The 55760-nt window shown below is 64.3% G+C and carries 54 protein-coding genes (2 of these 54 cut by a window edge); 19 read left to right on the top strand and 35 right to left on the bottom strand.

All coding sequences use genetic code 11. The features are described from left to right. The 9 genes from XH84_RS22225 to XH84_RS40915 all read right to left on the bottom strand — a co-directional run. A protein-coding gene (locus tag XH84_RS22225; RefSeq protein WP_208757101.1) for an NACHT domain-containing protein crosses the window boundary here: on the bottom strand, positions 1–375 show its 5' end (the start). Its footprint begins 4299 nt before the window's first position; only the first 375 of its 4674 coding nucleotides appear in the window; the start codon lies at positions 373–375; its stop codon lies beyond the left edge, outside the window. Beyond that, positions 264–1001 (bottom strand): hypothetical protein, encoded by a 738-nt coding sequence (locus XH84_RS40400; protein ID WP_206734130.1) that lies wholly within the window; start codon positions 999–1001, stop codon positions 264–266. Before XH84_RS40400 ends, XH84_RS22225 begins: the two co-directional genes overlap by 112 nt. 357 nt (positions 1002–1358) lie before the next feature. After that, positions 1359–1550 (bottom strand): hypothetical protein, encoded by a 192-nt coding sequence (locus XH84_RS40895; RefSeq protein WP_245471805.1) that lies wholly within the window; start codon positions 1548–1550, stop codon positions 1359–1361. After that, positions 1547–1933: a hypothetical protein gene (locus XH84_RS40900; RefSeq protein WP_245471806.1), complete on the bottom strand. Its 387-nt coding sequence runs from the start codon at positions 1931–1933 to the stop codon at positions 1547–1549. The genes XH84_RS40895 and XH84_RS40900 overlap by 4 nt, the downstream gene beginning before the upstream one ends. Positions 1934–2294: 361 nt before the next feature. After that, the gene (locus XH84_RS40905) at positions 2295–2909 is read right to left on the bottom strand and encodes a hypothetical protein (protein ID WP_245471807.1); all 615 of its coding nucleotides are present in this window, start codon (positions 2907–2909) and stop codon (positions 2295–2297) included. Positions 2910–3135: 226 nt separating this feature from the next. Next, the gene (locus XH84_RS40910; protein ID WP_164936288.1) at positions 3136–4284 is read right to left on the bottom strand and encodes a YecA family protein; all 1149 of its coding nucleotides are present in this window, start codon (positions 4282–4284) and stop codon (positions 3136–3138) included. Next, positions 4242–4598 carry a hypothetical protein gene (locus XH84_RS39935; RefSeq protein ID WP_164936289.1) on the bottom strand — a complete coding sequence of 119 codons (357 nt, stop codon included), beginning with the start codon at positions 4596–4598 and terminating at the stop codon, positions 4242–4244. Before XH84_RS39935 ends, XH84_RS40910 begins: the two co-directional genes overlap by 43 nt. Continuing rightward, positions 4595–4798, bottom strand: a complete 204-nt coding sequence (locus tag XH84_RS22240; protein ID WP_128919736.1) for a hypothetical protein — start codon at positions 4796–4798, stop codon at positions 4595–4597. Before XH84_RS22240 ends, XH84_RS39935 begins: the two co-directional genes overlap by 4 nt. Before the next feature lie 316 nt (positions 4799–5114). Then, positions 5115–5294 carry a hypothetical protein gene (locus tag XH84_RS40915; RefSeq protein WP_245471808.1) on the bottom strand — a complete coding sequence of 60 codons (180 nt, stop codon included), beginning with the start codon at positions 5292–5294 and terminating at the stop codon, positions 5115–5117. 1115 nt (positions 5295–6409) lie between these two features. Between XH84_RS40915 and XH84_RS22250 the strand changes: the two genes are divergently transcribed. After that, positions 6410–6625 carry a hypothetical protein gene (locus XH84_RS22250; RefSeq protein WP_128919737.1) on the top strand — a complete coding sequence of 72 codons (216 nt, stop codon included), beginning with the start codon at positions 6410–6412 and terminating at the stop codon, positions 6623–6625. Between the two features lie 852 nt (positions 6626–7477). Here XH84_RS22250 and XH84_RS22255 read toward each other — a convergent pair. Further along, on the bottom strand, positions 7478–7846 hold the full coding sequence (locus tag XH84_RS22255; RefSeq protein WP_128919738.1) for a hypothetical protein: 369 nt from the start codon (positions 7844–7846) through the stop codon (positions 7478–7480). A 298-nt stretch (positions 7847–8144) separates the two neighbouring features. On the opposite strand from XH84_RS22255, the gene bamA reads away from it, so the two are divergent. Further along, the gene (gene bamA, locus XH84_RS22260; RefSeq protein WP_128919739.1) at positions 8145–10658 is read left to right on the top strand and encodes an outer membrane protein assembly factor BamA; all 2514 of its coding nucleotides are present in this window, start codon (positions 8145–8147) and stop codon (positions 10656–10658) included. Here bamA and XH84_RS22265 read toward each other — a convergent pair. The 6 genes from XH84_RS22265 to XH84_RS22290 all read right to left on the bottom strand — a co-directional run bounded on the left by XH84_RS22265 (position 10655) and on the right by XH84_RS22290 (position 16645). Continuing rightward, on the bottom strand, positions 10655–11887 hold the full coding sequence (locus XH84_RS22265; RefSeq protein ID WP_128919740.1) for a Zn-dependent hydrolase: 1233 nt from the start codon (positions 11885–11887) through the stop codon (positions 10655–10657). The genes bamA and XH84_RS22265 overlap by 4 nt on opposite strands. After that, positions 11880–12665 carry an ABC transporter ATP-binding protein gene (locus XH84_RS22270; RefSeq protein WP_164936290.1) on the bottom strand — a complete coding sequence of 262 codons (786 nt, stop codon included), beginning with the start codon at positions 12663–12665 and terminating at the stop codon, positions 11880–11882. Before XH84_RS22270 ends, XH84_RS22265 begins: the two co-directional genes overlap by 8 nt. Further along, the gene (locus XH84_RS22275; RefSeq protein ID WP_128919742.1) at positions 12662–13435 is read right to left on the bottom strand and encodes an ABC transporter permease; all 774 of its coding nucleotides are present in this window, start codon (positions 13433–13435) and stop codon (positions 12662–12664) included. The genes XH84_RS22270 and XH84_RS22275 overlap by 4 nt, the downstream gene beginning before the upstream one ends. A 73-nt stretch (positions 13436–13508) precedes the next feature. Next, positions 13509–14453, bottom strand: coding sequence for an ABC transporter substrate-binding protein (locus tag XH84_RS22280; protein WP_128919743.1), 945 nt, complete (start codon positions 14451–14453; stop codon positions 13509–13511). A 108-nt stretch (positions 14454–14561) separates the two neighbouring features. Further along, positions 14562–15290: a histidine utilization transcriptional repressor HutC gene (hutC, locus tag XH84_RS22285; RefSeq protein WP_128919744.1), complete on the bottom strand. Its 729-nt coding sequence runs from the start codon at positions 15288–15290 to the stop codon at positions 14562–14564. Further along, on the bottom strand, positions 15287–16645 hold the full coding sequence (locus XH84_RS22290) for a formimidoylglutamate deiminase (RefSeq protein WP_128919745.1): 1359 nt from the start codon (positions 16643–16645) through the stop codon (positions 15287–15289). Before XH84_RS22290 ends, hutC begins: the two co-directional genes overlap by 4 nt. 103 nt (positions 16646–16748) lie before the next feature. On the opposite strand from XH84_RS22290, the gene hutI reads away from it, so the two are divergent. Genes hutI through hutU form a run of 3 tightly spaced genes read left to right on the top strand, consistent with a single transcriptional unit; the run spans position 16749 to position 21202 of the window. Then, positions 16749–17963 carry an imidazolonepropionase gene (hutI, locus tag XH84_RS22295; RefSeq protein WP_128919746.1) on the top strand — a complete coding sequence of 405 codons (1215 nt, stop codon included), beginning with the start codon at positions 16749–16751 and terminating at the stop codon, positions 17961–17963. Beyond that, on the top strand, positions 17960–19519 hold the full coding sequence (gene hutH / locus XH84_RS22300) for a histidine ammonia-lyase (RefSeq protein WP_128919747.1): 1560 nt from the start codon (positions 17960–17962) through the stop codon (positions 19517–19519). Before hutI ends, hutH begins: the two co-directional genes overlap by 4 nt. Positions 19520–19531: 12 nt before the next feature. Next, a complete protein-coding gene (hutU, locus tag XH84_RS22305) occupies positions 19532–21202 on the top strand; it encodes a urocanate hydratase (RefSeq protein WP_128919748.1) in 1671 nt (556 codons plus the stop codon). Here hutU and XH84_RS22310 read toward each other — a convergent pair whose 3' ends face one another. Continuing rightward, entirely contained in the window at positions 21203–21823 is a 621-nt protein-coding gene (locus XH84_RS22310; protein ID WP_164936291.1) for a TetR/AcrR family transcriptional regulator, read from the bottom strand. It abuts the gene before it with no gap. A 254-nt stretch (positions 21824–22077) separates the two neighbouring features. Here XH84_RS22310 and XH84_RS22315 point away from each other — a divergent pair, with 254 nt between their 5' ends. The 8 genes from XH84_RS22315 to XH84_RS22350 are packed head-to-tail and all read left to right on the top strand — an operon-like array spanning position 22078 to position 30453. Then, entirely contained in the window at positions 22078–22938 is an 861-nt protein-coding gene (locus XH84_RS22315) for an FAD binding domain-containing protein (RefSeq protein WP_128919750.1), read from the top strand. Continuing rightward, positions 22935–23459 carry a (2Fe-2S)-binding protein gene (locus XH84_RS22320; protein WP_128919751.1) on the top strand — a complete coding sequence of 175 codons (525 nt, stop codon included), beginning with the start codon at positions 22935–22937 and terminating at the stop codon, positions 23457–23459. Before XH84_RS22315 ends, XH84_RS22320 begins: the two co-directional genes overlap by 4 nt. Continuing rightward, positions 23456–25831 (top strand): xanthine dehydrogenase family protein molybdopterin-binding subunit, encoded by a 2376-nt coding sequence (locus XH84_RS22325; RefSeq protein ID WP_128919752.1) that lies wholly within the window; start codon positions 23456–23458, stop codon positions 25829–25831. Before XH84_RS22320 ends, XH84_RS22325 begins: the two co-directional genes overlap by 4 nt. Positions 25832–25865: 34 nt before the next feature. Next, positions 25866–27107, top strand: a complete 1242-nt coding sequence (locus XH84_RS22330) for an ABC transporter substrate-binding protein (protein WP_128919753.1) — start codon at positions 25866–25868, stop codon at positions 27105–27107. Between the two features lie 11 nt (positions 27108–27118). Further along, the gene (locus XH84_RS22335) at positions 27119–27994 is read left to right on the top strand and encodes a branched-chain amino acid ABC transporter permease (RefSeq protein ID WP_128919754.1); all 876 of its coding nucleotides are present in this window, start codon (positions 27119–27121) and stop codon (positions 27992–27994) included. Continuing rightward, positions 27991–28989 (top strand): branched-chain amino acid ABC transporter permease, encoded by a 999-nt coding sequence (locus XH84_RS22340; RefSeq protein ID WP_128919755.1) that lies wholly within the window; start codon positions 27991–27993, stop codon positions 28987–28989. The genes XH84_RS22335 and XH84_RS22340 overlap by 4 nt, the downstream gene beginning before the upstream one ends. Beyond that, positions 28986–29741: an ABC transporter ATP-binding protein gene (locus XH84_RS22345; protein WP_128919756.1), complete on the top strand. Its 756-nt coding sequence runs from the start codon at positions 28986–28988 to the stop codon at positions 29739–29741. The genes XH84_RS22340 and XH84_RS22345 overlap by 4 nt, the downstream gene beginning before the upstream one ends. Beyond that, a complete protein-coding gene (locus tag XH84_RS22350) occupies positions 29734–30453 on the top strand; it encodes an ABC transporter ATP-binding protein (protein ID WP_128919757.1) in 720 nt (239 codons plus the stop codon). Before XH84_RS22345 ends, XH84_RS22350 begins: the two co-directional genes overlap by 8 nt. A gap of 2 nt (positions 30454–30455) precedes the next feature. Here XH84_RS22350 and XH84_RS22355 read toward each other — a convergent pair whose 3' ends face one another. From XH84_RS22355 to XH84_RS22375, 5 genes are all read right to left on the bottom strand, one after another. Continuing rightward, positions 30456–32465: a putative bifunctional diguanylate cyclase/phosphodiesterase gene (locus XH84_RS22355; protein WP_128919758.1), complete on the bottom strand. Its 2010-nt coding sequence runs from the start codon at positions 32463–32465 to the stop codon at positions 30456–30458. A 296-nt stretch (positions 32466–32761) separates the two neighbouring features. Further along, entirely contained in the window at positions 32762–33646 is an 885-nt protein-coding gene (gene blaBJP / locus XH84_RS22360) for a BJP family subclass B3 metallo-beta-lactamase (RefSeq protein WP_128919759.1), read from the bottom strand. A 132-nt stretch (positions 33647–33778) separates the two neighbouring features. Next, positions 33779–34057 carry a TonB-dependent receptor plug domain-containing protein gene (locus XH84_RS22365; RefSeq protein ID WP_128919760.1) on the bottom strand — a complete coding sequence of 93 codons (279 nt, stop codon included), beginning with the start codon at positions 34055–34057 and terminating at the stop codon, positions 33779–33781. Positions 34058–34120: 63 nt separating this feature from the next. After that, entirely contained in the window at positions 34121–35602 is a 1482-nt protein-coding gene (locus XH84_RS22370) for a hypothetical protein (RefSeq protein WP_347338758.1), read from the bottom strand. 65 nt (positions 35603–35667) lie between these two features. After that, positions 35668–35958 carry a hypothetical protein gene (locus XH84_RS22375; RefSeq protein WP_128919761.1) on the bottom strand — a complete coding sequence of 97 codons (291 nt, stop codon included), beginning with the start codon at positions 35956–35958 and terminating at the stop codon, positions 35668–35670. Between the two features lie 163 nt (positions 35959–36121). On the opposite strand from XH84_RS22375, the gene XH84_RS22380 reads away from it, so the two are divergent. Next, positions 36122–36931 (top strand): ABC transporter substrate-binding protein, encoded by an 810-nt coding sequence (locus XH84_RS22380; RefSeq protein WP_128919762.1) that lies wholly within the window; start codon positions 36122–36124, stop codon positions 36929–36931. On the opposite strand, the gene XH84_RS22385 is transcribed toward XH84_RS22380, so the two are convergent. After that, entirely contained in the window at positions 36905–37603 is a 699-nt protein-coding gene (locus XH84_RS22385; protein ID WP_128919763.1) for an ABC transporter permease, read from the bottom strand. The two genes, XH84_RS22380 and XH84_RS22385, sit on opposite strands and share 27 nt — an antisense overlap. Further along, positions 37600–37971 (bottom strand): arsenate reductase (glutaredoxin), encoded by a 372-nt coding sequence (arsC, locus tag XH84_RS22390; RefSeq protein WP_128919764.1) that lies wholly within the window; start codon positions 37969–37971, stop codon positions 37600–37602. Before arsC ends, XH84_RS22385 begins: the two co-directional genes overlap by 4 nt. A gap of 336 nt (positions 37972–38307) precedes the next feature. Between arsC and XH84_RS22395 the strand changes: the two genes are divergently transcribed. From XH84_RS22395 to XH84_RS22410, 4 genes are all read left to right on the top strand, one after another. Next, positions 38308–39159, top strand: a complete 852-nt coding sequence (locus XH84_RS22395; RefSeq protein WP_128919765.1) for a 3-hydroxybutyryl-CoA dehydrogenase — start codon at positions 38308–38310, stop codon at positions 39157–39159. A 141-nt stretch (positions 39160–39300) separates the two neighbouring features. Then, positions 39301–39765: a group III truncated hemoglobin gene (locus XH84_RS22400; RefSeq protein ID WP_128919766.1), complete on the top strand. Its 465-nt coding sequence runs from the start codon at positions 39301–39303 to the stop codon at positions 39763–39765. A 262-nt stretch (positions 39766–40027) separates the two neighbouring features. After that, positions 40028–40681, top strand: coding sequence for a QcrA and Rieske domain-containing protein (locus XH84_RS22405; protein WP_128919767.1), 654 nt, complete (start codon positions 40028–40030; stop codon positions 40679–40681). A 119-nt stretch (positions 40682–40800) separates the two neighbouring features. Continuing rightward, on the top strand, positions 40801–42540 hold the full coding sequence (locus XH84_RS22410; protein WP_164936292.1) for a methanol/ethanol family PQQ-dependent dehydrogenase: 1740 nt from the start codon (positions 40801–40803) through the stop codon (positions 42538–42540). Positions 42541–42738: 198 nt separating this feature from the next. On the opposite strand, the gene XH84_RS22415 is transcribed toward XH84_RS22410, so the two are convergent. The 7 genes from XH84_RS22415 to xoxF5 all read right to left on the bottom strand — a co-directional run bounded on the left by XH84_RS22415 (position 42739) and on the right by xoxF5 (position 50659). Beyond that, entirely contained in the window at positions 42739–43008 is a 270-nt protein-coding gene (locus XH84_RS22415; RefSeq protein ID WP_128919768.1) for a hypothetical protein, read from the bottom strand. 72 nt (positions 43009–43080) lie between these two features. Continuing rightward, positions 43081–45393 carry a xanthine dehydrogenase family protein molybdopterin-binding subunit gene (locus XH84_RS22420; protein WP_128919769.1) on the bottom strand — a complete coding sequence of 771 codons (2313 nt, stop codon included), beginning with the start codon at positions 45391–45393 and terminating at the stop codon, positions 43081–43083. A gap of 1 nt (position 45394) precedes the next feature. Next, on the bottom strand, positions 45395–45847 hold the full coding sequence (locus XH84_RS22425; protein WP_128919868.1) for a (2Fe-2S)-binding protein: 453 nt from the start codon (positions 45845–45847) through the stop codon (positions 45395–45397). A gap of 641 nt (positions 45848–46488) precedes the next feature. After that, positions 46489–47052 (bottom strand): S-(hydroxymethyl)glutathione synthase, encoded by a 564-nt coding sequence (gene gfa / locus XH84_RS22430; protein ID WP_128919770.1) that lies wholly within the window; start codon positions 47050–47052, stop codon positions 46489–46491. 33 nt (positions 47053–47085) lie between these two features. After that, positions 47086–48195 (bottom strand): S-(hydroxymethyl)glutathione dehydrogenase/class III alcohol dehydrogenase, encoded by a 1110-nt coding sequence (locus tag XH84_RS22435; protein ID WP_128919771.1) that lies wholly within the window; start codon positions 48193–48195, stop codon positions 47086–47088. Positions 48196–48256: 61 nt separating this feature from the next. Next, positions 48257–48745, bottom strand: a complete 489-nt coding sequence (locus tag XH84_RS22440; RefSeq protein ID WP_128919869.1) for a c-type cytochrome, methanol metabolism-related — start codon at positions 48743–48745, stop codon at positions 48257–48259. Positions 48746–48856: 111 nt separating this feature from the next. Further along, positions 48857–50659, bottom strand: a complete 1803-nt coding sequence (gene xoxF5 / locus XH84_RS22445) for a lanthanide-dependent methanol dehydrogenase XoxF5 (protein WP_128919772.1) — start codon at positions 50657–50659, stop codon at positions 48857–48859. A 514-nt stretch (positions 50660–51173) separates the two neighbouring features. On the opposite strand from xoxF5, the gene XH84_RS22450 reads away from it, so the two are divergent. Next, positions 51174–52142 carry a helix-turn-helix domain-containing protein gene (locus tag XH84_RS22450; RefSeq protein ID WP_128919773.1) on the top strand — a complete coding sequence of 323 codons (969 nt, stop codon included), beginning with the start codon at positions 51174–51176 and terminating at the stop codon, positions 52140–52142. 53 nt (positions 52143–52195) lie between these two features. Here XH84_RS22450 and XH84_RS22455 read toward each other — a convergent pair whose 3' ends face one another. The 4 genes from XH84_RS22455 to XH84_RS22470 all read right to left on the bottom strand — a co-directional run. After that, positions 52196–52621 (bottom strand): hypothetical protein, encoded by a 426-nt coding sequence (locus tag XH84_RS22455; protein WP_128919870.1) that lies wholly within the window; start codon positions 52619–52621, stop codon positions 52196–52198. Between the two features lie 183 nt (positions 52622–52804). Continuing rightward, on the bottom strand, positions 52805–53734 hold the full coding sequence (locus XH84_RS22460; protein ID WP_128919774.1) for a substrate-binding periplasmic protein: 930 nt from the start codon (positions 53732–53734) through the stop codon (positions 52805–52807). Then, positions 53731–54087 carry a c-type cytochrome gene (locus XH84_RS22465; protein WP_128919871.1) on the bottom strand — a complete coding sequence of 119 codons (357 nt, stop codon included), beginning with the start codon at positions 54085–54087 and terminating at the stop codon, positions 53731–53733. Before XH84_RS22465 ends, XH84_RS22460 begins: the two co-directional genes overlap by 4 nt. Before the next feature lie 12 nt (positions 54088–54099). Continuing rightward, a protein-coding gene (locus XH84_RS22470; protein WP_128919775.1) for a methanol/ethanol family PQQ-dependent dehydrogenase crosses the window boundary here: on the bottom strand, positions 54100–55760 show its 3' portion. 4 nt of this gene lie beyond the right edge of the window; the window shows 1661 of its 1665 coding nt (coding positions 5–1665); the start codon falls outside the window, past its right edge; the stop codon is at positions 54100–54102.

Genomic DNA, 55760 nt, shown 5'->3' on the forward strand with positions numbered 1-55760 from the left:
GATAGCCACGCCGTGTACGTGCGAGCTGATGGTGGCGAGCGTGTTCTCCGCGCCTTCGGCAAGCCGTTCACGCGCGAGATGCAAGCGGCGGTCGCCAGCCAGCCGGTAGGCGCGCTCGGCGGTGAGTCGCTCGCGAAGCGCGGGGGCGTCCAGGTCCCCGCCAGCGGCATCGACATGCAACGCGATCTGTTGCAGCGAGTCCCACAGTTCGCCCGCTCGACCCGCGTCCTGCGCCGCGAGTAGCAGCGCGCAGCGCTCGCGGGCTAGCTGCGCGCAAACCGAGCCGGGCTGCTCGAAGTCGAATGCGAGCACCTGGAAGCGAGATAGCAATCGCCACACGGATGCATCATCATGCGCCGCGCCGGCCGTGCGCATGTGACCGCAAATGCTTCGACGAAATCGCGCATCTCCTGGTGCGCGGCACCGGGCTGCGTCAGTCGACCGAAAAATCCTTCGGCGTCCTGGTACTCGCGTGCCCACTTCAGCACATTCTGGATAGGCTGCTCGATCTTGGTGGACGTGCGGCCGATCGCCACCGCGAGCTCATAGCGCGTCGTGTTGAACTCCGGCTTGGTCGCTGTCCGGCAGGCCGGCGCGACCACGTCGGCGAAAACCGGGTCGCTCGCCGTGAAGGCAATCGTGCGCTTCGCCTGCAGTTCGAGCGTGGCCGGGTGCCCTTGGCGATCGTGGCCGGTGACGATGACGTCGTCCATGGGGTGGCCGAGGCCGGCTCGTTGGAACGCCACCCGCGCAACCACGACGCCCGGAAGTCCGCGCGCCTCACCACCCGACAGCAGGGGCAGTAGATACTGCGCGCCGACGTGTCCCTCCAGCAGAGCGCCGGAAGGTCCAGCCGCGGCCGGACTGGCGACGGCGGGCGCGTCATCGACACGGCGAGGCGTGCGTGTGCGCTTGGCCCCCAACGCTCCGGATTTCTTGGCGGTGGCTTTCTTGCTCTTGGGTGGGGACTTCGAGGATCGGGTCTTACGCGATCGCGCCATGTGCGTCTGTCATTCCTGCGGCGCCCGCCATCAGCGTCAGATTCGCTCGGCGCGCAACAGGTGCTTATAGGGTCTGTCGTGGGGCAGGGGAAGCGTGGGCGCTCGCACAACGTGGGGGGCGGACCGGGCTATTCCAGCCCCTTCAGCAGCTCTCGGACTAGGTCGACGGCATGGCGCAGCGGGTGCCGGCGTGGCGCTACGGCCAGCCCATTCACCAGCATCACGCACAGCGCGGATCCCAAGGCGTGCAGGGCCAGCTCAGTGCCCGGCGCAGCTTGCGGCCACTAAAGTGTCAAACCCGCGCCCGACCTGCGCCCAGGGAGCTCGCGGCGCTGCATTGAGGGCCTGTGAGCCGGTTTAGCGGCTCAAAAGATTCTCAATGGCTGCCGCTACTGTTTCGAGAGCATTTATGGCGCCATCCATGACGAAATCGAGCGCCCGCCCATAGCCCGCGTTGACGTTTGCTGTGTCGAAACCAAGCTGCTGGAGGGTTGGCAGGCATTTCTCCATGGCCTCGTGCGCATCGGCGATTCTGAGATCATTGTTCAAGAAAAGGGTGCCATGGCTTCATTGCGGTCCTTCCAGCCCTCGCGCTCTCCATTTGAGGCAAAGGCATCGCTTGCCTCCTCATGAACATTCAAGCTTTGAATGATGTTGAGCAAGGCCTGCAGTAGCTTGAGGCTCGCGAGGTCCTTTACATCCGCTCTCGGACACCCGGCGCACACCAACAATGACTTGAGGTAGCCGTTGGGAACCCGTTGCCAAACGTCGTGCAAGCTCTTGCACCGAGCCAGGAACATCTGCTGTGTCATGTCCAATGGTGCGACCTGGGCCAACCGACCGAGCGCCGGATAGGCCATCCAACCATTGGCCGCCACCTCTGCGCGATCAAAACCCGTCAGCTCTACTGCCGACTTTTGTAGCCCCACCATTGCGCCGAGAGCGGAAAGGCCGTCACCCTATCGTAGAAGCACATCGAGCAGCCGCTGAACCTTGGCGACCACATGTTATTCATTCAGGTTCAAATGTGCCAAGTCGGCCGGATCGACCGCGAATGATCGGGCATGCAGGATCTCGCGATCTGCTCGCGCATCGGGACTTGAATCAGATTTCTTCCGATCCGACGGCAATCAGTGAAGCTCCACTGCCCTCTGTATGAAGGGCTGCTGTGCCACTGCTCCCATACATAGGTCGGCATCGAGTCCTAGAAGGTGCTCTGCTCGTACTTCTGAAGAAGCCGATCGTCGAGGTAGACCAAATCATGCCCCACGATGGCATCTGCGCGCGCGTGGGTCATCGGTTGAGCATCTCCGGGCCATGAATGCCGTCAGCAGTCTGTTCTGGACAGAGTTCTGGTCTTACTGCCTCTACCGAAGCCCAGAGCTGCAGCAGAAGTCCGCCTTTGTGCTCGCGAATGTCCAGTTCGTACCAGGCAACACCCTCGGCGGGCTTTAGGACAACCTGAGACTTCTCGCCCATAAGAGCGCGGACGTCCGGAATATCCGGCAACTGGACTGAGTAGTAGAACACCCGCACACCCCGAGCGCCACGTAGCCAAAGGTAGCGACGGAGGTACTCATTCGACATGCGCCAGCTGACGGCTCGCTTCAAGTTCCAGTGGTATTCACTCGATACCTCACCCTCAGCCACGCCGAACTCTGGAAGCCCCAAGTCATCGTAGACCAGACGCTGCTGATCATTGCCGACGCAGCGAGGGGTCAGTCCGAGAGTCATCCAGACCTTCTCAGCTAGGTTGAACGTGTAGAACGAGCCGTCACCCCACGCCGCGACGATGTAGTCATGACCAGAGATTGACGGAGAAAACACCGCCGAGCACCCGCACTCGTCTGGAATAGGGACCGAGTACTCGACTACGCCATTACTTGCTTCAGAGAGCACTTCGACCATCTGCCCCAGGAACTACAGCCATGAGCAAATGCAGATGTTCGGCGTCCGCTCCACGCGGATCGGTCTCCTGCTTGGACGCCACCTCCACAAACAGGCTTGGCGACAGGCCGACGGGTTCCAGCAGGCCGCGCAGCCTTGGCGGCATGACATGAACCGGGAGGGGAAACGCGCTTAGATAATCAAATGGCATGGTTCTTAGTGTTCCTAGCTTTGCCCAGTGGCGTCTCTATCGCTCTAGGCAGCATCTCTTGTACTTCAGCCCGCTACCGCACGGGCATAGGTCATTGCGGCCGATCTTGCCTGACGTCGCTAGTTTGCTGGGACGCGGAGGTGGCACGAACTGGGTCACCCGGTCGTTATGCTGGCAAAGGTGCGGCGTGCTGAAGAAATTCCAGTCCTTGTTCTGCTCCTCGTAGTAGGCCCTCATCTCTTGCGTCCACGTCTCGCACGGCATGAGGATGAAATCCTCTGCATTGGTGCCCCCCGAGAACTTTGGTGCGTCGATGCCGATGCCGATCACCTTCAGGAGATGCGTGAATTTGTTCTTTGCCGCTCCGCATGCGATCTCAAGCACAGCCCGGCGCTTCTCTCGATAGTCTGGCTCCCCACGGTACGCATCGGGGGCGCGCAGTTGCAGTAAGACGTAAGCGACATTCGGCTGGTATGACGGCAGGAACGTGACTTGCCGGGCGAATTGGCCGGTGCTGTCGGGAAATCGATCAGCCGCCGTCAGCATCTTCTCTGCAAGGCCGCGACGCATGAAGCGCGGCTCCTTCACCATCTCATAGATGGCGCTCTCGCCGCGAAAAATGTTGGAGTTTCCGCCGAGCCTCCCATCCAGACTGTTTTGGCACGTGCGCTGAATCAGCTCGTCCCAGAAGTACGAGATGCGATCCACTTTCTTCGTGTTCTTGTAGACCTCGGTTTGGATGAGGTCGTGCCATTCGCCTTCGCCGACCATGAGGCCGTTGACGGCCTCATCCTTCATCCCGATCACATGGCGCTTCTGACCCTCGTCGTAGTTCAGCAGGTAGTGGCCGAGAAGGTCTTCCTCTCCGCAATAGGTCAGATAGTCGAAGGCTGAAGCGGCCCGCACTTTTTCGTCGAGATACGCCGAAAGGTCGCTGACCGTATCAAGCTCACCCAGCACGATAGGCATGTTGTGGCTGTCCAGGATGTGGACCGGGTTGCGCCTGTCGATTTCGATATGGAAGGGATCGGTAGGACCGCCAGCGGTTTCGGTGTAGGTGATGGCGAGACTGCCATAGATGTTGTCCGGGGACGCACGCTCGCATGCCTCTTTGGCGCCGTGCGCGACGATGATCTTGTGAATCACAGCCTTTTCCGCATCGATGCCGAGGGGGAACAGCTCCATTGTTCGAGCATCCAAATAGATCGGTCTCCCGCTGCGGATGTAGCGTTCCGCGCCGTTCTCACCTGACGATCGATGACGTTGCGCTTCCATCGATCCCACACGACGTTCGGATTCTTGTCAGGTCCTTCTGGCAGCTCGTTCTCGCGGTCGAAGAAGATGAAGACGTAGTTGCCGAAGACAGCGAGCAGGTCGCACAGCTCGTGCCCGTCGTCCTTGAATGGATTGGGATAGCTCCACAGCTTGAGGAAGGACCTCTCGCAGAAATCGGCAAGCATCCGTTCCGTTTCCGTTACGCCGGCCGATTTTTTGTTCACAGACCACCTTCTCTTTCTCCCGTTTTTCCGGGCCACTCGGGGAGTGTGCCCATCGGTCCGAGCACGGCTTCGACGATGTCCGGTGCAGCGACCTCACGTTGAAATTGTCCGGCCCAACGGTGCAGCCCGACGTCCACAGCTTCTTCGAAGGTGAACTTGGTCTTACGGGGAATGTTGTCTTGTGTGATGGGAGGGGTCACGCTAACGTGCCTTTCGTGGTTGCAGAAGGCGCGAGACCGCCTTCGAAGATCAAATGGCCACGGAAAGCCGAGCCCGCCTGCGAAGTGTGCTCGGTTTTCCATGTGCGCTCGCGGAGTCGCGAACACACTCGGCATTGTTGTGCTTTTGCTGAGGGTCGCGCAAGGTAGCGCGATGCAGTTGCCAAAGTTATCCATCCCGTAAGATTGCGGCAGTCACCGCTGATATCGATCCGCCCGGTTCGAGTGGCTCATCGCCCCGTAGGCCTTTGCTAGCGCCTCGGCGTCATGTCTGTCCTTACGCCTGCCACGCACATCTTTAAACCGTGCCCTTGGCCTCCTCGATCGACGCGGCATCGCCGAACGGTGGGACCGGCAGGGTCACCGTCCAGAACCGGGGGCCCGGTGAGCGGTCGCTGGCATAGGGGACGCGGCCGATCGGCTGACCGTCCTCAAGGACGAGGCCGTCGTCTGGGTCGATCAGGCGGAGGGTGAGCATTCGATTTTCCCGGAGGCCGATGATCAATCCTTCACAGCACCGCACCTCAACCGCCTAGTGGCGCGGCGATGAGATTATGATCTCCACTCATCTTGCCGCACTGTTGAAATCGCTGACTTGAACGGCGGACTTGTCGCTCAGCGAAACACCTGCGCGAAGAGTCCCTCGAGCGGCACCGGGCCGCCCGGCAGGACCGGAACGAGCGCTAGGCGGAGTCGGGCCGTCGCCTGGTTGTAATTCATGAAATCCTTGCCCTGGACGAAGGCGTCCTTCCGGCGCGCCTGGTAGCCCTGATTGAAGGCCTGCAGCTTCCCGGCGCGGCGGAGCTCCTCCAGGAGCCGATCGAGTCGTCGGATTCCCTCCCGGCACGCGCGAGCGCGGTTGCGTGGGGCGTCAGCGTCACCCGGAGTTCGGCCGCGGCTTGGAGCAAGGCGTCCGTCATGGTGGCAGCATCAGGTCTGACGCCGGCCGCGGCTCGAGCTCGGCGGGCGATCTCATCGGCCTGGTCCGCGGGAACCCACCACACTGCGCCCGCGGCCTGATCGGCGCCAACGCGGAGGTGGGCCGTGCGGTCGTGGTTCGCGGTGAGACTGATGGCGCTGGCGCCGGCGGCGCGAAGGTAGGTGAGCACATCGCGGTCTCGAGGCGATGCGCAAGGCCCGGTGAAGAGCCTTGCGCCTGGTGCGCGATCATGTATTCCGATGCTCGCCATTGAATCGCGCCTCCTGCCGGTGGGTCTACCGTATGGGAGGAGTGCATGGAAGGTTCGTACAACAGGTGGCGGCCGTCGCAGGCCGAAACCGCATCCCTGCGCACCACGCGTTTGATTCCTACGGAGACGTGGTGCCCGCTCGATGGGCCACCGCCTGAGTATGTCCCCGAGCGCTGGGACGGTGTCCACTGCGGCCTGCGGCTCTGCGACGCCTTCAAGACGTTGCGGGCGCTCCCGCTGATCATCCGCGGGCAGCGATTCCGCTCCGGATATTGGCCGCAACACGAATATGATTGGGTCGACCTGCTGGCACAGCAGGAGAGCGACGTTCAGGTCAAGGAGTCCGTCGCCAACGAGCACAACCGTTCACGGGTGCATTCCACGGCGTCGGAGGATCTCGCGGATGGACACAGCGTTGTGCTGGGCGGGTCGCTATCTCGTCGACGCCGAGGACCGGCGCGTGGTGCAACGGGTGGCGCTGTTACGGTCGCACGACATGGACTTGGAAGAGATCGCGCGGCGCGTTCGGATCGGCTTGCACATGTTGCGCGTACGCTATCGGCTGGCGCTCGACATGATCGCCGGCGGGCTGAGGCGGGACTACACGCCGGTGTTCTAGACCCAAGGGTCGCGCGAGAAAACCAATTGAAACGTAGGCCTATTGTGGCCTAGCGGAATTGCCCTTGTCGGAAGCCCCTATAAAAATAGGAAAAAGCTACTTGACGGAGAAGTCGTGTGGTCCTGGCCGTCGTTGCTACGGTCAAGCCTTGCGAAGATGCGAGCGAGCCCAACCGGGCGGACTGCATCATCCAATTCGCGGGGCGAGGGAGGCCAGAAGGAAAGTTCGGCTCCCGGGAGATCACGGCATAAGCCGTCCGACCATCGCGCAGGGAAGGCCGAGTGATCGGCACCACCTGTATGCTGCTGTGCGGTTCTTCCTGCGTGTGCATTTTCGCGCAGCGGACCGCGGGTGCGAGCTGGCACCCGGCCTTCCCTGCGCCTTCTTGGCTTTGAGAGGGTGGAGACCCAAGCAAAGCTCGGGCGAAACGCGCCGCGAGGCCGAAGAGGCATGTCTGCGATAGAAGCGTGGCAAAACCCCTATGACCGTCACCCTGAGGTGCGCGCTCTGCGGCGCATCGCGCCGCGGAGCAAGCCTCGAAGGGCGACGGCCCGGCTGTATCGCGGCCGTCCATCCTTCGAGGCTCCGCTCACGATGCTTCGCATCGCAAGCCTCGCACCTCAGGATGACGGAATTGAAAGTCTCGTCGTTGCGCTCGCAGTGGAGGCGGTATGCACCACACTCTCCACTCGTGCCTCGGACGCAGCGCAGCGTTCCCGGCGATGCGAAGCATCGTCCGGGTGGACGGTGCGCTGCAGAGCCGGGGCCCATCCATCCGCATTGTGCCGTGTCGCCCCGGCTCTGCGCCGCAACGCTCAACGCGTTGCGGCTTGTCCGGGATACGAGTCAGACTCACCACGCAATCGGAATCCGCTGCGCAAATCCGCCCAGATCGGAGTCGGGGCTGAGCGGCTGCCGGTCGAGCGGCCGGTTGTTGTTGCTGCGTGCGAAGGAGGCGCCGGGCGGGAAGGCATAGTCGGTGAACTTGCGCTCGCCGGGGAGCACCTCGGTCCCGCCGTCAAGCCACGATCGCCTGCTGACATAGATGCGCGTACGCGGACCGGATTGATAGGAACGATTGGGGCCGCGCGGGCCGTACTCGTAAACCGCGTCCTGGGCCGCTCGCGGCGGCTCGCGCCTGCCGGCGGTGGCGGGATGAGCGGCGAAGGTCGAGGCGAGGAGGGCGACCAGCACCGCTCGGGTCGTGACAAGCGCGTTCATCGGACAACATCCTGTGCGAGTTCCTGATGCGGCCGCCTCTCGCACCAGCTTAAGAACCTGTAAAGAATCCCGGCGTTGCGCGATGTTGCTGAACCTCCGCTTGGGCAAGTGCCGGCGCGGCAGCTTCGAGGCGGCTCGGTCGCTGCTCACAATGCGTGCGGTCATTGCGGGCCGAGGCGCACGCGCTGCCGATCGACCAATCAAATTCAACGACCGGAAACAATACAGCAATCTCCAGGCCACACCGCGGCCACAGCCGTCTCGTTTCAGAGCAGGCGAGGTATCGTTGAGGTGTGGAATGTCGTTTTTGCGGGCCTGGCTGATCGCCGTGGCGATGAGTGCTGTATCGATTGCAAGCTCACTTCCGCTTGGGCTGTGGCCGCTGCCGGCAGCCGCGCAGGCGACGCAGACGATCGTGGTCGAAGGCAATCGCCGCGTGGAGGCCGAGACGGTCCGCTCCTATTTCAAGCCCGGCCCGGGCGGGCGTCTCGATCAATCCGCCGTCGATGACGGGCTCAAGGCGCTGATCGCGACCGGCCTGTTCCAGGACGTGAAGATCAATCAGGCCGGCGGCCGCATCGTGGTGTCGGTGGTCGAGAATGCCGTGATCGGCCGTATCGCCTTCGAGGGCAACAAGAAGATCAAGGACGAGCAGCTCTCGGGGGAAATCCAGTCCAAGCCGCGCGGATCCTTCTCGCGGGCGCTGGTGCAGTCCGACACGCTGCGCATCGCCGAGATCTACCGGCGCTCCGGCCGTTACGACGTCCGCGTCACGCCCGAGATCATCGAACAGCCGAACAACCGCGTCGATCTCATCTTCACGGTCGAGGAGGGTGCCAAGACCTCGGTCAAGTCGGTCGAGTTCGTCGGCAACAGCGCCTTCTCGGCCTCGCGCCTGCGCGACATCATCAAGACGCATGAGAGCAACCTGCTCAGCTTCCTCGGCAGCAACGACATCTACGATCCCGATCGCGTCGAGGCCGACCGCGACCTGATCCGCCGCTTCTACCTCAAGAACGGTTACGCCGACGTCCAGGTCGTGGCCGCGCTCACCGAATACGATCCGGAGAAGAAGGGCTTTCTGGTGACCTTCAAGATCGAGGAAGGCGCTCAATATCGCATCGGCTCCGTCGACTTCCGCTCCAGCATTCCCAACTTCGACACGGGCTCGCTCCGCACCTATTCGCGCGTCAGCGCCGGCTCGCTCTACAACGTCGAATTGGTCGAGAAGTCGACCGAAGAGATGCAGATCGAGGCCTCGCGCCGCGGCTATGCCTTCGCCGTGGTCCGTCCCGGCGGCGACCGCAATTTCGAGGCGCACACCGTCTCCGTCGTGTTCAATGTCGACGAAGGCCCGCGGACCTATATCGAGCGTATCAACCTGCGCGGCAACACCCGCACCCGCGATTACGTGATCCGCCGCGAATTCGACCTCTCGGAAGGGGACGCCTACAACCGCGCGCTGGTCGACCGCGCCGAGCGGCGCCTGAAGAACCTCGACTACTTCAAGAGCGTCAAGATCGTCACCGAGCCCGGCTCCTCCAGCGATCGCGTGATCCTCGTCGTCGAGATGGAGGAGAAGTCGACCGGCGACTTCTCGATCTCGGGCGGTTATTCCACCACCGACGGTGCGCTGGCGGAAGTCTCGATCTCCGAGCGCAACCTGCTCGGCCGCGGGCTCTATGCCAAGGCATCGGTCAGTTACGGCCAATATTCACGCGGCGTATCGTTGTCCTTCGTCGAGCCTTATCTGCTCGACTACCGGATGGCGCTCGGGTTCGACACCTATTGGAAGGAGCAGAAGTCGAACAGCTATACGAGCTACGGCGTGACGACACTGGGCTTCTCCCCGCGCATTGGACTGGCCTTGCGCGAGGATCTCACCCTGCAGCTGCGCTATTCGCTCTATCAGCAGAGCATCACGCTCGCCAGCGCTTACAACAATTGCAACAACAACGCGTCCAACGCCTCGCTGGCCTATAATCCGACGCCGGCCTACATCCAGAACGTCCTGGGCGGCGCGGACCCGACCAATTCCACGAGCTCGGGAGTCTATGGCTACGGCTGCTACGGCGACGGCGAGTCGAGCTTGCCGGTCCGAAAGGAGCTGGCGAACGGTGCGACCTGGACCTCGGCGCTCGGCTACACGCTGAACTACAACACGCTCGACAACACCAAGAACCCGACGGACGGATTGCTAGTCGACTTCCGGCAGGATTTCGCCGGCGTCGGCGGCGACGTCACCTATCTGAAGACCGCGCTGGACACCAAATACTACACGCCGCTCGTCTCCGAGATCGTCAGCGTGATCCACCTCCAGGGCGGTCTCCTCAGCAAGCTCGGCAACCAGGATCTGCGCATGTTGGATCACTTCCAGATGGGGGCGAACCTGGTGCGCGGCTTCGCCTCGAACGGCATCGGTCCACGCGACATCACCTATTACAACTACGGCTCCAACGGCGATGCGCTCGGCGGCACGAAATATTGGGGCGCGTCGATGGAGCTGCAGATGCCGTTCTGGTTTCTGCCCAAGGAAGTCGGCCTGAAGGGCGCCGTCTACGCCGATGCCGGATCGCTCTGGGGCTATCAGGGGCCGACCTCGTGGTCAGCCACGGGCGAAGTCAACACCAAGGCGTGCCCGACCTGCGGCTTGCAATATGACGACGGCAACACGGTGCGATCGTCGGTCGGCGTCGGCCTGATCTGGGCGTCCCCGTTCGGGCCGCTCCGCTTCGACTATGCGGTGCCGATCACGAAGGGCAAATACGACGTGGTCCAGGAGTTCAGGTTCGGCGGGGGGACGTCGTTCTAGCCCCCGAGGATCCGCCTGCAAGCATCGACGAACACCTCTGCGCCGGTGACGATATCGGCGTCGGCGGTGTTTTCGGTCCAGTGATGGCTGATGCCGCCGATCGACGGCACGAACAGCATGCCGGCCGGCATGACCGTCGCCAGCATCTGCGCATCGTGGCCGGCGCCACTGGGCATGCGGATGGATCGTCCACCGGCCAGCGCCTTGCTTGCGGCTTCGATCGCGTCCTGAAAGCGGGCGTTCATCATGGCGGGCGCACCGGTGCGCAGCTTCTCGACGGTGACGGCGCAGGGGCCGCTCGCGCTGGTCTCGTCTGCCATGGTCCGCAGCAGCTGCTCCAGCCGCGCAATGACAGCCGGATCGTCGTCGCGGATCTGGAACAGCATTTCGCCGCCGCCCGGAATGATGCTCGGCGCGCCCGGATCGAGCGTGATGCGCCCGGTGGTCCAGACCGTGCGCGGGCCGCAGGCGGCAGGAAAACGCTCGTCGATCGCCACGCAGAATCTTGCGAGCGCGAGACCCGCGTCCTTGCGTACCGCCATGCGCGTGGTGCCGGCGTGGTTCTGCTCGCCGACAAAATTGATCCGGTATTGCCAGATGCCGACGATGGAGGTCACGACGCCGATCGCGAGCTTACCGCTTTCGAGCGTGTCGCCCTGCTCGATATGCGCCTCGAGATATCCGACGTGTCGCCCCGGCTCGACGCCGACGCGCGGGCGGCCGGCAAGCCCCATCTCGGCGAGCGCATCGCGCATGGGGCGGCCGCTGGTGCGGTCGCGCGCGGCGTCGATGTCGGCCTCGGTGACCTGTCCGACATAGGATCGCGAGCCGAGGAAATGCCCAAAATGTCCTTCCTCGTCGCACCAGGCGGCAACTTCGACGGCGCCCTTGACGGAGGGATCGGCGTTGAGAACGCGCGCAGCCTCGAGCGCATAGACGACGCCGAGCGGGCCATCGAGCCAGCCGGCGTAGTTCTGGCTCTCCAGGTGCGAACCGGCCAGCAGTTTCGGCCCGGACTTGGCACTGGTCCCGAACACGTTGCCGATGCCGTCGATCGAAGCGGAGAGGCCGGCGCCGGGCAGCTTGCGCACCAGCCACTCCAGCGAAAGCTTGTGCGGCTCGGAGAAGGTCGGCTTGTGCACGCCGCTCCTGTAGGCGCCGATGGCGCGGAGCGCGTTGAGGTCGGCAAGGACGCGCGCACCGTCGACGGAAGGACGATTGTCAGGCATGTTCGGCAACCTTCAGCGCCTCGGTGCGGATCTCCTCGACCAGCCGTTCCTTGAGCTGGACGAATTCGGGCGTGGTCTTGATCTTGTAGGAGCGCGGATGCGGCAGGTCCACATTGATCTCGGCTTTGATGCGGCCGGGGCGCGCGCTCATGACGATGACGCGGCTGCCGAGGAAGATGGCCTCCTCGATGTCGTGGGTCACGAACAGCACGGTCTTCTGGTCGCGCTCCCAGATGCTGAGCAGCATTTCCTGCATCAAGGCGCGGGTCTGGTTGTCGAGCGCGCCGAACGGCTCGTCGAGCAGCAGGATTTTTGGATCGTTGGCAAGCGCGCGCGCGATCGCGGTGCGCTGCTGCATGCCGCCGGAGAGCTGCTTGGGCCAATGATTCTCGAAGCCGGACAATCCGACCTGGCGGATGAAGCCGTCGGCGATCTCATTGCGTTCCGCCTCGGACACGCCGCGCTCGCGCAGGCCGAAGGCGATGTTCTCGCGAACGGTGAGCCATGGAAACAGCGTGTAGGACTGAAAAACCATGCCGCGATCGGCGCCGGGGCCGGTCACCGCGCGGCCGTCAAGCGTAACGCGCCCGCTGGTCGGGCGATCGAGCCCGGCAACGATGCGCAGCAGCGTGGACTTGCCGCAGCCGGAGGGGCCGAGGATGGTGACGAAGTCGTTGTTGCCGATGATGAGGTCGGTCGGCTCCAGCGCCCTCGTGGGCGCGTTGCCGTGGCGCGCCGGGAAGGTGCGCGAGACCTGCTCGATCTTGAGGATCGTCATGCGAGCCTCCACGGAAACAGCCAGGCGTTGAAGGCCTTGAACAGGAAGTCCGACAGGAGGCCGATCAGCCCGATCACGATGATGCCGAAGATGATCTGGCCGGTGTTGAGCAAGGCCTGGCTGTCGGTGATCATGTGCCCGATGCCCGAGGACGAGCCGATCAGCTCGGCGACGATGACGTAGGTCCAGGCCCAGCCCAACACCAGCCGCAGGATTTCGGCGATCTCGGGCGCGGAGGAGGGCAGCAGCACGCGGCGGATGATGCCGCGGTCGCCGGCGCCCAGCGTGTAGGCCGCCTCGACCAGATCGCGCCGCGTGGCGCCGACAGTCACCGCGACCATCAGGATGACCTGGAACACCGAGCCGATGAAGATGACGAGCAGCTTCTGCAATTCGCCGATGCCGGCCCACAGGATCAGGAGCGGAATGAAGGCCGAGGCGGGCAAGTAGCGGGCGAAGGAGACGAACGGCTCGAGGAAGGCCTCGATCGGCTTGTAGGCGCCCATCAGCACCCCGAGCGGCACCGCGATGATGGCGGCAAGCGCAAAGCCGCCGACGACGCGCCAGATGGTCATTCCGATATCGTAGACGAAACCCTGCTTGGTCAAGAGGTCGAAACCCTCCTGCACCATGGTCAAGGGGTTGGCAAGGAAGGTCTTCGACACATGGCCGCCGAGCGTCGCCCACGACCAGAGGGCAACGAACAGCACGAAGAACGCAAGGCCATAGGCCACGCGCTGCTTCGATGTCACAGGATCCAGAGGACGCATCGACGATTTATCCGGGCGGTGAACGGATTTGCCGGCCCCGCCGCGAGACGGGGCCGGCACCTCCTGAGGTGACTTACTTGATGAAGCCGGCGTCGAAGAGGTCCTCGACCTTCGGCGCGGCCTTGATGATGCCGATCTCGAGCAGCAGCTCGGCGGCCTCCTTGTTGAAGGTCAGGAAGTCGCCCGCGAAGAACTTCTGGTTGGCGGCCTTGTCCTGCCAGCGCAGATATTTCGCCGAATTGCCGAACTGCTCGCCGGTCTGCTTCACGTCGGCGCCCATGATCTCATAGGCCTTGGCCTGATCCTTGGCGATCATGTCGAGCGCCTCGAAATAGCTGTCGGCGAGCGCCTTGGCGGCCTTGGGATTCTCGGAGAGGAATTTCGGCGTGCAGCCGAAGGTGTCCATGACCATCGGATAGTCCAGCGTGGTCGCGATGATCTTGCCCTTGTCGGGGGCTGCGCGCACCGTCGACAGATAGGGCTCATAGGTCATCGCGGCGTCGTTCTGGCCGGAGACGAAGGCCTGTGCGGCCGCAGCCGGCTCAAGGTTCACGACGGTGACGTCCTTCACCGACAGCCCGTTCTTCTTGAGCATCCAGGCAAGTGCGAAATACGGCGAAGTGCCGGGCGCGGAGGCGGCGACGGTCTTGCCCTTCAGGTCCTTGATCGCGGCGACGTCGTTGCGCACGGCCATGCCGTCGGCGCCATAGCTCTTGTCGAGCTGGAAGATCTGCTTGGTCGCAACGCCGTTGGCGTTCCAGGAAATCCAGGTCTCGACCGTGGTCGCCGCGCATTGGATGTCGCCCGAGGCGACGGCAAGGTGGCGGTCCTTCTGCGGAATCTTCTTGATGGTGACGTCGAGGCCGTTCTTCTTGAAGATGCCAGCCTCCTTCGCCAACGTCAGCGGCGCGAAGCCGGTCCACCCGGAGATGCCGACGCCGACCTTGACGTCATCGGCGAGCACGGGAGTGGCGGTCGCGAGAGCAATGATTGTCGCAAATATCGTCGAACTACGCATGATTGTCGTCCTCTGCCGATCGATGGATTGACGTCCTGTTGATCTGTTCACATCGGCCCATATGGACCGTTGCCCGAAGCGTTGCACGATTTGTGCCGACATATCCTCTCAGCCTCCCTTGAATCGCGCGACAAGGCGGTGAGAGTCACCGGGGTAGAGCAGGCGCACGGCGGTGATCGTGCGCGCACTGCGCCAGGTGTAACGATCGATCACGAGACAGGGCGCGCCGACGGCGATCGCGAGCGCGTCGGCCGTATGATCGTCCGCAACGATGGCGCTGATCGTGTGCTCGGCCTCCGTCCACGGAACGTGGTGAAGCAGCCACGAGCCGGGCGGTTCGCGCGAGAAATCCGCGGTCGCGGCATCAGGCACGGACGACAGGTCGATCAGCCTGTCCTCGACGGCGAACGGCACGTTGTCGGCGCTGTGCCGGCAGGTGATGGCGACCACCTTGCCGGCCTTCTTCACGCCGAGGCGATCACGGTCGGCCGCGGTCGCGGCGCGCAGCTTGCGGCCGATCAGCTCATAGCCGTAAGCGCGCCCCAGCGCGGTGATCTCGGCGCGGATGTCGGCGATCTTGAGCACCGCCGACATGTGTTGCGGCCGGCGCACGAACGAGCCGGCGCGGCGCCGCCGTTCGATCAAATCTGCCTGCGCGAGTTCCGACAGCGCTTTGTTCACGGTCATGCGCGAGCAGCCGTAACGCGCGACCAGTTCATGCTCGAACGGGATGCGATGTCCGGGCGGCCATTCGCCGGTCAGGATGCGCTTCTCGATGTCGGCGCGAATCCGCTTGTAGAGCGTCGGCTTGTCGGCGGCATCGGTCACGAGGCTCATGCAACGAGCCTCCGAACGGCCGCGTTGAAACGCGCGCGCGCCGCCTGACGCAGCCTGTGCCGGCCGCCCTCGACAACCTTCTCGCCGCCGGCCCAGACGCAGTCGATCGCGCCGCCGCCTGCAGCAAAGATCCAGCCGTCGATAGCGGCATCGCCCTGCCGCCCCGCCAGCGACGGATGCGCGGCGTCGAGCGTGACGATGTCGGCGCGCGCGCCGGGAGCCAAGCCGATCGTCGTCTGCGCCAGCGCCTGTGCGCCGCCCGCGAGCGCATGGTCGAACAGCGCGCGTCCGGTCGAGCGGCCTGCGCCGGCGGAGAGCACGTTGCGCTCGCGATGCTTGAGTCGCTGGCCATATTCGAGCTGACGCAATTCGTCGGCGGCGCCGACCAGCACGTTGGAATCGGTGCCGATACCGAGCGCGCCGCCGGCAGCGAGAAATTCACGGGCGGGAAAGATGCCATCGCCAAGGCTCGCCTCGGTGATGGGGCAGAGGCCGGCCACCGCGCCGGTCTTCGCGAGTGCGCTGACTTCCGCATCCGTCGTGTGGGTCGCGTGAATGAGGCACCAGCGCCGGTCAACCGGCGTATGCTCCAACAGCCATTGCACCGGCCGCCGGCCCGACCAGGCCAGGCAATCCTCGACTTCCTTCACCTGTTCGGCGGCGTGAATGTGCACCGGTCCGCCGTTCGCGAGCGGAACGATTACCGCGAGTTCGTCCGGCGTGACCGCGCGCAGGCTGTGCGGCGCGATGCCGATATTGGCACCGGGCAATGTGCTGATCGCCTTGCGCGAGGCCGTCATCAGCTCGGCGAACTGATCGACCGAGCAGATGAAGCGGCGCTGACCGTCATGCGGCGCCGTGCCGCCGAAGGAGCCGTGCGCATAAAAACTCGGCAGCAGCGTCAGGGCAATGCCGGAGGCCTCGGCCGCCTGCGCGATCCGCGCGGCCATCTCGGCGGGATCGGCATAGGGAGAGCCGTCGCGGTCGTGATGCAGATAATGGAATTCGCCGACGCGGGTAAAACCCTGCTCCAGCATCTCGACATAAAGCAGCGTCGCAACAGAAGCGACGTCGTCCGGCGTCATCGCGAGCGCGAAGCGATACATCGTCTCGCGCCATGTCCAGAACGTATCGGTAGAGTTGCCGCGCAGCTCGGCGAGACCCGCCATGCCGCGCTGGAACGCATGGCTGTGCAGGCTCGCCAGCCCCGGAAGTGCGATGGCGTGGCGCTCGTCGCCTGCGGCAGGCTGCACGCCCGCGGTCACCGCCGCGATCGCGCCGGGGGTGATCACCACCTGCACGTCATTGGCCCAGCCCGAGGGCAGGAGCGCGGAGGCGAAATGCAGTCGGGTCATGATTGATTACACGCCGGCTGGACAGAACCGCCTTACGATTATATGTCTAGACATATAAGTCAAGCATCCCAGGGCGCAGGGACATCCGCGAAGGGACCGTTGCATGGCAGAGCGCTTCGACCGGATCTGGCACAATGCACGCCTCGCCACGATGCGGGCCGACCGTCCGGATCTTGGCGAGATCGAGCATGGTGTCATCGCCGCGCGCGGCGGCCATATCGTCTACGCGGGTGCGGCGGGGGACTTTCCCGCGGATGCGGATGCGATCGAGCGGACCAACTGCGAGGGGCGCTGGATCACGCCCGGCCTCGTCGATTGCCACACCCATCTCGTCTATGGCGGCAACCGCGCGCACGAATTCGAGCTGCGCCTGAAAGGCGCCAGCTACGAGGAGATCGCGCGTGCCGGTGGCGGCATCGTCGCCACGGTGGCGGCGACGCGCAAGGCGAGCGAGGCAGATCTCATCGCGAGTGCGTTGCCGCGGCTCGATGCGCTGATTGGCGAGGGGGCAACCACCGTCGAGATTAAATCCGGCTATGGCCTCGACACCGAGACCGAGCTGCGGCAACTGGCGGCCGCGCGTAGCCTCGGTCGCCAGCGGCGGGTTGCGATCCGCACGTCCTTTCTCGGAGCCCACGCTCTGCCGCTGGAGGCAGATGGCAACAAGGATCGCTACATCGATCTCGTTTGCAACGAGATGCTGCCGGCCGTTGCAAAGGTGGGCCTCGCCGACGCCGTCGACGCCTTCATGGAAGGCATCGCGTTTTCGACTGAACAGACGACGCGAGTGTTCGAGACGGCGAAAGGGCTTGGGCTACCGGTCAAGCTCCACGCCGACCAGCTGTCGAACCTTGGCGGCGCGGCCCTCGCCGCAAGATTCTCGGCACTGTCGGCCGATCATCTCGAGTATACCGACGAAGCCGGCGCCGCCGCGATGGCGAAGGCCGGCACTGTGGCCGTGCTGCTGCCGGGCGCCTTTTACTTCATCCGCGAGACGCAGAAGCCGCCGGTCGAGGCATTCCGCAAGCACGGCGTTCCCATGGCGCTCGCGACCGACTGCAATCCCGGCAGCTCGCCGCTGACCTCGCTGCTGCTCACGATGAACATGGGCGCGACGCTGTTCCGGATGAATGTGGCCGAGTGCATCGCCGGAATCACCCGTGAAGGCGCGCGGGCGCTTGGTGTGCTCGATGAGACCGGCACGCTGGAGGCCGGCAAATGGTGCGACCTCGCGATCTGGGACGTCGAACGGCCGGCCGAGCTCGTTTACCGCATCGGCTTCAATCCGCTGCACCGCCGGGTGTGGAGGGGGCAATGACGGAGCAGGATACGGCGATCGTCGTCCGACCGGGGACGGTCAGCCTCGACGATCTCGCGTGCGTGCTCGATGGTGCGCCCGTCGTGCTCGATCCCTCGTTCTGGCCGCGCGTCGAAGCAGCCGCGGAGATTGTCGCAAGAGCCGCGCGAGCCGACGTCCCCGTTTACGGCATCAACACCGGATTCGGCAAGCTCGCCTCGAAGCGCATACCGCCGGATCAGACCGCGCTGCTTCAGCGCAACCTGATCGTGTCGCATTGCTGCGGCGTCGGCCAGCCCACACCCGAGCCGATTGTTCGCGTGATGATGGCGCTGAAGATCGTCTCGCTCGGGCGCGGCGCCTCCGGCGTGCGCCGCGCGGTGATCGAGCAGCTGCAGGCCATGATGGCACGGGGCGTCACTCCGCTGGTGCCGCAGCAGGGCTCGGTCGGTGCCTCCGGGGATCTTGCACCGCTCGCGCATATGACGGCGGTGATGATCGGCGAGGGGCAGGCGATCGTTGACGGAAAAGTCGTGCCGGGCGGCGAAGCGCTGGCGGCTGCCGGCCTCGTGCCGCTGACGCTGGGCCCCAAGGAAGGCCTGGCGCTGATCAACGGCACGCAATTCTCGACCGCCTATGCCATCTCCGGCGTGCTGCGCGCTTTCGGCTTGGCGCGCGCCGCGCTCGTCACCGGCGCATTGTCGGTCGATGCGGCAATGGCGTCGACGGCGCCGTTCCGTCCCGAGATCCAGGCGCTGCGCGGCCATGCCGGTCAGATCGCTGCGGCCGCGACGCTGACCGCGCTGCTCGAGGGCAGCGACATCCGTCTGTCGCACCTCGAAGGCGACGAACGCGTGCAGGATCCCTATTGCCTGCGTTGCCAGCCGCAGGTGGCGGGCGCGGCGCTCGATCTGATCACGCAGGCCGCGCGCACGCTGATCGTCGAGGCCAACGCCGTGACCGACAATCCGCTGGTGCTGGTCGAGACCGGCGAGATCGTCTCCGGCGGCAACTTCCATGCCGAGCCGGTGGCCTTTGCCGCCGACGCGATTGCGCTGGCGCTGTCGGAGATCGGTGCGATCAGTGAGCGACGCATTGCAACGCTGGTCGATCCCGCGCTCAATTTCGGCTTGCCGCCGTTCCTCACGCCCGATCCCGGACTCAATTCCGGCTTCATGATCGCCGAGGTGACGGCCGCCGCCCTCTATGCCGAGAACAAGCAGCGTGCGCTCGCTTGTTCGGTCGATTCGACGCCGACCAGCGCCAACCAGGAAGACCATGTCTCGATGGCCGCGCATGCCGCTCGGCGCCTCGCCGACATGGCCGACAACCTCGCCGCCATCCTCGGCATCGAGCTTCTGGTTTCCGCCCAAGGCATCACGTTGCGCTCGCCGCATGCGACCAGCGCGCCACTCGCTGCCGTCATCGCGGCACTTCGTGAACAGGTGCCGGCGCTCGGCGCCGACCGCTATATGGCCGGCGATCTCGCCAAGGCTGCCGCGCTCGTCGAGGCCGATGCGCTGCCGACCGTGGCGCTCACCATGCTTCCAACTGATCCGTTTCCGCGACTTGACTGAAGAGGGGTCCGCATGAACCGCCGACTGGACAATGACCGCACCATCCGCGCGCCCCGCGGCAGCGATATCAGCGCCAAGAGCTGGCTGACGGAAGCGCCCTTGCGCATGCTGATGAACAATCTCGATCCGGATGTTGCGGAGCGTCCGAGCGAGCTCGTCGTCTATGGCGGCATCGGCCGCGCCGCGCGCGACTGGGAGAGCTTTGACCGGATCGTTGCGGCCTTGCGCAAGCTCGAAGCCGACCAAACGCTGCTGGTGCAGTCCGGCAAGCCGGTCGGCGTTTTCCGCACCCATGCCGACGCGCCGCGGGTGCTGATCGCGAACTCCAACATCGTGCCGCACTGGGCGACGCTCGACCATTTCAACGAGCTCGATCGCCAGGGCCTGATGATGTATGGCCAGATGACGGCGGGGTCCTGGATCTATATCGGCAGCCAGGGCATCGTGCAGGGCACTTACGAGACCTTCGTCGAGGTCGGGCGGCGGCATTATGGCGGCAGCCTCGCCGGCAAATGGATTCTCACCGCCGGCCTTGGCGGCATGGGCGGTGCACAACCGCTGGCGGCGACCATGGCGCGTGCCTCGATGCTCGCGGTCGAATGCCAGCCGAGCCGCATCGAGATGCGCCTGCGCACCGGCTATCTCGACCGTCAGGCCGCAACCCTCGACGAAGCGCTGGCGATCATGGCGGATGCCGCGGCGACGAAGAAGGCCGTCTCGGTCGGCCTGCTCGGCAATGCCGCGGAGATTTTCCCGGAGCTGGTGCGGCGCGGCGTCAAGCCAGATATCGTCACCGACCAGACCAGTGCGCATGATCCGATCAACGGGTATTTGCCGAAGGGCTGGACGCTGGCGGAGTGGGAAGCCAAGCGCGCCTCCGATCCGAAGGCGGTCGAGCGTGCCTCCAAGACCTCGATGGTCGAGCATGTCCAGGCCATGCTGGATTTCCATGCGCAGGGCATTCCGACGCTCGACTACGGCAACAACATCCGCCAGATGGCGCTGGACATGGGCCTGAAGAATGCCTTCGATTTTCCCGGCTTCGTGCCGGCCTATATCCGCCCGCTATTCTGCCGCGGCGTCGGGCCGTTCCGCTGGGCTGCGTTGTCGGGCGATCCCGAGGACATCTTCAAGACCGATGCCAAGGTCAAGGAGCTGATGCCCGACGACAAACATCTGCACAATTGGCTCGACATGGCCAAGGCGCGCATCAAGTTCCAGGGTCTGCCGGCGCGAATCTGCTGGGTTGGCCTCGGCGATCGTCACCGCCTGGGTCTAGCCTTCAACGAGATGGTGGCGCGCGGTGAATTGAAAGCGCCCATCGTGATCGGCCGCGATCATCTCGACAGCGGTTCCGTGGCGAGCCCCAACCGCGAGACCGAGGCGATGAAGGACGGATCGGACGCGGTGTCGGACTGGCCGCTGCTCAACGCGCTGCTCAATTGCGCCAGCGGTGCGACCTGGGTGTCGCTGCACCACGGCGGCGGCGTCGGCATCGGCTATTCGCAGCACGCCGGCATGGTAATCGTCGCCGACGGCACGCCTGAGGCTGCGAAGCGCATCGAGCGGGTGCTGTGGAACGATCCCGCCAGCGGCGTCATGCGCCATGCTGACGCGGGCTACGATATCGCGATCGACTGCGCCCGCGACAAGGGCCTCGATCTGCCGAGCCTTGCGAAGTAGCTAGTCGCTCACCAGCAGCTTCGGCATCGTTGTCTTCGCGCCGTCCATGAAAGTCTGCACGGCGTCGCGGACGATCGCGTTGAGATCGGGCGGGATCGGCGTCTCGTAGATGAATTTTCGGATGGCGAGATAGAAGATGCGGCCGTGCAGGCCCCAGAACAGCTCGGTCTCGCGCTCACCGAGCGGATGGCCCTTTGCGCCGGGCAGCCCGAGTTCGTGACGCAGTTCGGCGGCGGCCGGCTCGACGATCTCGCGGCGGACGATGTCGAGATAACGGCTGGTGATGCCGAACGACTTCATGCCGGAGAACACGAAGATCCGCACCCAGTTATATTCGAACACGCGTTCGACGTAGTCGAGATAGAAGCGTGTCAGCCGCGCTTCGAGGGACAGTGAACGATCGCGGATCATCGGTCCCCAATCGGGCGACCAGCGGCTGAGATAGACCTCCTGGTAGACCCGCTCGATCAACGCCTCCTTGCTGGGGAAGTGGCGATAGATCGCCGAATGCGTGATGCCCATGCGCTTGGCAAGCTCGCGGGTCTGCCCCTCGAAGCCGCGCTCGGCGAAGAAGCGGATGGCCTCCTCCACGATCGCGCGCTCGCGGTCGGCCGCGCGCATGTTGCGACGCTTTGGCGCGGACTTGCTGCCTGTCTCGGTCCGCTTCCGAACCGGTCGCTTCGCCGTTTTCTGCGGTTTTCGGGCCATCTCGTCGCTGAATCAACGTACCGCTGCCTTCATAGCCCAAGGTGCTTTTGTGACCAAATGGTCATTTCCTGTTGACCGGTCCAGGGAGGCATGTCAGAATTTTGAGACCAGGTGGTTACAAATCTGGCATCCCGGCTGATGAGCCGAGGGATCTCGAGGAAACGGCAGTGAAGGCGAGGGCTTTCAGCTATTTTCGTGCGGCGACGATCGACCAGGCGCTGGATGCTCACGCACGCGCCGGGGATGACGCGCGCTTCATTGCCGGCGGCCAGAGCTTGGTGCCGGCGCTGTCGCTGCGGCTGCAGGCGCCGCGGCTCTTGATCGACATCACCCACATTGACGACCTGCGCGGCGTCAGGCGCGAAGGCGGCCATTTGCGCATCGGCGCGTTGACGCGTCATTGCGAGATGCTGAGCGAGCTGCTGATTGCCGAGTTCGCGCCGCTCTTGCATGCCGTGGCGCCGTTCGTCGCCCATCCCGCGATCCGCAACCGCGGCACCTTCGGCGGCAGCATCGCGCTGGCCGACCCGGCCTCCGAATTTCCCGCGATGACCCTGGCGCTCGATGCCGAGATCGAGATCGCCGGTCCCTCGGGCCGCCGCCGCGTCAGGGCCGACGATTTCTTCATCGACTTGTTCGAAACGGCGCTCCAGCCCGGCGAGTTGATTATTGCGGTCTACGTTCCGCTGTTCAAGGCCGACCAGCGCTTTGCATTCGACGAGCTGGCGCGCCGGCGTGGAGACTACGCGCTGGTCGGTTGCGGCATGCTCGCGACCTTCGCCGGTGATCGCGTCGACGACATCCGCATCTCGTTCTTCTCTGTCGGCAATACGCCGACCCGGGTGAAAGGAGCCGAGGCGATCTTGATCGGCTCGCGTCTCGATGCGGGGCGTATCGCCACCGCGCAAGGAGCGCTGGAAGGCGATCTCGCGCCGCCCGACAGCGACGAGGTGCCGCCGGCGATGCGGCTGCATCTCGCCCGCGTGCTGCTGGGGCGCCTGCTCGGACGTCTCGGAGAGGGCGCATGAGGGGCCTTGACGAGCCCCTTCTGGATGAAACCGACGAGACGGTGCGCGTGCGCTTCGTCGTCAACGGCCGCAAGGTCGCCTGCGAGGTTGCGCCGCGCGACACGCTGGTCGATTGCCTGCGCGACAAGCTCGAGCTGACTGGCACGCATGCCGGCTGCGAGATGGGTGCTTGCGGTGCCTGCCTGGTTCAGCTCGACGGCCGCGCCGTGCATTCCTGCCTGATCTTCGCGGTGCAGGCCGACGGCGCCAGGATCGAAACGATCGAGGGACTCACCGAAAGCGGGATGCTCGCCGAACTGCAGGCCGAATTCCACCGCCGCAATGCGCTGCAATGCGGCTTCTGCACGTCAGGCATGCTGATCAATGCCCACGAACTGCTCTCGCAGACGACGCAGCCGAGCCGCGACGAGATCCGCGACGCGCTGTCGGGCAATTACTGCCGCTGCACCGGCTATGAGGCGATCGTCGATGCCATCGAGGCGGTGGCGAAAGCGCGCAGCGATGGCGGAGGTGCGACATGAGCGCGCCGCTGACCTCGCTTGATCGTCCCAATTCCTATATCGGTCGGTCCGTGCCGCGGCCCAACGCCAAGCGACTGCTTGCCGGGCGGGGACGCTATGTCAGCGATCTCAAGCTGCCGCGCATGCTCTATGCCGCGTTCCTGCGCAGCCCGCATGCGCATGCGAAGATCGTTTCGATCAATATTGATGAGGCGCGCGCGATCGAAGGCGTGCATCTCGTCGCCACCGGGGCGGATCTCGCCAAGATCTGCACGCCATGGGTCGGCACGCTCGATCATTTCAAGGGCATGACCTCCGCGCCGCAAATGCCGCTGCCGCTCGATCGCGTGGTCTGGGCCGGGCAGGCGGTGGTCGCCGTTGTCGCCGAAAGCCGGGCGATCGCCGAAGATGCGCTGGAGCTGATCGAGATCGATTACGAAGACCTCCCCGTTGTCGCCGATCTCGACAGCGCGCGACAGGTCGGCGGTGCACTGGTCAATCCCGGCAGCGCCAATAACATCTGCTTCCGCAGCCAGCTCGACAACGGCACCGTCGACGACGCCTTTGCGCATGCGGCCCATGTGGTGGAGGAGGAGTTTTCCTTCGGTCGCCACACCGCGGTGACGCTGGAGCCGCGCGCGCTCGTCGCGGATTACGATCCTGCCGCGGGCATGCTCACCGTGCATCACGGCACGCAGACCCCGTATCAGTTTCAGGACCTCTATTCACGCCACTACGGCATCCCGGAAGCCCGTGTCCGCGTGATCGCGACCGACATCGGCGGCTCCTTTGGGATGAAGCTGCATGTCTATCACGAGGACATGGCGGTGGTCGGCCTCTCGATCCTGCTCGGCAGGCCCGTGAAGTACGTCGCCGATCGCATAGAATCCTTCGTCTCCGATATTCACGCTCGCGACCACCGCGTGCGCGCCCGCATGGCGCTCGACGCCAAAGGTGGGATCCTGGCGGTGGACGTCGTCGATTTGACCGCGATCGGCGCCTTCTCGACCTTTCCGCGCACCAGCGTGGTCGAGGGCAATCAGGTGATCCGTCTGATCGGCGCGCCCTATCGCTTCAAGAACTATCGCGCCACGCTCGAGGTGATCTTCCAGAACAAGGTGCAGACCAGCCAATACCGCGCCGTCGGCCATCCCATCGCCTGCGCCGTCACCGAGCGGCTGGTTGACATCGCAGCGAGCAAGATTGGCCTCGATCCCTTCGCCATCCGGGCGCAGAACGTCATCCCCGACGATGCCTATCCCGAGATCTCGCCGACTGGTTACCGCTTCGAGGCGCTGTCACATCAGACCTGCCTCAAGCGCCTGCACGAGATGATGGACTATGACGCGCTCCGCGCAGAGCAGGCGGACTTGCGCAAGCGGGGCGTCTATCGCGGCATCGGTATCGCAACCTTCGTCGAGATCACCAATCCCAGCCCCGCGTTCTATGGCGTCGGCGGGGCGCGCATCTCCTCGCAGGACGGCGCGATCGTCAGCCTGACTCCATCGGGCGAGGTGCGCTGCCTGATCTCCGTCACTGAGCAGGGGCAGGGCACCGAGGCGATCATCAGCCAGATCGTGGCCGATCAGCTTGGCCTCGCGCTGGAGCACGTCAAGGTCGTCACCGGCGATACCGAGGTGACGCCGCATGGTGGCGCCACCTGGGCCTGCCGCGGCGCCGGCATCGGCGGCGAGACGGCGCTGCAGGCCACGCGCGCGCTCAAGCGCAATATCCTGGAGGTCGCCGCGCTCATTCTCCAGGCGCAGCCGTCGGCGCTCGACATCATCGATGGCGAGGTCGTGGACGCCGTAACGCGCAAGCCGCGTCTGCCGATCTCCGAAATTGCGCGCATTGCCTATTTCCGCTCCGACACGCTGCCATCGGGCACGCAGGCGCAGCTCACCGTGAGCCATCATTTCGCGCCGCAGGGCTATCCCTTTGCCTTCACCAACGGCATTCAGGGCTGCGCGCTGGAGGTCGACGTCGAGACCGGCCTCATCAAGCTCCTGAAACATTTCATCGTCGAGGATTGCGGCCGCGTCATCAATCCGATGCTGGTCGACGAGCAACTCCGCGGCGGCATCGTGCAGGGGCTGGGCGCGGCGCTGTTCGAGGAGTGCCGCTACAGCGAGACCGGCCAGCTCATGAACGGCTCGCTCGCCGACTACCTCGTGCCGATGCCGATGGAGATGCCCGACATCGTCATCGGCCATGTCGAGACGCCGACCGCCGACACCGAGCTCGGTGCCAAGGGGGTTGGCGAAGCCGGCACCGCGGCGGCGTCCGCCTGCGTGCTCAACGCCGTCAACGACGCGCTCGCGCCGTTCGATGCCACGATCAATTCTGTCCCGATTACGCCTGCAAAAGTCCTGAAAGCCCTGAAGCGCTTCTAGAAAAAGACAATTGAAAAAGACCTTGGAGGAAATCATGCCCAAATCCGGTTCGACGTCGAAGATAACCCGCCGCACCGCGCTCGCCGGCCTCTCGGCAAGCGTAGCTCTGTTCGCTATGCCCCGGATTGGTCATGCGGCCGACGAGACGATCCGCATCGGCTTTCCGACGCCGCTCACCGGCCCGTTCGCCGCGGAAGCGCGCGATCAGGTCAAATGCGCCGAGCTCGCCGTCAAGCTCGTCAACGACAAGGGCGGCATCAGCGGCCGCAAGGTCGAGCTCCTGGTGCGCGACGACAAGCTCAATGCCGGTGAGGCCGCGACCCGCACCCTCGAGCTGATCGAGAAGGACAAGGTTCACGCCGTGGTCGGCGCGCTCTCCAGCGCCGTGCAGCTGGCGGTCAACGAGGTCACCCGGGCCCGTGGCGTGATCTATGTCTCGATCAGCCAGTCCGACACCATCAACGAGGCCAAGGACTTCAGCAAGTACACCTTCCATGAAGCGCTCAATCCGCACATGACGACGGCAGCGGTGGCGCGGCAGACCCTGAAGAAGGGCATGAAGGTCGCCCATCTCGTCGCCGACTATGCCTACGGCCATGAGATGCTGCGCGGCTTCAAGCGCGCGCAGGCCTCCATCGGTGCGGACAATGTCGGCGAGATCCTGCATCCGTTCGGTGCCGCCGACTATTCCACCTTCATCCCGCGCCTGATGTCGATGCGGCCGGACGTGCTCTGTATCTCCAATTTCGGCCGCGACCAGGCCAACGCAATCAAGCAGGCGGTGGATTTCGGCGTCAAGCGGCAGATGAAGATCGTTGTGCCCGTCATCCTGCATAATCAGCGTCTTGCCGTCGGCCCCGACGTGTTCGAGGGCGTGGTCGGCGGCGCCAACTATTATTGGGGCCTGGAGGCGCAGAGCAAATCGGCAGCCGCGTTCAACACGGCATTCAAGGCCGCCAATGGCGGCGCGATCCCGACCGATTATGGCGCCTATGGCTATTCCGGCGTCGGATCCTTGCTGGCCGCCATGCAGACGGCCGGCGGCACCGACACCGACAAGGTGGTCGATGCGCTGGAGAAGCTGCAATACGATTTGACCAAGGGCCCGCAGCACTACCGCAAATGCGACCACCAGTCGGTGCAGTCGGTGCTGGTGCTGGAATCCAAGAAGAAGTCGGCCATGGCGGGCGAGAACGATCTGTTTGCCATTCTCGCCAACGACGCCAGCTCCGACGACATGCTGCGCAGCTGCAGCGAGCTCGGCCACGCCACCTGAAGCCTGTCACGATGGACCTGCCGCTGATCATCATGCAGCTTCTCTCCGGGATCGCCCTTGGGGCGGTTCTGGTGATCACTGCGCTCGGACTGACGATCGTGTTCGGCATGCTCGGGGTGGTGAATTTCGCCCATGGCGCGCTGTTCATGATCGGGGCCTATGCGGGGCTGTATCTGGCCTCGCTGACCGGCAGCTTCTGGTGGGGGCTGCTGCTTGCGCCCATCCTGATCGGCGCTTTCGGCATGCTGATCGAGTTCGTCCTGATCCGCAGGCTTTATGGACGCTCGATCGACGATCCGCTGCTGCTCACCTTCGGCCTCAGCTACATCCTGGTCGAGGGCGTGCGCATCGTGTTCGGCAGCGACGGCATTCCGTTTCCGACCCCGCCGCAGCTGATCGGCGTGCTCGATCTCGGCATCGGCTTCTTCCCGCGCTACCGCCTGTTCGTGATCGTGCTGGTGGCCGTCGTTCTGGTGGCGCTTTGGATGACGCTGGAGAAGACCCGAATCGGACTGATCGTGCGTGCGGGTGCGCGCGATCCCACCATCATGCAGGTGCTCGGGGTCGATATCGGCCGGGTCTGGCTTGCGATCTTCGGCCTTGGCGTCGGACTTGCTGCGCTGGGCGGCGTGCTCGCCGGTCCGATGCGCAGCGTCAATCCGGAGATGGGCTCGCTGGTTCTGGCCGAAGCCTTCGTCGTCACCGTGATCGGCGGCCTCGGCTCGATCGTCGGCGCGGTTGTCGCCGGCCTGATGGTCGGCATTTCCATCAGCATGGTGGCGCTGTTCGCCCCTGAAATGGCGACCATCGTCATGTTCGCGCTGATGGCGGTGGTGCTTCTGATCCGCCCGCAAGGCCTGTTCGGCGTGAGAGGGAGGACGGCGTGACGCGTCCTTCGAGCGGTGAGGTTCTCGCAAAATCTGCGCCGAGCGGGCTCGGCCGGATTCTCGACCACCGCGTGCTGCTGTCGATCGCCGTGCTGGCCCTCTTGCCCTGGCTGCTGCCGTCCAAGGCGCTGGCCGTCAACGTCCTGATCTACGGCGTCGTGGTGATGGGCTACAATCTGCTGTTCGGCTACACCGGGCTGTTGTCGTTCGGCCAGGCGGCGTTCTTCGGTGCGGGCGCCTACTTCACCGGCATCGCGATCGGCCGCTACGGCGTGCCGTGGTTTGCCGCGGTGCCGATCGCCGTGCTGCTCAGCACCGGCCTTGCGGCGCTGATCGGCGTCGTCTCGACGCGCACCCGCGGCATCTATTTCTCCATGGTGACGCTCGCTCTGGCCCAGCTGGTCTACTACGTCGCGCTCCAGGCGGCCTCCTTCACCGGCGGCGAGAACGGCCTGCGCGGCTTCACCGTCGATCGCATCAGCCTGTTCGGCCTGCAGGTCAATTTCCTCGACCCCGTCAACAAATATTACGTGCTGATGGGCTTCGCAGGCTTGGCGATGTGGTTCCAGTCGCGCATCCTGAACTCGCCGTTCGGCGCCGTCATCGAGGCGATCCGCGAGAACGAGCAGCGCGCGCGGGCCTGCGGATATGACGTCGAACGCAGCAAGCTGGTCGTGTTCATGCTGTCGGGCGCGATCTCCTCGCTCGGCGGCTGCATGCTGGCGCTGCATCTGTCGATCGTGCCGCTCGACATCCTGCATTACCAGACCTCGGGCATGATCGTGATGATGGTGCTGCTCGGTGGCGCCCGCAGCTTCTTCGGTCCCTTCGTCGGCGCGGCGAGCTTCCTGATCCTGGAGGATGTCGTCTCGCTCTGGACGCCGCATTGGCAGATCTTCGTCGGCGCGATCTTCGTGCTGTTCGTGCTGTTCCTGCCCAAGGGCATCTGGGGCACGCTGCTGGATGCAATCGGCGTCGGAAAGGCGCGGCAATGAGCGGCGAACTGCTTCGCGCCGAAGGGATCGGCAAACGCTTTGGCGGCTTCGTCGCGCTCGAGGATATTACCCTGTCCTTTGCCGCGGGACAGCTGACCTCGATCATCGGACCGAACGGCGCTGGCAAGAGCACGTTCTTCAACATTCTCTCCGGCGCGTTGACCCCGACGTCCGGCAAGCTGCATTTCAGGGGACGCGCGCTGAACGGCCTGCCGCAGCACCGTTTCGTGCACCAGGGCATCTCGCGCTCCTACCAGATCACGAACATCTTTCCGGATCTGTCGGTGCACGAGAATGTGCGCGTCGCAGCGCAGGCGCTGACCGTGAGCTACGACATCTGGCGCAACCGCGCCCGGCTGACCGAGTTGAATACGCGGGCGGACTCCGCGTTGGATGCGGTCGGACTGCTCGCCAAGCGGAACGAGCTTGCGAAGTTCCTGTCCCATGGCCAGCAGCGCGCGCTGGAGATCGCGATCGCGCTGGTCTCCGAGCCGGAGCTGCTGCTGCTGGACGAGCCGACCGCCGGCATGGGGCCGGAAGAGACCAAGGACATGGTCGCGCTGCTGGAGCGGCTCGCCGACAAGCGCACCGTGCTTCTGGTGGAGCACAAGATGAAGATGGTGCTCGGCCTGTCCAAGCGCGTCGTGGTGCTGCATCACGGCCGCCTGCTCGCAGACGGCGCACCCTACGAGATCAGGAGCAATCCGGATGTCCGCCGGGTCTATCTCGGACAGAGTGAAGGCTATGGCTGAGACCGCATTGCTCGAAATCGAAGACCTCCACGCCTGGTATGGCGCAAGCCATGTTCTTCACGGCATCTCGCTGCACGTGAAGGAGGGCGAGGTGGTCGCCCTGGTCGGCCGCAATGGTGCCGGCAAGACCACGGCCTTGCGGGCGGCGATGGGCCTGATGCCGAAGGCGACGGGCCGCGTGCGCTTTGCGGGCAGGGAGCTCCTGCCACTGCGCGCCCATCAGCGCTTCCACCTCGGCCTCGCTTACGTGCCCGAGGAGCGGCGCATCGTTCCCGGTCTGACTGTGCGCGAGAACCTCCGGCTCGGCCTCGTCGCGGCCGGCGGCGGCATCGAGGAGCGCATCGCGATCGACGAGATTGCCGGAACGTTTCCACGCCTGAAGGAGCGCCTCGACCAGGAAGGCGTGACGCTCTCCGGCGGCGAGCAGCAGATGCTGGCGATCGCGCGCGCGCTGATCGCGAAGCCCAAGATGATTCTGCTGGACGAGCCATCGGAGGGCATCATGCCCGTGCTCGTCGAGGAGATGGGCGCGCTGTTCCGCCGCCTGCGCGACGAGGGCAAGACGCTGCTGCTGGTCGAGCAGAACGTCGAATGGGCGCTGCGCCTGGCCGACCGCGCCGTGATCATCGACCAGGGCGAGGTCGTCCATGAGAGCAGCGCTGCGGCGCTGCTCTCGGACAAGGATGTCCAGGAACGTTACTGTGCGGTGTGATTTCAGGCCACGACCTTGGCTCCGGCGCCGCCGAGGCGCTGGCGTTCACGCGCCAGATAGTCGGCGATCGCGCCGGCCGGCATCGGTTTTGCGAAATAGTAGCCCTGGATGAAGTCGCAGCCGAGCCGGCGCAGGCTGTCGAGCTGGGCGCGGGTCTCGACGCCCTCGACGACGCAGGCGATCTCCATGTCGTCGCAGAGGCCGGCAAGCGATTTGATGATCTTGTGGCTTACCGGGTTCTGGTTGATCTCGGCGACGAAGCTGCGGTCGACCTTGATCTTGTCGAGCGGCAACCGGTGCACGTGGCTCAATGACGAATAGCCGGTGCCGAAATCGTCCAGCGAAATGCCGCAACCCATCGCCTTCAGCGTTGCGATCGACTGCTGCGCGCGTACGAAATCGAAGGTGACGGCAGTCTCGGTGATCTCGAAATCGATCCGGCGCGGCGACAGACCGCTTTTCTCGATGATCGAGACCAGCGGCAATATGCCCTCGGCGGCACAGACGTCGTGAGCGGACAGGTTGAATGAGAGGCGGATGTCGTCGGGCCAGGTCTTGGCCGTAGCGAGTGCGCGCGCCAGCAGCGCCTGCGTCAGAGGACGGATCAGGCCGATGCGTTCGGCGGCGGGGATGAAGTCGGCTGGAGAGACAGAGCCCAAGCGAGGGCTATGCCAGCGTGCCAGCGTCTCGAAACCCGCGGTGTGCTCACTCATGGCATCGACGATTGGCTGGAAGACCAGCTCCATCTCGGCGCCAAAATCGGAGGTGCGCAACAGGTTCTCGATCACGCCGCGGCTGCGAATCTCGGCCTCGAGCTCGCTCGAGAAGATCACGGTGCGGCCGCGCTGATGGCGCTTGGCGTGGTAGAGCGCGTAGTCGGCACATTCATAGAGCGCTTCCGAGGTCGTCGCGGCGTTCGGGAACAATGCGAAACCGATCGAGCAGGACAATCCGGTATGGGCGGTGTCGAGCTGGTAGGGCAGCTTGACCTGACTGCCGATGCGTTCGCCGAGCCGCGTCAGGTCCGCGTCCTCGGGGTCGCCGCAGACGACGAGGCCGAACTCGTCGCCGCCGAGCCGGGCGAACTCCACGCGCTGCGGGCCAAAGGCCTCGCAGACCTCGCGGATGCGCCGGCCCGCCTCGATCAGGACGCGGTCGCCGACCGAGTGGCCGTAATTGTCGTTGATCGGCTTGAAGCCGTCGAGATCGATGATCCCGACCGCAACGCGAACGTGCCTGCGCTCGGCGTCGGCAAAGGCGCTCGAAAGCTCGGCGAAGAAGCGGCGGCGGTTCGGCAGCTCGGTGAGGGAATCGAGATTGGCGAGGCGGAAGTTCTCGTCCGAGAGTGCCTGCGTCGCCGCCTGTTGCGCAAGCAGCGACTTTCGGCTGGCGACGAGATCGGCGAAATCGCGGTAATAGATGAACAGCACCGTCACCATGGCGCCGGAAACCAAGAGGTTGTTGACGGCGATCGCCTTCAGTGTCGGCTCGCCCGTGGCGAAGAAGAACAGCACATAAGGCACGTCGACGATCAGCGTCACGATCAATGCCGCCGAGCGCAGATGCATCAGCGAAAAGATGCAGCCGATCACGGTGACCGCCATGTAGAAGGCGACCTGGCTCTTGGCGAAGGGATCGCCGTAGGGGTAGAGCGCGAAGGACCAGGCGGTGAAGCCGGCGCCGATCGGCACGGTCAGCCAGTTGGTGGCGCGCAGATTGCGCAGGATGTCGGCGTCGCTGCGCACGAGGTGACGCTGGCGCAGCCACCAATAGGTCCGCAAGCCTGCGAGCACGGTCAGCACGCCAGGCACGATCATCGTCAACCAGTCCGGCGCCACGTTCACGTAGGTGTAGGCGACGGCGATCGTGTTGCTCATGAGGATGAAGTAGAGCAGCGGGACCTGCTTGGAGAAGGCGTCGAACTGCGCGCGCATCAAATCCGGGTTGTCGACCGGGACGTGAAACAGCCGTATCGTGGCGGCGAGATGAGACTTCAAATCGGCAACAGGCATTGAAATACGAGCCCCGGATCCCCTGAAAACGCGGGTGATCTTGCACGGCGGGGGTAAAGGTCCCGTTAGATCGATCTTGCGCCAACGGCCAGCGCAGGTTGCGCGCTATCGCATCCCTTTTCGGTCGCGTGCATTGGTGAGGAGGCGTTAACGATACGCAGCCGCACAAGCAGGCGCATCGGCTGCAGGATCCGGCAAAGCTGCGGCTACGCTCTGCTAACCATGCGCCTCGGCGCAACGTCGAGCGCGCGCCTCTCTCCTTCCGGGGAGAGGTGAAAGACCGCATTCGATGGCGGTTATTTCTTTTCCAGCGCGGCGGTCTGCCTGGCGAGTTGCTTGTCGAACTCCTCCGACAGGCCGGACGCATAGGTCGCAAGTTCGCCCGGTTTGACGAACGGATTGGGCGCGCCCTCCTTCATCTGCGCACGCTTGGCCTGCATGCCGTAGACTTCGGGATGGGGGCCCAGCAGCACGTCGATCTTCATCGCTTTCACCTTGGCGTAGGTCGCCCGATAGTCGTCAACGATGCCGGGATAGGTGGGCTGGCCGACCAGCCGGTTCAGCGCCACCGTGCCGCTGCAGAAGAACAGCACCTCGCGGCTTTGATCGGCGTCCTTGACGGTCATCTCCCAGCTCGTGCAGCCGGGCGAGTGGCCGGGCGTTGCATGCGCGATGAGCGCGGTGTCGCCGAGCGTCACCTTGTCGCCTTCCTTCACGACGCGGTCGACCTTCACCGGTGCGAAAGCGAGGTCCTCGTTCTTCTCGTCGCCGGGATAATAGCCGCCTTCGAGCAGCGGCTTGTCACGCTCGCCGGCCACGAGCTGCGCGCCCGTTTCCTTCTTGATCTCGGCGAAACCGCCGGTGTGATCGATATGCGCGTGCGAGTTCAGGATAATCTTGATGTCGGCAACCTTGAAGCCGAGCTTTGTGATGCTGTCCTTGATCGTTCCGGTGGACTGGGGCATCGCCGTGTCCATCAGGATCAGGCCTTGCGATGTCTTGATGACGTAGACGGCGATACCCTCGGTCCCGACATAGTAGATGTTGCCGATGAGCTGGAACGGCTCGAACGGCGCTGTCCACTTCTGCATGACCGTGGCCAGGAAATCCTTGAGGGTCTGCGCTTGCGCGCCCGTTGCGAGCAGGGTCAGTGCGCACAACGCGGCCGTGAGTATTCTCATGGTTTGCCTCCCATAGTGTTCTTGTCGTTTTGATCGGGCGGACCTCGCGGCTCGACCGCGCGCAGGTTACGTTGCAGCCGGCGTTGCGGGCAACTGCTTCGTATGAGGAAAATTGATCTGCCGCGCGGGAGCTCAGCGCCCGACCGTCACGCCGGCGGTCGAGCGCATCGCATCCCGAAGACTCGTCGCCTTCATGTCGTCGAGCACCTGTCGCGTCAGCACGGTGGTCTGGCCCGGCGTGTTGAGGATCGACTCTCCGTGCGAGGAAGAGAGCCGATCGGCCTTGTAGGGCGCGGCTGGATCGGTGGCGGGAACGGTCGCGGCGACATGATGGGGCCGTTGACCTGCGAACGCCGGCTGTGAGATCCAGCAGGCGGCGATCACGACCAGAAGCAACGAGCTTGCGCGCATAGGCGGTCTCCCATGTCGGGATATCAGCCTAGCACATCGCGGCGGTCGTTGCAGGCGAAAGGGTCAGGCGAGAGCGGCCTGGCGCTCGCGCGCCGGTTCGCGGACTCGCTCGGGTTTCCCGGGCTCGGCGAGCCGCGTGAAACTGCGATGGCTCGCCTGCGCGGGGGCCTCGACGATGACGCCCTCACAGACGATCTGCCCGCCGAGCATCCTGAATTCAAGCTTGTCGTAGCGGGGCATCGTTTCGCCGGGTGCGGGCGGCAGCAGCCCGACGCTGCCCTGGATGTTCAGTGTGGCTTCGCCGGTGCCGTGAAGCCGAGGATTCCACATCCTGATCCCGGTTTCCGCCCAGCGTTGCCGGATCAGCGCGGTGCGATCGGCAGGTTCGGTGGCTCTCGCGCGAACTTTCGGCGGGCTGCGGACTTCCGGAGCAGGCGACACGAGCGCCGGAGCCGGCGCGATGTCGGTGATGACGCTGGCCGCATCAGTGGAACCTTGCTCCGCGACCACCGCCGCGACGGGCGCAGCAATATCCGCAGCTGCCGGCTCGATGGCCAACGCATCGTCCGGCAAGAGATCGCTGTCGAAATGATTCTCGGAGGCAGGCTCGGCCAGAACTTCGGCATCGGCAGACGTGACGCACGGCGCCTCTACGGTCGGCTCAACATCCACGATGACATCAGAGGAGCGATCGTCACTGACGACGAGGGCGGGAGCATCAACCGGAGCGATCTCGACATCGACGGAGGACGGCGATGTCTCCTCGGCGACAACAGGGTCAGCATCAGTCGGGGGCGCGGGAAGTGGATCGCTGCTGACGACGAGCTCGGCGGCGTCGACCGGTTCGCTGACAATTTCGACGGCGACCGGCTCCGCGTCGGCAGCCTCGACCTTCGTCGAGATCTCGACGGCCGGGTCATTGCTGATGACGGGTTCGGAAACATCGGCCGCCGCGTTTTCGAGTTCGACGGTCGAGACCGAGGTCTCCTCTTCGACGACCGGCTCGACATCTGACGGCTTCTGCCGGGAGGAAGCCTCGCTGCTGCCGGCATCGGTCGGCGCTGCCGGCGGGCTCTCCGCGACGACAGAGATCGCGGTATCATCGTCGGCGGTCGGAGCTGCGCCCGCGCTCCCGGCGTCGTCGCGCCCCGAAGTCGTGCTGATTTCGGCGACTTGAGCCGAAGCGGCTTCTGCGACGTCCTCGGCAGTGGCAGGTGAGACGTCTGCGGCGAACGGCGTGACGTCGATGCTGCCGCTATCCGGCACAGGCCGAAGCCGGGTGAATGCCCATTTCACCGCAGGGATACGGCGCAGCAACGATATCAGTCTCGAAAGCACTAGGAGTTGTCCAAGAGGTACTCGGCGTGAGGCAATCGCTGATTCGCCAGCAATGTGAAAAACTGCCCCGGTCGTCACACCTCTGTCAATGTAGGTGAGATCAATTGCAGAACATCTACATGCCCGCGCATGCGATGGTGAAGGATGAAGTCTCAGCCGTCGCCGCAAAGCGTCGATCGTCGTGAAGTCCACGGCAAGACCGGCCAACGTGATCGCGACCCGGCCTGTGGGGAGGGGACGATGATCCCCTCCCGGCGTTTTCGATCTTCCGACTATTTGCCCGAGCCGGAGCCGGCTCCGGCGCCCGCGCTGCCGCCGGCCTGGCTGCCCATGTTGTTGGTGTTGGTGCCGCCGGCCGATGGTTGCTGCGCACCCTTGCTGTCGCTGGCCTCGTTCTGCATGTTCGAAGCGCGTCCGGTGGTCATGCCCTTGGTGGCGGGGCCTCGCGATGAGGGGCCGACGTCGCCCTGACCGGAGGCACCTGGAGCGGGTTGTGTCTGTGCGAAGGCGCTACCGGTCGCCAGCGCCATGATGCATGCTGATGCCAAGATGATCTTTTTCATTGAATTCTCCTTGACGTTACACCCCGAGACAATCCACCTGCACCAACGACGTTCCTGCCCATTGGTCGCCATCGCTTCAACTCTGAGCGGTTGAACGTTGGGGGTTCCCGTCAACGTCCCAAGCGGCTATTGAGGACCGTCATTGCTTGTTTGGAAACGACGCATGAGGAAGATTGCCACCCTTGGAGCGATTCTGCTCTGGTCCACGATCGCGGTCGCGCAGGATCGCACCATCACGGTCGCTTCGACCACCTCGACGGAACAATCAGGCCTGTTCGGCCATCTGCTGCCGCTGTTCGAGAAGGCCGACGGCATCAGCGTGAAGGTCGTCGCCGTCGGCACCGGCCAGGCGCTGGATATCGGCCGGCGTGGCGACGCCGACGTGGTGTTCGTCCATGACAGGGCGGCCGAAGACAAGTTCATGTCGGAAGGGCAGGGCGTGAAGCGCTTCGACGTCATGTACAACGACTTCGTCATCATCGGCCCGAAGAGCGATCCCGCGAAGATTGCCGGCGGCAAGGACGTCACGGATGCGCTACGCAAGATCGCGGCGGCCAAAGCGCCGTTCATTTCGCGCGGCGACAAGTCCGGCACGCACGCGGCCGAGCTGAGGCTGTGGAAAGAGGCGGGTGTCGACCTCAGTGCCAGCAAGGACAGCTGGTACCGGGAGATCGGCCAGGGCATGGGCCCCGCGCTGAACATGGCCTCGTCGTCGAATGCCTATCTGCTGTCGGACCGCGGCACCTGGCTGTCGTTCAAGAATCGCGGCGACCTCGCCATATTGACCGAGGGTGACAAGCGGCTGTTCAACCAATACGGCGTCATGCTGGTGAATCCCGAAAAGCATCCGAACGTGAAGGCGAAGGACGGGCAGGCCTTCATCGACTGGCTCGTCTCGTCGAAGGGGCAGGAGGCGATCGCCGGGTACAAGGTCGGCGGCGAGCAGCTATTTTTCCCCAACGCGTCCCACTAGCACGAAGGCGACAGTCGACACTGCCACGCTCAGCGCGAGCAGGATCAGCCCGAGGCCGAGCGCCAGCGGCAGGTCGCCCTTGCTGGTCTCCAGCGCGATCGCGGTCGTCATCGTGCGCGTGAAGCCGCGGATGTTACCGCCGACGATGATGATGGCGCCGACCTCGGCAATGGCGCGCCCGAACGCCGCGAGAAAGGCCGTCAGCAGCGAGGTGCGGCCGAGCGCGAACAGGAGCGCCATGCTGCGCAGGGCCGACAGTCCGTCGATCCGCGCCAGGTCGCCATACTCGGCCCACAGCAGACTCGCGGGCCGGTGCACCAGCGCCACCACGATCGGGGTGGCGAGCAGCGTCTGCGCGATCACCATGGCGGCCGGCGTGAACAACAGTCCGGCCGCCCCCAGCGGACCGGACCGCGACAGCAGAAGATAGAGCGCGAGCCCGACCACGACCGGCGGAAGGCCGAGTAGCGCATTGGTCAGCACGATGATCACCTGCCGCCCGCGGAATCGGGTGATCGCTAGCAGGGCCCCGATCGGTGCGCCGATCATGAGGGCAATGATGCTCGCGGTCAGGCTGATGCGAACCGACAAGGCGACGATGCCGAGCAGCTCGGCGTCGGCTTCGCCGATCAGCGCGAAGGCGGCAGCGATGGAGCGGGAAAAATCGTTCATCCGGCCCGATGCTGTTGCACCGGCAGCAGGTCGAGCACCAGTTCAGAGGGGCGGCAGAGCCTGACACCTTTCGGCGTCACGACGATCGGTCTGTTGATCAGGATCGGATGCGCCATCATCGCATCGAGCAACTGATCGTCGGTCAGCGCCGGATCGTTGAGGCCTAGCTCTGCATAAGGGGCGGCCTTTTCGCGAACCGCCTCTCGCACAGAAATTCCCATGCGTGCGATGAGCTGCTGCAGCAATGCTCGCGATGGCGGGGTCTTCAAATACTCGACCACATGCGGTTCGATGCCGGCGTTTCGGATCGTCGCGAGCGTCGTGCGCGACGTGCCGCATTCGGGATTGTGGTAGATGATCACGTCCATTCGAAAGTCCCCAGGGGCCCAAGGGCGCCGGCCGCTCCCATGGACCCTCGCGTAGTCCCACCCGGCGAGCCGGCAACAGGCCCGTTGCCGACTAGACCACGATTCACGGTGCAGTTTCCAGAAGGGGCCGGCTAGGGCGCAAATTCGGGGCAGATCGCCTGCCAGGTGGCCAAATCGGGCCCTTTCGCGGCCGGCGGCGGCTTTATTCCGGTGATAGATGGTTTAAGGAGGGGGCCGATCAGGTCGCAGCCGCCCCGTGGCGGTGCTAGACCCTGGTGCAGAAACAATGGGCCGTGCCGTGCCGGCGCGGGCCGCAAGGATGAAGGATATGAGGCAATGATCCAGACCGTTGGCATCATCGGGGCGGGGACCATGGGGAACGGCATCGCGCAGATCTGCGCCGCGGCCGGGCTCGCGGTCGTGATGGTCGACATTTCCGATGCAGCCGTGAACCGCGGGCTTTCAACCGTTGGCGGCAGCCTCGAGCGCCTGGTCAAGAAGGAGAAGATGTCGGCTGCCGATCGCGACGCCACGCTCAAGCGCATCACCGGCACCACCGACCGGGCGAAGCTGTCGGATTGCGACCTGGTCATCGAGGCTGCGACCGAGAACGAGGAGCTCAAGGTCAAGATCCTGAAGGACCTCTGCGCCACCCTGTCGCCGCGCACGCTGGTCGCGACCAATACCTCGTCGATCTCGATCACGAAGCTTGCTGCCGCGACCGATCGTCCCGACCGCTTCATCGGCATGCACTTCTTCAATCCGGTTCCGGTGATGGCACTGCTGGAACTGATCCGCGGCCTGCAGACCTCCGACGACACCCACGCCAAGGCACTCGATTTCGCCAAGCGCGTCGGCAAGGTGGCGATCACCGCCAAGAACAGCCCAGGTTTTGCGGTCAATCGCATCCTGTGCCCGATGATCAACGAAGCGATCTTCGCGCTCCAGGAAGGGATCGCGACGGCGGAAGAGATCGACGCCGGCATGAAGCTCGGCTGCAACCATCCGATCGGGCCGCTGGCTCTGGCCGATCTCGTCGGGCTCGACACCATGCTTTCGGTGATGGAGGTCTTTTACAAGGGCTTCAACGATCCTAAATATCGGCCAGCGCCGCTGCTCAAAGAAATGGTCGATGCCGGCCATCTCGGCCGCAAGACCGGGCAGGGCTTTTACACCTATAGCGCCTGATCAGGGCGGCCCGCGGCGGGCCTTTCGGGTTTGCCGCCGGATCCCGCACTTTGCGCTGCGACAAAGACGCCGCGCGCAATTGGCCCGACAATGTCGAAAGGGCGGCCCGCGGGAATAAATAAACGAACGGACAGAGAGGACATGTCGGATCGACTGAAGGCCGAGCGCGAGGCGGCGGCCGCACGGCGGAACCTGTTGACCCAGGATGCGATCGAGCGCACTGGGATCACCGAGGAGATGATCGGGGAACTCGTCACCCGCTTCTACGGGCGGGTGCGCGAAGATGCCCAGCTGGGACCGGTGTTTGGAGTCGTGCAGAACTGGGACGAGCATCTCGCCAAGCTCAGGGATTTCTGGTCCTCGGTCGTGCTGATGAGCGGCCGCTATCACGGCTCGCCGATGCGGGCGCATCTGCCGCTAAGTCTGATTGGTGATCATTTCGACCGTTGGCTTGATCTGTTCGAGCAGACCGCGCGCGAGGTCTGCCCGCCGCCGGCAGCTAGCCTGTTCATCGACAAGGCGCGCCGCATCGCCGACAGTTTCGAAATGGCGTCGGCAACGATTGCCGGCTCTATCGCCGCGCCGCGCCACGTCCTCAGGTCCTGACGACGACCGGCTGCCTGCAATAGATGCAGAGATGTCGCGCAGCGTTTCCGCGGCGCGACGAATAGCGCGTTGCACCAATTCCGACATCATCGGTCTGATCTGCAAAATCATCATGCCGATCGCGCGGCGCGACGTTGAATCGCGAAAATGCGTTGGAATGCATTGAGTCCTGCTCAATCAAAGCGAGCAAAGCCATATTGATGCATTGCGGCGCCAATTCTTCGCCTTGTTTTCGGCAGAGTTCCAGCGCCTGCTTGTGGACATGTCCCGCGCATCGTTCACGACCAATTCGTCATCGTCCGATCACCCTAGGGAACCCGAGGCCGACGCTCGCGCCGAGCAGACGCGGCGAACGGTGCTGATCGGCGCGCTCGCCACCACCGCCTGCCTCGGTTGCTCCGCGCATGCGCGCGCGGATGAGGATCCGCCCGGGTCCGACGAACGGCCCCAGAAAGGCGATGTGCTCGTATTCTCCGAAGGCGACAAGGAGGGAAAGCTCATCACCGCGGCCGACCTCCCCGCCGGCGGCCCGCCGGTGCACGCCTGGCCGAAGGACCCCAAGACATCGGTGGTGCGCAGCGCCTCCCGCCTCAACGAGATCCTGGTGATCCGGCTCGATCCGGCCGAGCTCGACGACAAGACCCGCGAGCGCGCCGTCGACGGCATCATCGCCTATTCGGCGATCTGCGCTCATGCCGGCTGTCCCGTCACCGCCTGGGTGAAGAGCGATGTCGGCGACAAGGAGGTGTTCAAGTGCATGTGTCACAACTCCGAATACGATCCTCGTGCGGGCGCACAGGTCGTGTTTGGACCGGCGCCGCGACGGCTCGCGGCGCTGCCGCTTGCGCTTGCTGACGGCTCGCTCAGCGTCGCCGGCAACTTCATCGGAAAGGTAGGTGGCGCGCAGCCAGGATGAATGGACGGTGCGGGCCTGCGCCCGCGTCACGAGAGGCCGTATCCGCCGATGGGCGGACGGCGGGACGAACGACAAGAATTCAACACAAGAATTCAAACGGATGAAAAAGGGGAACGTCCATGAGAACGTCCATAACCAGGAAGCAATGGTTGCTGTCTGGCTTCGTCGCCTTCACCTGTCTCGCTTCGACCGCCGCAATGTCGGGTCCGATCGAGAACTATGCGCCGGTCACCTCCCAGCGGTTGGAAAATCCGGAACCCGGCAACTGGATGCTCTATCGGCGCACCTATGACGGGCAGGGCTATAGCCCGCTCGACCAGATCAACACCTCCAACGTGAAGAATCTCACGCCGGTCTGGACCTTTGCCACCGGCGTCGTCGAAGGCCACGAGGCGCCGCCGATCATCAACAACGGCGTGATGTTCGTGGCGACCCCGATGGGGCAGGTCATCGCGGTGAATGCCAAGACCGGCGACGAATACTGGCGTTACAAGCGGCAACTTCCCGACGATCTGTTCCAGCTGCATCCGACCAGCCGCGGCGTCGGCCTCTGGGAGGACAAGCTCTACCTCGCCACCACGGACGACCACGTCGTCGCGCTCGATGCCAAGACCGGCAAGGTGGTGTGGGACACCAAGGTGCAGGACTACAGGAAGGGCCAGTACATGACCCTGATGCCGCTGATCGTCGACGGCAAGGTCATCGTCGGCGGCTCCGGCGGCGAGTTCGGCGTGCGCGGCTATGTCGCCGCCTATGACGCCAAGGACGGCAAGGAGCTGTGGCGGACCTTCACCATCCCGGGCGAAGGCGAGCCGGGCCATGACACCTGGAAGGGCGACGACTGGAAGAACGGCGGCGGTTCGGCCTGGATGACCGGCAATTACGACAAGGAGACCAAGACGATCTATTGGGGCGTCGGCAACGCCGCGCCATGGCCCGGCGAGACCCATCCCGGCGACAATCTCTATACCTCCTCGGTGCTCGCGCTCGATCCCAATACCGGCAAGATCAAGACCCATCACCAATATCACCAGAACGATTCCTGGGACTGGGATGAGGTCGAGGCGCCGATGCTGATCGACCTGCAACGCGACGGCCGCAACATCAAGAGCCTGGTTCATCCGGGCCGCGACGCGATCTTCTGGGTGCTCGAACGCACACCGACCAAGATCAACTATGTCGCCGGCTGGCCGTTCGTTTCCACCGACGTCTGGAAGGGTATCGAACCCGAGAGCGGCAAGCCGATCGTCGACCCCGCGCACAAGCCGGTGATCGGCAAGCGCGTCGAGTTCTGTCCGTCGCTGTGGGGCGGCAAGGACTGGCCGTCGGCGGCCTACAGCCAGAAGACCGGCCTCGTCTACGTGCCCGCCAACGAGAACTTCTGCGGCGGTTTCACCGGCGAGAAGGTCGCGCTGAAGCCGGGCGAGCTCTGGCTCGGCACCAAGCCGGAGGACATCGGCCTGAAGACGAAGCCGGGCGCGGATCATTTCGGCGAGCTGCAGGCCTGGGATCCCGTGACGGGCAAGAAGGTGTGGCAGCACAACTTCCCGAGATCGCAGCTGTTCGGCTCGGTGACGGCGACCGCGGGCGACCTGATATTCGTCGGTGGCACCAACGACCGCAACTTCCGCGCCTTCAACGCCAAGACCGGCGAGCTGCTGTGGGAGCAGAAGACCAACTCCGGCATCATGGGTATGCCGGTGTCCTATGAGATCGACGGCACCCAATACATCGCGATTCAGTCGGGATGGGGCGTGGACGCGCAACGCATCCAGGATGCACTGGTGACCAACAACATCGGCATCGAAGCCAATGTGCCGCAAGGCGGGGTCATCTGGGTGTTCGCACTGAAGAAATAGCTCCGCGGGCGGATCGAAGACAGCGGAGCAGTAGGGGGGTGGCGAATGCGGCGGACGGCAACGTCCGCCGCATTTTGTGTTCGTGATGGGATTGCCCGCGCGCGTACTCGTCGTCATGCCCGGGCTTGTCCCGGGTATCCACGTTCTTCGTGCCGCGGCGAAGGCCGTCCCGGCCACGACGGCGCGAGGTGAGCAAACCTACTTCCCTTCGCGCTCCACCTTGTCCTTCTCCTTCTGGTTCATCTCACGAACCTTCGGATCGGGATTATGCTGTCCGGTGGTCTGGGTAGTCGATGCGGGCGGGGCATTGGCGTTGGGAAGCGAGTTCTGGTCCGGCGCGGTGGGGCGCGTGGCCGTGGTCGGGGGGCTGGTGTCGCCTTGGGCATTGCCTTGGGCGAATGCGCCGGAGGCCGTCAAAAGAAAGGCGCCCGACAGCAAGACTGCGAGCGCCTTTGAGATGTTGGTCATCGATCTGCTCCTGTCAGATCGATGGAAACGGCGCGAGACAGCTTGTGTTCCGTCTCGCGCCTCTATTCCGTCTCACGCCTCCAGCTGCTTCCCGATCGGAAGCGAGCGGATACGTTTTCCCGTCGCCGCGAAGATCGCGTTGATCAGTGCCGGCGCGAATGGCGGAACGCCGGGCTCGCCGACGCCGCTCGGCGGCGTGTCTGATGCGGGCGGCACGATGTAGACGTTGGTCACCGCAGGAGATTCGTCGATCCTGACGACCGGGAAGTCGTCAAAATTCTTCTGCTGCACCTTGCCGTCCTTGAAGCTGATCTCGCCGTATTTGGCGAGGCTCAGTCCCATGATCGCAGCGCCCTCAATCTGCGAGGCGATGCGTTCAGGGTTGACATAGGTGCCGCAATCGATCGCGGTGTCGACCCTTGGCACCGTGAGCTTGCCCTTGTCATCGACGGCGACCTCGACAATGGTCGCGATGTAGCTGACGAAGCTGCGGTGCACGGCAATGCCGAGACCGTGGCCCTTCGGCACCTGACGGCCCCATTCGCCCTTCTCGGCGACCAGCTCGACCACCTTGCGCAGGCGCGCGGTGTCGATCGGGTAGCTGTCCTGGGGCTCGCCGTAGTTCCAGAGGTCTTTCACCGCGGGCTTGACGATCCGCGGGCTGCCAATCAGCTCGAGCAGCATGTCCTTCTGGTCGCGGCCGGTCGCCTGCGCGATCTCGCCGACCATCGACTGGACCGCGAAGGCGCGCGGGATGTTCGAGACCGAGCGGAACCAGCCGATGCGGGTATGCGCGGCGGCCTCCGGATTCTCGCACGAGACATTGGCGATCTCGAACGGCATGTCGACGAGGCCCATGCCGATTTCGAAGGGCGCCTGATGCACCGTGCCGGCCGCGAAGGTCGAGGCGATGCTGGGAGCCACGCTGCGATGGCGCCAGGCAATCACCTTGCCGTTCTTGTCGAGGCCGGCCTCGATCCGCTCGGCCGAGACCGTGTGCAGGAAGCCGTTACGAATGTCGTCCTCGCGCGTCCACTGCACCTTCACCGGCGCGCCGAGCTCCTTGGAGAGCAGGGCGGCCTCGAGCGCGAAGTCGCATTTCGACTTGCGGCCGAAACCGCCGCCGAGCAGGGTCACGTTGACGGTGACGTTGCCTTCGGGAATGCCGAGCGTCTTGGCGACGTCGTCGCGGGTGCCGCCCGGGCTCTGCACCGGCGCCCAGATCTCCGCCTTGTCGCCCTTGACGTCGGCGACCGCCACCGGCGGCTCCATGCTGACATGAGCAAGATGCGGGATGTAGTACTCGCCGACGATCACCTTGTCCGCGCCCTTCAGGGCTGCATCCGCGTCGCCCTCCTTGCGCACGACGAGGCCCGGCTTGCGCGAGGCCTCCTCGAGCTCCTTGCGGAAGGCGACCGAGTCGTACTTGCCGTTGGCGCCGTCGTCCCAGGTCAGCTTCAATGCGTCGCGGCCCTTGATCGCCGCACCGGTGTTGCGCGCGATCACGGCGACGCCGCCGAGCGGCTGGAATTTGGACGGCCACGGCCAGCCCTGAACCTTCATCACCTTCTCGACGCCGGGAACCTTCAGCGCCGCATCCGGATCGAACGAGACCAGCTTGCCGCCGGTCACCGGCGGGCGTGCGATCACGGCATATTTCATGCCGGGCAGCCGCACGTCGGCGCCGTAAAGCGCCTTGCCGGTGGTGATGTCGTGGAGATCGACGATACCGATCTGGCCCTTGGTCAGGTAGCGGAAGTCCTTGGGGTCCTTCAGCTTGAGGCCTTCGATTGCAGGCACCGATTCCTTGGCGGCGTCGGCTGCGAGCTCGCCGAAACCGAGCTTGCGGCCGCTGGCGCTGTGCACGACCTCGTGATTGACGGCCTTGACCTCGGTCGCCGGCACGCCCCAGCGCTTCGCCGCGGCTTGCTCCAGCATGGTGCGGGCGGAGGCGCCGATCTGGCGCATCGGGATCAGATAGTGCCGCGTGCTGCGCGAGCCGTCGGTGTCCTGGTTGCCGAACTTCACCTCGTCGCCATGGGCCTGCTGCACCTTGACCCTGGACCAGTCGGCTTCCATCTCCTCGGCCACGATCAGCGGCAGGCTGGTGCGCACGCCGGTGCCCATTTCCGATCGGTGCCCGACAATGGTGACGATGCCGTCAGGGCCAACCGACACGAACACGCGTGGATCGACCACGACGCCGTGCGGCATCTTGCCGGCACCCGTCTCATAGGCAAGCGCCTGGCGCGACATCACGGGGGCAGCGAGCACGAAGCCGCCGGTGATGCCGAGCCCCTTCAGGATGCTGCGGCGCGAGACCTTCTCGACCTTGATGTGCTTTTCGAAGCCACGGAGCTTGCCGGGATTGTCGATGAAATTCATGTCACACTCCCGTCGATGCGAGATGGACCGCGTTCTCGATGCGCTGGTAGCAGCCGCAGCGGCAGATGTTGCCGGACATCGCCTCGCGGATCTGGTCATGCGAGGGCTTCGGGTTGTCCATCAGAAGCGCGGCGGCCTGCATGATCTGGCCGGCCTGGCAGAAGCCGCATTGCGGCACGTTGACCTGGCGCCAGGCCTTTTGCACCGGATGATCGCCGTTCGGATGCAGCCCCTCGATCGTCGTGACCTCGCGTCCGGCAACGTCGTTGACCGACGTGATGCAGGCGCGCACCGCTTCCTTGTCGACGATGACGGTGCAGGAGCCGCACAGAGCCTGGCCGCAGCCGAACTTGGTGCCGGTCAGCCCAACCTCGTCACGCAGGAACCAGAGTAGCGGGAGATCCGGGTCGCCGTCCCAGCTCTGTTCCTGGCCGTTGATCTTCACCTTGATCATGATCATCCCTCGCTCTTCATAAGCATGCCAAATTCAAAACTCGCCGACGCCGGTCGGCGCAATGCCAGTTGCGTCGCATCCCGGCCACGGTCCCGCACGGGCAGATCCCGGCAGGAGGCAGGAATGCGAATCTCGATTGTGCGGATGTGTTCGATACCTCCCGTTTTGTTCTTAATTGATTGTATTCCGTGCGGCATCGTGACGGCGCGATCGTAGCAGAGATCGCGCCGGCCCGGCGTTCACAGCCGGGTGTTCTCACCGGGAAAAGACTGCATCGATGATTTGTCAAAAGCAGGGCGCATCAGCGCGCCGCGTGGACGTCGCGTTCGCAGACAGGACTGCAACCAAAAAGGGGACTGCGACGAAAAAGGCTTCGTCCGCCACAAAGACTGCGCGGACGAAGCAGGATGCCTCAGTCGAGGGAGGGAGAAACGCAGGGGCCGGGACTTCAAGGTAGAAGTTGGCGACACTGCGCAGTCATTCAGAGACCAGGACTGAGGGAGCTCATCACCCTCGTAGACGCGTGAGTTGCAAAGGCGGCGGCATCGCCGCAATCGCCCCGGGGCCGGGCCCGTCCGGCTCGCTGGCCCTGGTCGTGGCCAGCGAGCGGACGGGGTTCGTTGAACGTCTGGCGGCCTTGCTTACGCCGCTTTGGCTTTGGCGACGTGGGTCGCGATCGCGTCCATCAGCGCCGGTGACAGGCAATCATAGGGCTCGAGCCCGATTTCCTTCAGCCGCGCACGAATGCCCGCCATCTGTTCCGGCTTCACGCCCGATTCGATCACGGAGGAGACGAAGGCGGCGAATTGCGGCGCCTGCGAGCCCTGCTCCTGGAACAGTTCGGGATGGATGAAGTCGAGACCGTAGAACGGGTGGCCCTTGTTCTCGATGCGGCCGTACATGTGCGTGCCGCAGGCCTTGCAAGCGTGGCGCTGGATCACCGCGGAGGGATCGACGATCTCGAGCTTGTCGCCGTTCTCGAGCACGGTGACGTTCTGGCGCGGCACCACGGCGACGACGGAGAACGTCGCGCCCTGCGGCTTCCAGCACTTGGTGCAGCCGCAGGCATGATTGTGGGCGACGTCGCCCTTGATGCCGACCTTGACCGGATGGTCCTTGCATTTGCAGACGAGCGTGCCGCCGGCAAAGCTGCCGCTGCCCTGTTTGAGGCCGTTATCGATCGAGGGATGGAGTGCAACAGTCATGGGTCGATCCTCCTTGGGGGTGACGCTTTCGAGCTAGAACACGACGACTGAACGGATGGATTTGCCCTCGTGCATGAGGTCAAAGCCCTTGTTGATCTCCTCGAGCTTGAGCACGTGGGTGATCATCGGATCGATCTGGATCTTTCCGTTCATGTACCAGTCGACGATCTTCGGCACGTCGGTGCGGCCGCGCGCGCCGCCGAACGCCGTGCCGCGCCAGTTGCGCCCGGTGACGAGCTGGAACGGGCGGGTGGCGATCTCCTTGCCGGATTCGGCAACGCCGATGATGATCGAGGTGCCCCAGCCGCGATGGCAGGCTTCCAGCGCCTGGCGCATCACCGTGGTGTTGCCGGTGCAGTCGAAAGTGTAGTCGGCACCGCCGTCGGTGAGGCCGACGAGATGCTGGACGATGTCGCCGGTGACCTTCTTGGGATTGACGAATTCCGTCATGCCGAACCTGCGGCCCCAATCCTCCTTGGCGTCGTTGATGTCGACGCCGATGATCTTGTCGGCACCGGCCATCTTGGCGCCCTGGATCACGTTGAGGCCGATGCCACCCAGGCCGAACACGACCACGTTGGAGCCCGGCGTGACCTTCGCGGTGTTGACGACGGCGCCGACGCCGGTAGTGACGCCGCAGCCGATGTAGCAGCTCTTGTCGAAGGGGGCGTCCTCGCGGATCTTGGCGACCGCGATCTCCGGCAGCACGGTGAAGTTCGAGAACGTCGAGCAGCCCATGTAGTGGTAGACCGGCTTGCCCTTGTAGGAAAAGCGGCTGGTGCCGTCGGGCATCACGCCCTTGCCTTGCGTCGCGCGGATCGCAGTGCAGAGATTGGTCTTCTGGCTGAGGCAGCTTTTGCACTGCCGGCATTCCGGCGTGTAGAGCGGGATGACGTGGTCACCCGGCTTCACCGAGGTCACGCCGGGGCCGATCTCGCGAATGATGCCCGCACCCTCATGCCCCAGGATCGACGGGAAAATTCCCTCGCTGTCGAAGCCGTCGAGCGTATAGGCGTCGGTATGGCAGATGCCCGTCGCCTTGATCTCGACCAGGACTTCGCCGGTCTTCGGGCCTTCCAGATCGAGCTCGACGATCTCGAGCGGCTTCTTGGCTTCGAAAGCGACGGCGGCACGTGTCTTCATCGTAAACTCCTCAGATTCTCATGTGGCGCCAAGAACTAGGTCTCGGTTGGGCTCCAAACGTTCACTTCTTGCCCATGCACGAATCTTCGTTCTTGGTGTAGGTGTCGAGCTTGTCCTCGTGCTTGCCGGGTCGGGCGCGGCCCCAGGCCTCGTTGGAGCGGGCGCGCAGATAGACGTAGAGATCGTCCATGTAACAGGCGACGTTCGGGTTATCGCCGAAGGCCGGCATGACGTTCTCCGAGGCAGTCGAAATGTTCTTGCGGCCGGAGGCGACGACGCCGAGAAAGTCGGCGTAGCTCATCGTCTTCAGCGAATCCTTCAGCGCGGGCGCGTAGGTCGAGCCCATTCCGTCCGGGCCATGGCACACATGGCAGTCCGAGTGATAGCGGCGGTATCCGGAATAGGTGTACCAGTCCACGGATCCGTCGGTGACTTTGTAGGTCGGGTTGCCTTCCTTATCGAGCCATTCGCCGGTTTCGTTCTGCTTAACGGCAGTCGGGTCGCCGGAGCCGTCCGCGACGGCAACTCCCCCGGACGCGACCAAGAACATCACGGCAATGGCAGAGCAGATTTTACGCAAGAGATTTTCCTCGGAAGGCGTTCGGTGGAGACGAGCCGGCGCGTGGAGCTTGTCCACGCGCCGGAGCGATGCTGAAGAGGCCTAGTTGGGCAGCGAGAACACGGTCAGCGTACCGCCGAGTGCCGTGTAGTTGCTGAGCGCCGCGTAGCCACCGACTGCGCCGAGACCTGCAGTCGGATCGGTCAGACCTGCCGCCAGACCGATGCCGGCCCAGCCGCCGACGCCGGAGAGCACTGCGACGTACTGCTTGCCGCCGTTCTCATAGGTGGTGACGTTGCCGATGATGCCGGAGGGAGTCTTGAACTTGTAGAGCTCCTTGCCGGTCTTGGCGTCGACCGCCTTCAGGTAGCCTTCGAGCGTGCCGTAGAACACCACGCCGCCGGCGGTTGCGAGCGCACCCGACCAGACCGAGAACTGCTCCTTGTTCGACCAGACGATCTTGCCGGTCTTGCCGTCCCAGGCGATGAAGTTGCCCATGTGGGTTTCACCCTGCGGCGGATACATCGAGAGCGTCGCACCCACATAGGGCTGGCCCGCGGTGTAGCTCACCTTGAACGGCTCGTAGTCCATGCAGACGTGGTTGGTCGGAACGTAGAACAGCTGCGTGTCCGGCGAGTAGGCTGCCGGCTGCTCGTCCTTGGTGCCGAGCGCGGCCGGGCAGATGCCCTTCACGTTGTGGTCCTCGCCCGCCTTGTCGGTCGAAGCTGCGTCGAGCACCTTCGGACGGCCGTAGGTCGGCGAGTTCTTGTCCATGTCGACGCCGGAGGTCCAGTTCACCTTCGGATCGTACTTTTCGGCGACCAGCAGTTCGCCGTTGGTGCGGTCCATGGTGTAGGCGAGGCCGTTACGATCGAAGTGCGTCAGCAGCTTGCGCGGCTGGCCGTTGATCGACTGGTCCGAGAGGATCATCTCGTTGATGCCGTCATAGTCCCACTCGTCGTGGGGCGTCATCTGATAGACCCACTTGGCAACGCCGGTATCCGGGTTGCGCGCCCAGATCGTCATCGACCATTTGTTGTCGCCCGGGCGCTGCTTCGGATTCCAGGTCGAGGGATTGCCCGATCCGTAGTACACGAGGTTCAGCTCGGGATCGTAGGAGATCCAGCCCCAGGTGGCGCCGCCGCCGATCTTCCACTGATCGCCTTGCCAGGTCTTGATGCTCGAGTCCTTGCCGATCGGCTTGCCGAGTGCGGTGGTCTTGTCGTCGACCAGAATCTGGTTGTCCGGCCCTTCCGAATAGCCGCGCCATGCCAGCTTGCCGGTCTTGATGTCGTAGGCCGACATATGGGCCTGGACGCCGAACTCGCCGCCGGAGATGCCGATCAGCACCTTGTCCTTGATGACCATGGGCGCCGACGTACCGGTCTCGCCCTTGCTGGGGTCGCCGTTCTTGGCGGTCCATGCGACCTGACCGGTCTTGACATCGAGTGCGACGAGGGTGGTGTCGGCCTGATGCAGGAAGATCTTGCCGTCGCCGTAGGCCAGGCCGCGGTTGACCGTGTCGCAGCACATCACCGGGATGACGTTCGGATCCTGCTTCGGCTCGTACTTCCAGACGATCTTGTTCTCCTGCGAAAGGTCAATGGCATAGACCTTGTTCGGGAACGGCGTGTGGACGTACATCATGTTGCCGATGATCAGCGGGCCGCCCTCATGGCCGCGCAGCACGCCGGTCGAGAAGGTCCAGGCAACCTGGAGCTTGCCTACGTTCTGTGCATTGATCTGGTTAAGCTTGGAATAGCGGGTATTGGCATAGTCGCCGGTCGGCATCACCCAGTCTTTCGGGTTCTGCGACATCTTGACCAGCTCGTCATTGGCTGAGGCGCTCCCGACGGCGAGAGCCGCCGCTGAGCCAAGAAAGGTCGCCAGTAGCACCTTGCGCATAGTCATTCCTCCGTTGGTCTCGTTTATTGTTTCCGTAGCAATATTGATTCACCGGGCTTGTTGTCCGGCGTCTGCTCGTGCAGGGCGGTCACGATTGGGACCAGAAACGATGCTGTGCTGTTTCCTCCTCCTGATGAGAGCCACGGGTCCACGTGCAGGAGCGGCCCGTTCTTGTTGTTCCTGCCGCAATCCCTAACGACTTCGTCATCGGGAAACTTGCCCAAGAGAGAAGCCGGTTTGCTCGACAGCGCACGGACGAAAAGATTTTGATTTTGCAGTAGCGAATTCAGCGGCTTCCGCACGGCGTCGAGGCCGCTTTCAACGGTCAGGTTCCCCTTGACGGCGCTGCAACTAAGGCGGAGGATTAACTTTCAAGGGTGGCAATGGAACGATGGCGCTCGTGCCAAGAGACCGCTCAAATTCGAGGTAAACGTCACGCAATCACGGCTGAGGGCTCCAGCAGCGCTGGTCGCGATTCGCGTCGAATCTCCGGATCAAACCAGTGGCTGGATTAATGTCCGACACCATTCACACGCTCTCGACGACCGGTATGACGCCGAAGCGCCAGATCCAGAGTTGGATCGACGGGCTGACGAGCCTGTGTGGGCATTTCGACGTCGATCCGTTGGAGGCGTCCTCGCTCGAGGGTCGCATCGATTACACGAGCGTTTCGCGCCTGAAGCTCTGCCAGATCGAGGTGAGCCAACATCGCATCGCGCACACGCTGGCGCGCGCCAAGGCCAATGAACATCCCTACATCAAGATCCACTTCCAGACCTACGGCGTGTCCTATTTCGAGCAGGAAGGCCGTCACATCGAAATCAATCCCGGCGATATCATCGCCTATGACGTCTCCTGCCCGCATACGATCATCAGCCCGGCCTTCACGCGTCACGACGTGGTGATCGTGCCGAAGGCGCTGCTGCGCGACCGCGGATTCCCCTCGCAGCGAATGCCCGCCTGCAAACTGACGGCGAAGACGGGCACGGGGCGGATCGCCCACGATTTCGTCCATGCGACCTTCGACGAGGCGGCCAAGCTGTCGGCGAACAGCGCGGTCGGCGTCGCCGATTCGCTGATCGACCTGTTGCTGTTGCCGCTGCGCGAAGCCGACACGATGTTCGACCGGGTCGGGCCCGAAGCGATGTATGTGCGCGCGCAGTTCTTCATCCGCGAGCACCTGCGCGATCCGGATCTGTGCATCGACCAGATCTCCGCCGAGCTCGGCTGCTCCAAGCGCTATCTGCACATGCTGTTCTCGGAACGCGGCACCACGGTGAGCGACTACATCTGGCAGGCGCGCTTGCAGAACTGCCGCCAGGAGCTCGAAGCTCACGCCGGCAAGACCATCACCGACGTCGCATTCTCCTGGGGCTTCTCCAGCTCATCGCATTTCAGCCGGGTGTTCCGGAAATACTTTGGCGTGGTGCCGTCCTCGATCCACAAGGCGCAGCAGGGCGCGGCGAGCTCGGGCGAGCATTAGACGGCTGCCGAAGTTGCGCCGGCGATCAAGCCGCTCCGGCGATCAAATGTCGTTCACGCCGATGCCGCAATGTAAGGAATGCTGACCAGGAGGGCGGCAAGCAACACGGCGTTGCAGAGCATTCCGCTCCAATGCAGCCGCCGCAGCCGACCCGCAGCACTGGTATCGCCGGCTTCGCCAGCGCTGAGCTGCTCGTCCATCCGCTGCATGAACCAGCGGCGCCCGCCGATCGCAAGAGCTGCAAGCAGGCCAACGCCCACAGCGGCCGCCGTGCGCCCGTCGAGTAGCAAAGCCATCGTCGCGATGATTCCGGCAACGCGCATCACCAGAAAATGGGCGTTGAACATTCCGCGCAGCAGCAGGGCGACCGGCCGGATATCGAGCTTCACCAGCAGGAAGGCGGGCGAGGCCAGCGTGAAATAGCCCATCGGAAAGAGCAGGATAACCATAACGGCGACGGCGACTGCATCCGGTGTCATGCGATCGGCCCTTGTTGTCTGCAGAGGCCCGCAATCATAGCGGGAAAATGCTTTTCCAACACTAGGCTTTGGTCGGAAACCGGGCGCCCCCGGAATGTCGGACGTGGGGCTCGTGCCCCGGACGCAGCGCAGCACTCTCAAGGCGATGCGAAGCATCGTCCGGCACATGAGATTGTTCTCCAATCACCGCTGGATGATCTTCGTCCAGACGTCGCCCAGAATGGCGGGCTCGCGCGGCGGCAGATAGGTGAGGCCCGCCTGCCTGCCGAATTCGGCGATCCTGCCCTCGGCCGCGAGGGCGCTCAGCGCCTTGTTGACGGCCTCGATCAGCGCGCCATCGCTGGCAAGCCCGACATAGCCGCGATTGGCGCCGATCGGATAGTAATAGCCCGACGCGGAGAGTGCCGTGTCGGGGTGCGCGGCGCGATGGGCGTCGAAGCGCGCAAGGTCGATCAGCGTCGCGTCATGGTCGCCGCGCTGGAGCGCGCCAAGGAGATCGTCGCGGCCGGGGACGAGATGGGTGATGCTGTCGATAAGCCGCCCCTTGTCGAAGGTCATCAGGATGGCGTCGCCGAGCGAGCCGCTTTCGATGACAAGGCGAAGGCCGGCGAGATCGCCGATGTCGCCGATCTTGCGGCCGCTTGCCTTCGGCCCGAGCACCACCGTCATCGGCGAATAGACGTAAGGCAGGCTCGGCGCGAGCACGCCGAGCGCGACGCGGCGCCGCCGATCATCGCGCGTGGCGCCGGCGAAATCCGGCAAGCGCGCCGTCTTCATCCCGGGGCGGACGAGCGAATCCCGCGTCAGCGCGTAGCCGCCGACGAGCGAGCAGCGCCCATCCGAGAGCAGTGCGTTGGCCTCGAGCTGGGGGCTGGAATCCTCGTCCAGCTTGCTCTCGAACCACTGGATCGCCAGCGGCCGTCCGAGCCGCTCGGCGATCGCCTGCGCCAGCAGCACGTCGAAGCCGGCATCCGGCTTGCCGCGGTGATGCATCGAGAGCGGCGGCCGGTCCTCGTCGAGACAGATCTTCAGGGGATCGTCGGTCGCAAGCGCGACCGACGCCATCGTCGAGAGAAGCGCAGCAACGCTCCATGCAACGGACCGGCTCCTCATGGCTTCCTCCGGCTGGAGATGAAGGCCCAGAGATCGCCGATCTGGTCGTCGCTGAGAATGTCGCCCCAGGGCGGCATCCTGTTGTTCTTGCCGTTTTTCACCGTGGTGACGAAGCGCGTCTTGTCGTCGGGGAAGAGACGCAGGTCCGGCGTGATGGTGCCGGAGTTCATCAGGTTCGGGCCGTGGCAGTGCGAGCATCTCTCGGCATAGGTCGACTTGCCGTGGTCGATCCGCGCCTGCATGGGATTGCCGGTTGGCTCGTCGGCGGCACGAACGGTCGCCGCAAGCGCGACCGTCAGCACCAAGGCGGCGGCGAAGATCGCCGCCGTCTCGTGAGGCATTTCTCTCAGCATCATGCCGCGGGATTACTGCTTGACCGCAAAAACCCACAGCGAGCCGCCGGGCGGCACCTTGGCAAGTCGCTCGTCGCCGGAGAACAGTGAGTAGACGCCGCCGTAGCCGCTTGTCACCGCGACATACTGCACGCCATCCTGTTGCCAGGTCACCGGCTGGCCCTCGATGCCGGACCCGGTCTGGAACTGCCAGAGCTTCTTGCCGGTGTCGGCGTCGAAGGCCTCGAACTCGCCGGTCAGGGCGCCCGAGAACACGACGCCGCCCGCGGTCGACAGCACGCCCGAGAAGCGCGGAATGTCGCTCGGGGCTTCCCATTTCGACTTGCCAGTCATGGGGTCGATCGCCTTGAGGTGACCGCGCGGCCCGTCCCCAAACTCCCAGGGATCGGTCAGGTCCATGCCGAGATACCATTCACCCTGCTTGAAGGTGACGGGCTCGGCCTTGTACTTGCCGCCGAAGTTGAGCGTGTTGGCGTAGGCAAGACCGGTCTGCGGATTGAACGACATCGGCTCCCAGTTCTTGCCGCCGAGGATCGACGGATAGACCGTCACCTTCTTGCCCTCGCGCGCGTCCTTGCTGACGTCGGTCTCGATCGGACGGCCGGTCTTCATATCGACGCCGGTCGCCCAATTGACCTTCACGTAAGGATTGGCCGCCAGCAGCTTGCCGTTGGTGCGATCGAGCACGTAGAAGAAGCCGTTGCGGTTGGCATCCATCAGCACCTTGGTCGGCTTGCCCTCGACGTTCATGTCGGCGAGGACCATCTCGGCCACGCTGTCATAGTCGAACGGATTGTTCGGCGAGAACTGGTAGTGCCACTTGATCTTGCCGGTCTTGGGGTCCATCGCCAGCACGGAGCAGGTGTAGAGGTTGTCGCCGGGACGCACCGCCGAATTGAACGGTCCGGGATTGCCGATGCCCCAATACACCGTGTTCAGCTCAGGGTCATAAGACCCAGTGATCCAGGTCGAGCCGCCGCCGAGCTTCCAGGTATCGCCCTTCCAGGTGTCGCCGCCGGGCTCGTCCGGCGAGGGGATCGAATGGGTGCGCCAGAGATGCTTGCCTGTTGCCGGATCCCAGCCGTCGATGAAGCCCCTCGTGCCGAACTCGGCGCCGGAGATGCCGGTGATGACGACGCCGTCGGCAACCAGCGGGGCCACCGTCATCGAATAGCCTTCCTTGATGTCGGCCGCCTTCTGTCGCCACAGCTCCTTGCCGTTTTTGGCGTCGAGCGCGATCACGTTGGCATCTAGCGTGGTGCGGAACACCTTTCCGTCATAGAGCGCCGCACCGCGGTTGATGATGCCGCAGCAGACGATGCGCGGCGTCTCGGCGGGATACTCGACCTTGGTTTTCCAGATCTGCTTGCCGGTCTTGGCGTCGACCGCCATGGTCGCGTTGTGCGAGGTCACGTAGATCACGCCCTGGTACACCAGCGGCTGCGATTCCTCGCTGCGATCGTCGTTGAAGGAGTAGTTCCAGACCGGGACAAGGTTCTTGACGCTGTCCTTGTTGATCTGATTCAGCGTCGAGAAGCGCTGCAGATTGTAGCCCATCCCGTAGTTGAGAACGTTCGACGTGTCGGTCGCGCCCTTGACCAGTTGCTCGGTGGTTTGTGCGCTTGCACAAGTCGATGCAAGCATGACGAGGCTCGCGGCCATCGCAAAGCGTT

The organism is Bradyrhizobium nanningense, from assembly GCF_004114535.1.
Taxonomy (GTDB): Bacteria; Pseudomonadota; Alphaproteobacteria; order Rhizobiales; family Xanthobacteraceae; genus Bradyrhizobium; species Bradyrhizobium nanningense.

Bases quoted from the DNA above. Each gene is read 5' to 3' on its own strand.
- XH84_RS40400 (WP_206734130.1), bottom strand. From the start codon at position 1,001: ATGGCGCGATCGCGTAAGACCCGATCCTCGAAGTCCCCACCCAAGAGC.
- XH84_RS40900 (WP_245471806.1), bottom strand. From the start codon at position 1,933: ATGGTGGGGCTACAAAAGTCGGCAGTAGAGCTGACGGGTTTTGATCGC.
- XH84_RS40905 (WP_245471807.1), bottom strand. From the start codon at position 2,909: ATGGTCGAAGTGCTCTCTGAAGCAAGTAATGGCGTAGTCGAGTACTCG.
- XH84_RS40910 (WP_164936288.1), bottom strand. From the start codon at position 4,284: ATGGAGCTGTTCCCCCTCGGCATCGATGCGGAAAAGGCTGTGATTCAC.
- XH84_RS40915 (WP_245471808.1), bottom strand. From the start codon at position 5,294: ATGCTCACCCTCCGCCTGATCGACCCAGACGACGGCCTCGTCCTTGAG.
- XH84_RS22250 (WP_128919737.1), top strand. From the start codon at position 6,410: ATGGACACAGCGTTGTGCTGGGCGGGTCGCTATCTCGTCGACGCCGAG.
- XH84_RS22255 (WP_128919738.1), bottom strand. From the start codon at position 7,846: ATGAACGCGCTTGTCACGACCCGAGCGGTGCTGGTCGCCCTCCTCGCC.
- bamA (WP_128919739.1), top strand. From the start codon at position 8,145: ATGTCGTTTTTGCGGGCCTGGCTGATCGCCGTGGCGATGAGTGCTGTA.
- XH84_RS22265 (WP_128919740.1), bottom strand. From the start codon at position 11,887: ATGCCTGACAATCGTCCTTCCGTCGACGGTGCGCGCGTCCTTGCCGAC.
- XH84_RS22270 (WP_164936290.1), bottom strand. From the start codon at position 12,665: ATGACGATCCTCAAGATCGAGCAGGTCTCGCGCACCTTCCCGGCGCGC.
- XH84_RS22275 (WP_128919742.1), bottom strand. From the start codon at position 13,435: ATGCGTCCTCTGGATCCTGTGACATCGAAGCAGCGCGTGGCCTATGGC.
- XH84_RS22280 (WP_128919743.1), bottom strand. From the start codon at position 14,453: ATGCGTAGTTCGACGATATTTGCGACAATCATTGCTCTCGCGACCGCC.
- hutC (WP_128919744.1), bottom strand. From the start codon at position 15,290: ATGAGCCTCGTGACCGATGCCGCCGACAAGCCGACGCTCTACAAGCGG.
- XH84_RS22290 (WP_128919745.1), bottom strand. From the start codon at position 16,645: ATGACCCGACTGCATTTCGCCTCCGCGCTCCTGCCCTCGGGCTGGGCC.
- hutI (WP_128919746.1), top strand. From the start codon at position 16,749: ATGGCAGAGCGCTTCGACCGGATCTGGCACAATGCACGCCTCGCCACG.
- hutH (WP_128919747.1), top strand. From the start codon at position 17,960: ATGACGGAGCAGGATACGGCGATCGTCGTCCGACCGGGGACGGTCAGC.
- hutU (WP_128919748.1), top strand. From the start codon at position 19,532: ATGAACCGCCGACTGGACAATGACCGCACCATCCGCGCGCCCCGCGGC.
- XH84_RS22310 (WP_164936291.1), bottom strand. From the start codon at position 21,823: ATGCGCGCGGCCGACCGCGAGCGCGCGATCGTGGAGGAGGCCATCCGC.
- XH84_RS22320 (WP_128919751.1), top strand. From the start codon at position 22,935: ATGAGGGGCCTTGACGAGCCCCTTCTGGATGAAACCGACGAGACGGTG.
- XH84_RS22325 (WP_128919752.1), top strand. From the start codon at position 23,456: ATGAGCGCGCCGCTGACCTCGCTTGATCGTCCCAATTCCTATATCGGT.
- XH84_RS22330 (WP_128919753.1), top strand. From the start codon at position 25,866: ATGCCCAAATCCGGTTCGACGTCGAAGATAACCCGCCGCACCGCGCTC.
- XH84_RS22335 (WP_128919754.1), top strand. From the start codon at position 27,119: ATGGACCTGCCGCTGATCATCATGCAGCTTCTCTCCGGGATCGCCCTT.
- XH84_RS22345 (WP_128919756.1), top strand. From the start codon at position 28,986: ATGAGCGGCGAACTGCTTCGCGCCGAAGGGATCGGCAAACGCTTTGGC.
- XH84_RS22350 (WP_128919757.1), top strand. From the start codon at position 29,734: ATGGCTGAGACCGCATTGCTCGAAATCGAAGACCTCCACGCCTGGTAT.
- XH84_RS22355 (WP_128919758.1), bottom strand. From the start codon at position 32,465: ATGCCTGTTGCCGATTTGAAGTCTCATCTCGCCGCCACGATACGGCTG.
- blaBJP (WP_128919759.1), bottom strand. From the start codon at position 33,646: ATGAGAATACTCACGGCCGCGTTGTGCGCACTGACCCTGCTCGCAACG.
- XH84_RS22365 (WP_128919760.1), bottom strand. From the start codon at position 34,057: ATGCGCGCAAGCTCGTTGCTTCTGGTCGTGATCGCCGCCTGCTGGATC.
- XH84_RS22375 (WP_128919761.1), bottom strand. From the start codon at position 35,958: ATGAAAAAGATCATCTTGGCATCAGCATGCATCATGGCGCTGGCGACC.
- XH84_RS22380 (WP_128919762.1), top strand. From the start codon at position 36,122: ATGAGGAAGATTGCCACCCTTGGAGCGATTCTGCTCTGGTCCACGATC.
- XH84_RS22385 (WP_128919763.1), bottom strand. From the start codon at position 37,603: ATGAACGATTTTTCCCGCTCCATCGCTGCCGCCTTCGCGCTGATCGGC.
- arsC (WP_128919764.1), bottom strand. From the start codon at position 37,971: ATGGACGTGATCATCTACCACAATCCCGAATGCGGCACGTCGCGCACG.
- XH84_RS22395 (WP_128919765.1), top strand. From the start codon at position 38,308: ATGATCCAGACCGTTGGCATCATCGGGGCGGGGACCATGGGGAACGGC.
- XH84_RS22400 (WP_128919766.1), top strand. From the start codon at position 39,301: ATGTCGGATCGACTGAAGGCCGAGCGCGAGGCGGCGGCCGCACGGCGG.
- XH84_RS22405 (WP_128919767.1), top strand. From the start codon at position 40,028: ATGTCCCGCGCATCGTTCACGACCAATTCGTCATCGTCCGATCACCCT.
- XH84_RS22410 (WP_164936292.1), top strand. From the start codon at position 40,801: ATGAGAACGTCCATAACCAGGAAGCAATGGTTGCTGTCTGGCTTCGTC.
- XH84_RS22415 (WP_128919768.1), bottom strand. From the start codon at position 43,008: ATGACCAACATCTCAAAGGCGCTCGCAGTCTTGCTGTCGGGCGCCTTT.
- XH84_RS22420 (WP_128919769.1), bottom strand. From the start codon at position 45,393: ATGAATTTCATCGACAATCCCGGCAAGCTCCGTGGCTTCGAAAAGCAC.
- XH84_RS22425 (WP_128919868.1), bottom strand. From the start codon at position 45,847: ATGATCAAGGTGAAGATCAACGGCCAGGAACAGAGCTGGGACGGCGAC.
- gfa (WP_128919770.1), bottom strand. From the start codon at position 47,052: ATGACTGTTGCACTCCATCCCTCGATCGATAACGGCCTCAAACAGGGC.
- XH84_RS22435 (WP_128919771.1), bottom strand. From the start codon at position 48,195: ATGAAGACACGTGCCGCCGTCGCTTTCGAAGCCAAGAAGCCGCTCGAG.
- XH84_RS22440 (WP_128919869.1), bottom strand. From the start codon at position 48,745: ATGTTCTTGGTCGCGTCCGGGGGAGTTGCCGTCGCGGACGGCTCCGGC.
- xoxF5 (WP_128919772.1), bottom strand. From the start codon at position 50,659: ATGCGCAAGGTGCTACTGGCGACCTTTCTTGGCTCAGCGGCGGCTCTC.
- XH84_RS22450 (WP_128919773.1), top strand. From the start codon at position 51,174: ATGTCCGACACCATTCACACGCTCTCGACGACCGGTATGACGCCGAAG.
- XH84_RS22455 (WP_128919870.1), bottom strand. From the start codon at position 52,621: ATGACACCGGATGCAGTCGCCGTCGCCGTTATGGTTATCCTGCTCTTT.
- XH84_RS22460 (WP_128919774.1), bottom strand. From the start codon at position 53,734: ATGAGGAGCCGGTCCGTTGCATGGAGCGTTGCTGCGCTTCTCTCGACG.
- XH84_RS22465 (WP_128919871.1), bottom strand. From the start codon at position 54,087: ATGCTGAGAGAAATGCCTCACGAGACGGCGGCGATCTTCGCCGCCGCC.